Origin of the sequence: Pseudomonas anatoliensis, assembly GCF_017976235.1 — a bacterium.
Classification (GTDB): Bacteria; Pseudomonadota; Gammaproteobacteria; order Pseudomonadales; family Pseudomonadaceae; genus Aquipseudomonas; species Aquipseudomonas anatoliensis.
This window is the reverse complement of the sequence record NZ_JACVHC010000008.1, coordinates 171152-228822: the sequence shown is the minus strand read 5'-3', so window position 1 is coordinate 228822 and position 57671 is coordinate 171152. Positions and strand designations below refer to the sequence as shown.

The window sequence follows — 57671 nt, the reverse complement described above, 5'->3', positions numbered from 1 at the left end:
ACGACCTCAACGACAACGCCGAGAGCTTCCCGCTCGGTGCGCAAATCGAAATCCTGCAGATGAAGCTGCGCCAGTACGAAGGCAATCACTGGCAGTTCCAGCAACTGGATCTGGCGACCATTCGCTCGCTGACACCGCGTAACGAGTTGCTGCAGCCATTGTCGTGGCAAGTGACTGGCGGGCTTGAGCGCGTGCCGGGCAAGCACGATGACGAAACCCTGGTCAGCCACGTCAATGGCGGCGGTGGCGGTACGTGGCAATTGGGTGAAGACGTGCTTGGTTTTGCCCTCGGCACGGTGCGTGTCGAACACAACAATGACTTCGCCGAGTTCGTTTCTCCTGCTGGCGGTTTCAATACCGGCGTGCTGTGGAAAAACCCGCTGGGCAATCTCAGCCTCGAAGCCAAGGGTGATTATTTCTTCAATGGCGAAGTGCGCCGTAGCCTGAGCCTGAATCAGCAGTGGGAGTTGTCACGCAATCTCGGTCTGCGCCTGAGTGCGCAGCGGGAGTTCAGTCATGTGGCGACGCCTGAAACTGAAGTGATGCTTGAGGTGAAGTGGTATCACTACTGATCCTGAACACATCCCCCCTGTAGGAGTGAGCCTGCTCGCGATAGCGGTAGTTCAGTCAAAGCAACAGTGACTGACCCACCGCTATCGCGAGCAGGCTCACTCCTACAAGGGAAATGCGCTGCTCAACGAATTACTCACATGCCTTTCACCAACGCCCGACGAATCCCCTTCTAGACTTTCCCCATAAGCGGTGTGACGGCTCGGGAGAGTGCGATGTGGCGGTGTGCGGTTTCGCTGGGTGTTTTGCTATTGCTGAGCGGTTGCCAGACCACTCACGAAGATCTGATCGCCAAGGGTTATCCACCGGCCTTTGCCGACGGTTTTGATGACGGTTGTGTCAGCGGCCGACAGGCCGCCGGATCGATCAGCGGCGAGTTTCGCAAGAATGTGCCGCGCTATCTCAAGGACAAGCAATACGCCGAGGGCTGGACCGACGGCTTTCGCCAGTGTCAGGCGATGCTGGAAAACAAGGATCGCAACGACTATCGCAACGAGCACTGGGACGAGCGCGAGCGTGCCTGGCAGCAGCAGAAGGATCAGGGCGCCGCGCGGGCCTATCGCTCGCAATAGGTCGTTGGCAGACATCCGATGAAACCAAATGCCTGCAAGCATGGCCCAACCCATTAACGGGGAGGACACCATGAGCCGTGCTTTCGTCAACGAAGACAACGCCGCCGCGCAAGCCGATCAGCCAGTCGAACGGCAGGTCAGCGCGCAGCCCAATTACGTCACACAGCAAGGTCTGCAACAGTTGCAGGCGAAAGTCGCCGAGCTACAAGCCTTGCACGCCGAGCAAACGGCAAAAGGTGAACAGGCTGACAAACAACGCCAGGCCGATCTCGAACGAGATTTGCGTTACTTCAATCAGCGCCTCGGCAGCGCACAAGTCGCCGTCGCCGCGACGTCTACCGACAAAGTGCAAATCGGCAGTTGGGTAACCTACGCCGACGAACACGACACCGAACGCCGCGTGCAACTGGTCGGTGAAGATCAGGCCGACGCAGCCAAAGGCCTGATCAATTGGGGCTCACCGCTGGGCCGGGCCCTGCTTGGAGCCCGGCTCAACGACGAGGTGCTATGGCAGCGCCCCGCCGGCGATCAAATGATTGAAGTGATTCGCATCGAACCGAATCAGACCACACCCTGAGCCAGCATCGCATCCGCGACTTTGACGAAGCCGGCGATGTTCGCGCCTTTGACGTAGTTGATCTGCCCGTTCTCTTCGCCGTAATGCACACAGGCGTGGTGGATCGACTGCATGATCGCGTGCAACTTGCTGTCCACCTCGCCCGCCGTCCACAACAGGCGCATGGCGTTCTGCGACATTTCCAGACCGCTGACGGCCACGCCGCCCGCATTGGATGCCTTGCCCGGCGCGAACAGAATCCCCGCCTCGATGAAGATATCCACAGCCTCCAGTGTGGTCGGCATGTTTGCGCCTTCGGCCACGCACACGCAGCCGTTGCGCAGCAGCAGGCGGGCGGATTCGGCGTCGAGTTCGTTTTGCGTGGCGCACGGTAGCGCTATGTCGCAGGCCAGCGACCACGGCAACTGACCGGCGCGGAACTCCAGGTTGTAGGCTGCCGCCAATTCGCTGATCCGTCCGCGTTTGACGTTTTTCAGTTCCAGCAGCGCCAGCCACTGTTCTTCGCTCAACCCGGTTTCGCAATACAACGTGCCTTCGGAGTCGGACAGGGAAATCACCTTGCCGCCCAGATCCATGACCTTGCGCGCGGCGTATTGCGCAACGTTGCCGGAACCGGAGATCGCCACGCGTTTGCCTTCAACGGTCTGCTCGCGACGCTTGAGCATCTCTTCAGCGAAATACACGCAGCCAAAACCGGTGGCTTCCGGGCGAATCAGGCTGCCGCCGTACGTCATGCCCTTACCGGTCAGCACGCTGGTGAACTGGTTGCTCAGGCGCTTGTACTGACCGAACAGGAATCCGATCTCCCGCGCACCGACGCCGATGTCGCCGGCCGGCACGTCAACGTCGGCGCCGATATGGCGATACAACTCGCTCATGAACGCCTGGCAGAACCGCATGACTTCGGCGTCGCTCTTGCCCTTCGGATCGAAGTCCGAACCGCCCTTGCCGCCGCCCATTGGCAACGAGGTGAGCGAGTTTTTGAAAGTCTGCTCGAAGGCGAGGAATTTCAGCACGCCCATGTTCACCGAAGGATGGAAGCGCAAGCCGCCCTTGTACGGGCCGATTGCGCTGTTCATCTGGATGCGGAAACCACGATTGACCTGGACCTTGCCCTGATCGTCGACCCACGACACGCGAAACACCACCGCCCGCTCCGGCTCACAGATGCGCTCCAGAATCCCCGTGGTCAGGTAATGCGGATTGGCCTCAAGAAACGGCCACAGACTGCGCAGGACTTCTTCGACAGCCTGGTGGAATTCGGGTTGATCCGGGTCGCGTTGTTTCAGGCGTGCGAGGAAGGATTCGACGGATTCGATCATGGGAAAAGTCTCGGCAAATTTATTGTCGTTGGAAGAGATTGGGCCGGACTGTAGCAAACGAATTGCGCACAGGAACAGCGCAAAATGTCGCAGATATGAAATTAAATGGTGCACAGGATATAAATCAGACTGTTTTTTGGCCTGTTACGCACCCGAATGGTGAGATCAGGTTCAAGTTATGCACCAACAGTTATACCCGCCATCGCTGGCAAGCCAGCTCCCACAGTTTCAGCGGTGTTCACCTATTCCGGGCACATCACAAATCCTGTGGGAGCTGGCTTGCCAGCGATGAATCCACCTCGGTACCCCGAAAAAACGCTGGCAAAAAAAACGGAGCCCGAAGGCTCCGCTTTTTCATGCAACCAACCCGAATCAGGCCAGTTTTTTGTGGCGTACCCGGTGTGGCTGGGCCGCCGCTTCGCCGAGGCGCTTTTTGCGGTCGGCTTCGTACTCGGTGTAGTTACCTTCGAAGAAGATCGCTTGCGAGTCGTCTTCGTACGCCAGGATGTGGGTCGCGACGCGGTCAAGGAACCACCGATCGTGAGAGATCACAATGGCGGCGCCCGGGAAGTCCAGCAGGGCTTCTTCCAGAGAACGCAGGGTTTCAACGTCGAGGTCGTTGGACGGTTCGTCGAGCAGCAGGACGTTGCCGCCCTCTTTCAGAGTCAGCGCCAGGTGCAAGCGACCGCGCTCACCACCGGACAGGTCCTTGACGAACTTCTGCTGATCGCCGCCCTTGAAGTTGAAGCGACCGACGTAGGTACGCGACGGGATCTCGTAGTTGCCGATGCGGATCTGGTCGGAACCGTCGGAGATCTGCTGGAACACGGTCTTGCTGCCGTCGAGGTCTTCGCGGCTCTGATCGACGCACGCCAGTTGCACGGTTTCGCCGACTTCGATGCTGCCCGAATCCGGTGTTTCCTTGCCCATCAGCATGCGGAACAGGGTCGATTTACCGGCACCGTTACCGCCGATCACGCCGACAATGGCGCCCTTCGGCATCGAGAACGACAGGTTATCGATCAACACGCGATCGCCGTAGCCCTTGGAAACGTTCTTGAATTCGATGACCTTGTCGCCCAGACGCGGACCGGCCGGGATGTAGATTTCGTTGGTTTCCGAACGCTTCTGGAATTCCTGCGATTGCATTTCTTCGAAGCGTTGCAGACGAGCCTTGGATTTCGACTGGCGGGCCTTGGCGCCTTTGCGCACCCACTCCAGTTCTTCTTTCATGGCTTTTTCGTGAGCCGACTGCTGCTTGGATTCGGCAGCCAGACGATCGGACTTGGCTTCAAGCCAACCCGAATAGTTGCCTTCGTATGGAATGCCCGCGCCGCGGTCGAGTTCCAGAATCCAGCCAGCAACGTTGTCCAGGAAGTAACGGTCGTGCGTGATCGCAACCACGGTACCCGGGAAGTCGTGCAGGAAGTGCTCCAGCCACGCCACGGAGTCAGCGTCCAGGTGGTTGGTTGGTTCGTCGAGCAGCAGCATGTCCGGAGCGGACAGCAGCAGACGGCACAGGGCCACACGACGCTTTTCACCACCGGAGAGGAATTCGACCTTGGCATCCCAGGCCGGCAGACGCAGCGCGTCGGCGGCGACTTCCAGTTGACGGTCCAGGTTGTGGCCGTCGCTGGCTTGCAGGATCGCTTCGAGCTTGGCCTGTTCGGCAGCCAGTTTGTCGAAGTCGGCATCTTCTTCAGCATAAGCCGCGTAGACCTCGTCCAGGCGCGCCTGGGCGTTCTTGATCACGCTGACCGCTTCCTCGACCACTTCACGCACGGTCTTGGTCGGATCAAGTTGCGGCTCTTGCGGCAGATAACCGATGTTCAGGTCCGGCATCGGACGGGCTTCGCCCTCGAACTCGGTGTCGACGCCAGCCATGATTTTCAGCAGCGTGGACTTACCCGAACCGTTGAGGCCGAGCACGCCGATCTTGGCGCCGGGGAAGAAGGACAGCGAAATGTTTTTGAGGATTTCCCGCTTCGGCGGAACAACCTTGCCCAGCCGATGCATGGTGAAGACGTATTGAGCCATGGAGAACCTTGGGTCAGTGACAGATGAATGATTGGAGCGCAGGCGATGCCCGGCCAGACCGATGCGCGTCGTTCACTTGATAGTCATCAATGCGTGCGCGCAGAAAAAGTCTGATTGTAGGAGCTGGAACGCTCCCGCGTAACCGGCAAAGCTACCTTAATGATAGAAGGCAGTCCAGCCGCGCGGGGCTGGCACTTCGCCACGACTCAAGGCATGCTAGCCCCCCTCTGGGCGTCCGGCTTATAGTGCACGTCGCGCCAGTCCAGCCAGACCGCAGGATTTCAGCTTGTCCAATGTCACTCCGCCAGCCTCTGTGAGCAGCACCCAACCGGCGCCAGGCTCGCCCCTGCGCGGAACATTAAAGGGTGCGCTGGCAACTCTCGTGCTTTTGCTGTTGGCGCTGCTGTTCTGGCAACTGCTCGACCAGTTGCGCGAAACCCAGAAAAACCAGCGCCAGTACACCATCGATTACACCGCCGACCTCGCTTCGCAGGTCAGCCTGAACATGGCGCTGAATGCGCAGATCGCGCTCAATCTGCTACCGATCGTCGAACAGCCGCAGTCAGCCGACGAACAGCAGGCGTTGCTGCGCAAGCTCCAGCAATCGTTGCCCGATCTGCGCAGCATGGTGCTGCTCAGCCCTTCCGGCAGAATTATCAATGACAGCGCAGCGGACAGTTCCGACGCTGTCTACCTGACTGAACTGGTGCGCCGAAGCCGCTCCCAGGCGCATTACTTCAGCAACGCGGACGACGGATCTCTGGTGCATTTGCTGCTGCATCAGGCCAGCGGCAACACGCGCGGCTACTGGGTCTTGCGCCTGACGCCGACCTTCTTCGACTCGCTGACCAAACAAAGTGAAACCGGCCTGCGTCCACTGTGGCTGGTGGAAAACCGTCTCAACCATCAGATCATCAGCCGCGATGAAGCACTGTCGTCGGCCAAGCCCGGCGTACTGAGCCCGGATGATCTGGCCAACACCGTGCTCACGGTGCCGCTAAGCAGCAGCGACTGGCAGTTGCGCGGCCTGTTCGACCGTCAACGTGTACTTGAAGAGTTGCTGCCGGCGTTCATCGGCAAATGCCTACTGGGGCTGGCCTTCTCGATGCTGCCGGTGATCGCTTTGCTGAACATGCGCCGCCGTCAGCGCCAGCTGCATGAGGGTCGCCGCCGTTATCAGGATATTTTCGAGGGCACCGGCGTGGCCCTCTGCGTACTCGACCTGTCCGGTCTCAAGCAATTTTTCGACAAGGTGCAGATCCAGACCAGCGATCAACTCAAGGCCTGGCTCGATCAACCGCAACAGCGCCAGCAATTGCTCCAGGAATTGCGCGTCACCGAAGTCAATCAGGTGGCGCTGCAACTGCTCAACGTCAATTCCTGTGACGACGCCTGGCAACTGCTGATCGATGGCCATCCGCACCGTCACTGCGCGATCGGCAATCAGATTCTGGATGCCGTGCTGCAACAGCAAAAGCAGCTGGAACTGGAAATCAAACTGCCGGACATCAATGGCCGCGACCAGCATCTGTGGATGGTGCTGCGCCTGCCGACCGAACAGCATGACTACAAAGCAGTGATCCTCAGCATCAATGACATCACCAGCCGCAAACTGATCGAGCTGTCACTGCTGGAACGTGAAGGTTTCTGGTCGGACGTGGTGCGTACCGTGCCGGATCATCTGTACGTGCAGGACGTAATCAGCCAGCGGATGATTTTCAGCAACCACCACCTCGGCCAGACACTCGGTTACAACCGCAGCGAACTGCATCAGATGGGCGAGTACTTCTGGGAAATCCTGCTGCACCCGGAAGATGCCGACTACTACCATCGCTCGCGCCAGTTGCAGCGCCACGCCGGTTACAGCCAGTTGTTGCAATGTCAGTTGCGCTTCCGCCATCGCGACGGCGAATGGCGGCGCTTCGATATCCGTGAACAGGCACTGGCCCGCGACAAGCACGATCAGGTCACGCGGATCATCGGCGTGGCCAAGGACATCACCGAGCAGATCGAGGCCAGCGAATCCCTGCGCGACAGCGAGCAGCGCTACCGCATGCTCGCCGAAAGCATCAGCGACGTGATCTTCTCCACCGACAGCAAGCTGTCGCTGAACTACGTCAGCCCTTCGGTGCAGGCGGTGCTGGGCTACGACGTCGATTGGATTTTTCAGAACGGCTGGCAATCGACCATCGCCAACCCGCAGCAACTGAATGGCATCCATGCCCTGATGGATCGGGTCAGCAAGGCTTTGGACAACCCCGAGCAACTGGCGCTGTTGCGCAACCAGGTGCAGACGCAGCTGTTCCTGTTCGATTGCCTGCGCGCCGACGGCCGCAAGATCCCGATCGAGTTGCGCCTGGTGCTGGTGTGGGACGAGCACGGTGCGTTCGAAGGCGTGCTTGGCGTGGGGCGCGACATCAGCCAGCAGCGCCGCGCCGAAAAAGACTTGCGCATGGCCGCCACGGTTTTCGAACATTCGACCTCGGCGATCCTGATCACCGACCCGGCCGGTTATATCGTCCAGGCCAACGAAGCTTTCAGCCGGGTCAGCGGTTACGCGGTGGCCGAAGTCCTCGACCAGTTGCCGAACATGCTCACCGTCGACGAACAACAGGACGCACACCTGCGTTACGTGCTCAAGCAATTGCATCAGCACAGCACGTGGGAAGGCGAAGTCTGGCTCAAGCGCCGTAACGGCGAGCATTACCCGGCGTGGGTCGGCATCACTGCGGTGCTCGATGACGAGGGCGATCTGGCCAGTTACGTGTGCTTCTTCAGTGACATCAGCGAGCGCAAGGCCAGCGAACAGCGGATTCACCGCCTCGCCTACTACGACGCCCTGACTCATCTGCCGAACCGCACGCTGTTCCAGGATCGTCTGCACACCGCGCTGCAATCGGCCGAGCGGCAGAAGTCGTGGGTGGTGCTGATGTTCCTCGACCTCGACCGTTTCAAACCGATCAACGACTCCCTCGGCCACGCGGCCGGCGACCGCATGTTGAAAGACATGGCCACACGCCTGCTGGCCTGCGTCGACGATGACGACACCGTGGCGCGCATGGGCGGCGATGAATTCACCCTGTTGCTGCAACATCGCTCCAACCGTGAACTGGCGCTGAACCGGGCGATTCATGTCGCCGAGCAGATTCTCGCCAGTCTGGTGCGGCCGTTCGTGCTCGAAGGTCGTGAGTTCTTTGTGACGGCAAGTATCGGCATCGCTCTCAGCCCGCAGGACGGTAACGAGCTCAGCCAGTTGATGAAGAACGCCGACACCGCGATGTACCACGCCAAGGAGCGCGGCAAAAACAACTTCCAGTTCTATCAGGCCGACATGAACGCCAGTGCACTGGAGCGTCTGGAGCTGGAAAGCGACCTGCGCCATGCCTTGGAACAAGACGAATTTGTCCTGTATTACCAACCGCAATTCAGCGGCGACGGCAAACGCCTGACCGGTGCCGAAGCCCTGCTGCGCTGGCGTCATCCGCGGCGCGGACTGGTGCCGCCGGGAGATTTCATTCCGGTACTGGAAGAGCTCGGGCTGGTGGTCGATGTCGGCGATTGGGTGATCAGCGAGGCATGCCGCCAGCTCAAGACCTGGCACCAGAACCGTGTGCGCGTGCCGAAGGTGTCGGTGAACATCTCGGCGCGGCAGTTCTCCGACGGCCAGCTCGGTACGCGGATCGCCACGATCCTGCGCGAAACCGGTCTGCCGCCGGCATGTCTGGAGCTGGAACTGACCGAAAGCATCCTGATGCGCGAAGTCAGCGAGGCGATGCAGATCCTCGCCGGCCTGAAAAACCTCGGCCTGAGCATCGCGGTCGATGACTTCGGCACCGGTTACTCATCGCTGAACTACCTCAAGCAGTTCCCGATCGACGTGCTGAAAATCGACCGTACGTTCGTTGATGGCCTGCCGTCCGGCGAGCAAGACGCGCAGATCGCCAGGGCGATCATCGCCATGGCTCACAGCCTTAATCTGGCAGTGATTGCCGAGGGCGTGGAAACCCACGAACAACTGGACTTCCTGCGTGAGCATGGCTGCGATGAGGTTCAGGGGTATCTGTTCGGGCGGCCGATGCCGGCGGGGCGGTTTGAGGCGCAGTTCAGCAATGATGCGCTGTTCATGTTCGACTGAGAATTTTTGGTGTTGCAAAAAAGATCGCAGCCTGCGGCAGCTCCTACAGGGATTGATGTCGATCACAGTATTCGGGATTGGCTCCGATTACTGTAGGAGCTGCCGAAGGCTGCGATCTTTTGAGGCCGGCACAATTACCATCGATCTGCGCATGAACGCCACTTGTCTGCGACATGATGTCGTTTCATATGCCATCCAAAACCCATTGGGTTAGAATGCCCCCCTTTTCTGCCCCCGATCCTTGAGGACCGCCATGTTCAGCCGTGATTTGACTATTGCCAAGTACGACGCCGATCTCTTTGCCGCCATGGAGCAAGAAGCCGTGCGCCAGGAAGAGCACATTGAGCTGATCGCTTCGGAAAACTACACCAGCCCAGCGGTGATGGAAGCTCAAGGCTCGGTATTGACCAACAAATACGCCGAAGGTTATCCGGGCAAGCGCTACTACGGTGGTTGCGAGTACGTCGATATCGTTGAGCAACTGGCCATCGACCGCGCCAAAGAACTGTTCGGCGCCGATTACGCCAACGTTCAGCCGCACGCCGGTTCGCAAGCCAACAGCGCCGTTTACCTGGCATTGCTGTCGGCCGGTGACACCATTCTGGGCATGAGCCTGGCCCACGGTGGTCACCTGACCCACGGCGCCAGCGTTTCCTCCTCGGGCAAGCTGTACAACGCTATCCAGTACGGCATCGACGCCAACGGCCTGATCGACTACGACGAAGTCGAGCGTCTGGCGGTTGAGCACAAGCCGAAAATGATCGTGGCCGGTTTCTCTGCCTACTCGCAGATCCTCGACTTCCCGCGTTTCCGCGAAATCGCTGACAAGGTTGGCGCTTACCTGTTCGTCGACATGGCTCACGTAGCCGGTCTGGTTGCCGCTGGCGTTTACCCGAACCCGGTGCCTTTCGCTGACGTCGTGACCACCACCACGCACAAGACCCTGCGCGGTCCACGTGGCGGCCTGATCCTGGCTCGCGCCAACGCCGACATCGAGAAGAAGCTCAACTCCGCCGTATTCCCGGGCGCCCAGGGTGGCCCGCTGGAGCACGTGATCGCCGCCAAAGCGATCTGCTTCAAGGAAGCGCTGCAGCCTGAGTTCAAGACTTACCAGCAACAAGTGGTGAAAAACGCCCAGGCCATGGCCAGCGTGTTCATCGAGCGCGGTTTCGACGTGGTTTCCGGCGGTACTGAAAACCATCTGTTCCTGCTGTCGCTGATCAAGCAGGAAATCTCCGGTAAAGACGCCGACGCCGCTCTGGGCAAAGCGTTCATCACCGTGAACAAGAACTCCGTGCCTAACGATCCACGCTCGCCGTTCGTCACTTCCGGCCTGCGCTTCGGTACTCCGGCTGTGACCACTCGTGGCTTCAAGGAAGCAGAGTGCAAAGAGCTGGCCGGCTGGATCTGCGACATCCTGGCTGACCTGAATAACGAAGCGGTGATCGACGCCGTTCGTGAGAAAGTCAAAGCCATCTGCAAGAAACTGCCGGTATACGGCGCTTAATTGCGACGCTAAAACCGCAGCATGAAAAACCGGCCAAGTGATTGGCCGGTTTTTTTTCGCCTGAAGAAAGATCAAAAGATCGCAGCCTTCGGCAGCTCCTACATTGGGATTCGCGTTTCCGTGTAGGAGCTGCCGAAGGCTGCGATCTTTTGATCTTTGGCCACTGGTCAGACCGGTCATGCCAATTTCACTATTTTCACTTGTCATTCCAAAAAAACCGAGCGTAGACTGCACCCGCACTGGACATACCGGTAAGACCACAATAATTAAGTCCTGAATCTGATACGCCCCGCGTACGGCAGCCAGGACACCGACCAGGATTCCTCCCATGCTCAGATGGTGCTCGCGTTCAATCTTCCTCCAAGTGGTTCTCGGACTGGTGCTCGGCATCGTCTGCGGGCTGACCCTTCCGGAATACTCCGCCCAGCTCAAACCGCTCGGCGACGGCTTCATCAAACTGATCAAGATGCTTATCGGCCTGATCGTGTTCTGCGTGGTAGTCAGCGGCATCAGTGGCGCGGGCGATCTGAAGAAGGTCGGCCGGATAGGCCTCAAGTCGGTTATCTATTTTGAAGTGCTTACCACCATTGCCCTGGTGATCGGCCTGGTATTCGCCTTCAGCACTGGCATCGGCAGTGGCGCGAATATCCACTTGGAGCAATTGTCCACCGCCGACATGGGCGATCTGGCCGAGCGCGGCCAGCACATGCACACCACCACGCAGTTCCTGATGGACCTGATCCCGACGTCGGTGATCGGCGCCTTTGCCGAAAACAACATTCTGCAAGTGCTGCTGTTCTCGGTACTGTTCGGCAGCGCGTTGAACCTGGTTGGCGAAGCGGCATCCGGGATCTCGCGGCTGATCAACGAACTGAGCCATGTGATCTTCCGGATCATGGGCATGATCGTGCGTCTGGCTCCAATTGGAGTGTTCGGCGCCATCGCCTTCACCACCAGCAAATACGGCATCGATTCGCTGCAACATCTGGGCAGTCTGGTCGGCTTGTTCTACCTGACCTGCATCGCGTTCGTCAGCGTGATTCTGGGCCTGGTGATGCGTGCGTCCGGCCTGCGTATGTGGCCGCTGCTCAAGTACCTGCGCGAAGAACTGCTGATCGTCATGGGCACGGCATCGTCCGATGCGGTGTTGCCGCAGATCATGCGCAAACTGGAACACCTCGGCATCGGCAGCTCGACCGTCGGGCTGGTGATTCCCACCGGCTATTCGTTCAACCTCGACGGTTTCTCGATCTACCTGACGCTGGCCATCGTCTTCATCGCCAACGCCACCGGCACGCCTTTGGCCATGACTGATTTGCTGACGATTCTGCTGGTGTCGTTGATCACCTCGAAAGGCGCCCACGGTATCCCCGGTTCGGCCTTGGTGATTCTCGCGGCGACATTGACGGCAATTCCGGCGATCCCGGTGGTCGGTCTGGTGTTGGTGCTGGCGGTGGACTGGTTCATGGGCATCGGCCGCGCGCTGACTAACCTGATCGGCAACTGCGTCGCCACCGTGGCCATCGCCCGCTGGGAAAAAGACATCGATGTACAACGCGCGAACAAAGTACTTAGCGGTCAGCAGGGCTACACCTTTCAGCCGCGTAAAACAGCAACTCCGGCGCACCAGCAGGAGTTCTGATTTCAACCCTGCCGGGATTGCCGCTGGGCTGCGATCTTTCGATCTGGCCTGCGGCAGATCCCGCAGGCACATGGAGCAAGACAAGTGATTACCACATCAACCGTCGTCAACTCAGTCGTAGAAAAACTCCGCGCCGCACTGGCCCGGGGTCAGTGGCGCACCGGCGACATGTTGCCGGGCCAGCGCGAACTGGCCGAACAACTGGGCATCAGCCGCCCAAGCCTGCGCGAAGCGGTGATCGTCCTGGAAACCCTCGGCCTCGTCCGCTCGATGCCGGGCAAAGGCGTGGTAGTGCTCGACGCGCAACTCAGCGACAGCCAGAGCCACGACAGCGCGGTGGCCGGTGCCAGTCTCGAAGACGTGCTGCAACTGCGCTACACCCTTGAACCGTTCATTGTCGGCCTGGTGGCGCAGTCGATCAGCAGCAAGGAAGTCGGCCAGTTGCGTCTGACCCTGATGGACATGCGCGAAGCGCTTGAAGCCGGCGACAGTGAAGCCGGGGTCAGCGCCTACATCGCGTTCCACGAAGAGCTGTTCACCCTGACCTCGAATCCGATCTTTCAAAGTGTGGTGCAGCAGACCAGCAACGCCCTCAAGCAAAGCGCCGAAGTGCTGCGCAACTCCCCGGAACATCTGGCCGAACGGCTGGAAGAAAACGAGGCCGTGGTCCGTGCGATTCGCAGCAAGAACAGCGCCCAGGCCAGTGCAGAAATGCGCCGGCACATTCTGCGTGAGGCGCAGCGCATGGGCATCGAGATGAACATTCCGGACGACCACTTGAGCAACTGAAATATTTCACACTGGAGACCGGCCATGAACAGCCTTGCCACGCCGTCGCACCCTCGCCAGATGTCAGCCGCCCTGCCCTTCTCCCGCCTGCGCGCGCCGGTGGATGATCTGTACCCGCGCCTGTTCGACGCGATTCTGGAGCAGCGCATCGATCCGAGCAGCCGCTTCACCGAAGACAGCCTCAAGCAGATGTTCGGCGCCAGCCGCGCGGACGTGCGCCGGGCGCTGACGCAGCTTGGCAACGAGCACGTCATCGTGTTGCGCGCCAATCATCGGCCACGGGTGGCCGCGCCGGATGCAGAGCAAACGCGGCAGACTTTGCATGCACGACGGCTGACAGAAAACACGCTGGTGCGCCTGGCGTGTCAGCGTCCAAAGGCTGACGGTTTGAAACGTCTGCGAGCCTTGATAGAGCGTGAACGGCAGGCCGTGGAACAGGATCGGCGGGGCGCGGCGATTCGCTTGTCCGGGGAGTTTCATCTGCAATTGGCGCGCATGGCGGGGAATGCACCGCTGGCGCATTTTCTGGGCAGTCTGGTGCCGCTGACTTCATTGGCGATTGCGCGGTGTGGCGGGACTACGCACAACTGTTGCGCGTGGCAGGAGCATTTGGCATTGGTTGAGGCGGTGGAGTGTGGGGATGTTTGCAGAGCCGGTATGCTGATGAATCAACATCTGGATCATCTGGAAAACACCCTTCTGTATTCCGTCAACGACCGCTGCGTCGTCAGTTAGATCGCCACCACCTTGGCAAACCCCGCCCGGATCTTCTCTTCCGGCAAATCATCGGCAATAAACACAATCACACTCTCGCGTTTCTCACCCTCGGCCCATTCGGTGTCCCAGTCGAAACCGTAAAGTTTCAGCACGCCCTGAAACACCAGACGCCGATCTTCGCCGGCAATGTTCAGCACGCCTTTGTAACGCAGCAATTGCTTGCCATGTTCTTCCAGCAGCTCATTCATGAACTCGCTGAGCTGGTCGATATCCAGCGGCTGATCGGTGCGCAGTACCAGACTTGAGATGCGGTCGATCGAGGGGGCTTTGCTCACCGGGCGCAAACTCAGGCCACCGCCGAGATCGGCATTCAGGTTGAAGCCGCGCACATCCAGCAGTTCGGCCAGATCGATGTTGCCATGCTCGACCACGCGGATCGGCGCACGCCGGTTGATTCGGGTCAGACGTTCGCTCAGCGCGGTGAATGTGGCTTCGTCCACCAGATCGGTCTTGCTCACCAGCAAACGGTCGGCGAAACCGATCTGCGCCTGAGCGATGGTCTGGGTCAGGTGCACGTCGGCGTGAGCTGCGTCGACCAGGGTGATGATGCCGTCGAGCAGGTAACGCTCGCGCAGTTCTTCGTCGATGAAAAAGGTCTGCGCGACCGGTGCCGGATCGGCCAGACCAGTGCACTCGATGACCAGACGATCGAAGGCGATCTCGCCGCTGTCCAGACGCTCAAGCAGCAGGTACAGGGCTTTGGTCAGATCCGTGTGAATGGTGCAGCAGACGCAGCCGTTGGCCAGGGTCATGACCTGCACCGGCTCGTCGCCCAGCAACTGGGTGTCGATACCGGCATCGCTGAATTCGTTCTCGATGACGGCGATTTTCAGGCCGTGCTCGGCTTTCAGGATATGGCGCAGCAACGTGGTCTTGCCGGCGCCGAGGAAACCGCTGAGCACTGTTACGGGTATTGGAGAAGACAAATCGATCCCCTTCACAAAATGAATGAACAACACAAAACAAATGTGGGAGCCAGCCTGCTGGCGATGAGGGTGTGTCATTCGACATGGATGTCGACTGACACGCCCTCATCGCTAGCAGGCTAGCTCCCACAGGGGGGATTGCATCAACCTCAGGCTGTCAGATCAACAGCACTTCGGCCCACCCTTGCCACCGTAACGGGCCTCCTGACGTTCGCGAAAGAACATCTCGTAACTCATCACCGGTTTGTCCGGATGTTTGTTTTGCATGTGCTCGACGTAGGTGTCGTAGTCGGGCATGCCGACCATCAGGCGCGCGGCCTGACCGAGGTATTTACCGAGGCGACTCAGGTCATTGAACATGCTGCAATCCTCTGGTTACGCATCCGGCAGAGCCTGGAATGGCGATTCTTTATCCGTACGCTCTTTTTTGCCCCAGGCAGCGATGCCGACCTTGAGCGCATAGAACAGGATGCTGAATACCACGAACAGGAACAGCACCGTCAGCGTGGCGTTGGTGTAAGCGTTGAAGATCACGTGCTGCATCTGCTCGACGCTTTTCGCGGGAGCAATCACCTGACCATTGGCCAGCGCATCGCTGTACTTCTTGGCCAACGACAGGAAGCCGATCGCCGGGTTGGCGTCGAACAGCTTGATGAAGCCTGCGGTCGTGGTGCAGATCAACAGCCAGGTTGCCGGCAGCAGCGTGACCCAGATGTAGCGCTGGCGCTTCATCTTGATCAGGACCACGGTGCCGAGCATCAGCGCGATACCGGCCAGCATCTGGTTGGAGATACCGAACAGCGGCCACAAGGTGTTGATGCCGCCCAGTGGATCGATCACGCCCTGGTACAGCAACCAGCCCCACATCGCCACACAACCGGCGGTGGCGATCAGGTTGGCGGTCCAGGATTCAGTACGCTTGAGCGCCGGAACGAAGGAGCCGAGCAGATCCTGCAGCATGAAACGTCCGGCACGAGTACCGGCGTCGACTGCGGTCAGGATGAACAGCGCTTCAAACAGGATCGCGAAGTGGTACCAGAACGCCATAGTGTTCTCACCCGGCAGGACACTGTGCAGGATCTGCGCAATACCCACCGCCAGGGTCGGTGCACCGCCGGCACGGGCGAGGATGGTGGTTTCGCCGATGTCATTCGCCACGGCTTGCAGCGCCTCAGGCGTAATCGCAAAACCCCAACTGGTGACCACTTGCGCAACCGACACCACGTCACTGCCGACGACAGCCGCCGGGCTGTTCATGGCGAAATACACGCCAGGCTCGATCACCGATGCAGCGACCATGGCCATGATCGCCACGAATGACTCCATCAGCATGCCGCCGTAACCGATGTAACGGGCGTTGGTTTCGTTATCCAGCAGCTTGGGCGTGGTGCCCGAAGAAATCAGCGCGTGGAAACCGGAGACCGCACCGCAAGCAATGGTGATGAACAGGAACGGGAACAGACCGCCCTTCCACACCGGGCCGGTGCCGTCGACGAACTGGGTCAGCGCCGGCATTTTCAGCTCGGGCATGGTCACCAGAATGCCAATCGCCAATGCGACGATGGTACCGATCTTGAGGAACGTGGAGAGGTAGTCACGCGGCGCCAGAATCAGCCAGACCGGTAGCGAAGCAGCGACAAAACCGTAGCCGACCAGCATCCAGGTAATCTGCACACCCGTGAAGGTGAACGCCTTGGCCCACACCGGATCGGCGGCAATCTGCCCACCGAGCCAGATCGAACCCAGCAGCAGCAAAACGCCGACCACGGAGATTTCACCAATGCGGCCCGGGCGGATGTAGCGCATGTAAATGCCCATGAACATCGCGATCGGGATAGTCGCCATCACGGTGAAAATGCCCCACGGGCTTTCGGCCAGTGCTTTCACCACGATCAGCGCCAGCACCGCGAGGATGATGATCATGATCAGGAAGCAGCCGAACAGTGCAATGGTGCCGGGAACACGGCCCATTTCTTCACGCACCATGTCGCCCAGGGAACGGCCGTTGCGACGGGTCGACATGAACAGAACCATGAAGTCCTGCACCGCGCCCGCCAGCACCACACCGGCAATCAGCCACAGCGTGCCGGGCAGATACCCCATCTGCGCCGCCAGAACCGGACCGACCAGAGGCCCCGCGCCAGCAATCGCCGCGAAGTGGTGACCGAAAAGAATGTGTTTGTTGGTTGGAACGTAGTCCAGACCGTCGTTGTTGAGCACGGCGGGGGTGGCCCGACGCGGATCGAGTTGCATCACATGGGTTGCGATGAACAGGCTGTAGTAACGGTACGCAACCAGATAAATGGCCACGGCAGCGACCACAATCCACAAGGCGTTAATCGCCTCGCCTCGGCGCAATGCCACTACGCCCAGGGCGCACGCTCCTACGATTGCCAGCACTAGCCAGGGTAAGTGGCGTAGCAGGCTATTATTGTTTTTCATTTTATTATTCCAGCCAGGGTGGACAAGAAAGACAGCCACCCCGAGTTTAGCGCTTACGGCGACAAAGGCCATACCCCGACATAGGTCTAGACGCCCTGATCGTTGGCTGCACCCGGTTGGTCGGGTCTATAGTCAGCAAACCTTCGAGAGGATTGCGCCATGAGCGAGCACCCAGCAGAGCGTCGCCGATTCAAACGTATCGCGTTCGATGCCAGAACTGAATTGAGTCAGGGCGAGTACATCTGGCCGGTCAAGTTGATCGATCTGTCGCTCAAGGGACTGTTGATCGAAAAACCCGAGCCGTGGCTGGGCAATCCGCAGTGGCACTTTCTGGTCGATATTCATCTCAATGATGAGGTCGGCATCAAGATGGATGTGCAACTGACCCACGATGACCACGGCCAGTTGGGCTTTGTCTGCAAGCACATCAGCCTTGAGTCGATCGAACGGCTGCGGCGCTTGATCGAGTTCAACCTCGGTGATCCGCAGGAGCTGGAGCGGGAATTGGGTGCGCTGATCGAAATCTGATCAAACCGGCCCCCTGTAGGAGCTGCCGAAGGCTGCGATCTTTTGATCCTGATCTTTTAAAAGCAGGATCAAAAGATCGCAGCCTTCGGCAGCTCCTACAGGGGATTTTGGTTATTCGAAGAGGGCGTCGAGGGCCTGTTCCAGGCGGGTCACGGCGATGATCTGCAAGCCCGGCGGCGACTCTTTTGGCGCATTGCCCTTCGGCACAATGGCGCGTTTGAAGCCATGCTTGGCCGCTTCCTTCAAGCGCTCCTGACCGCTGGGCACCGGACGCACTTCGCCGGACAACCCGACTTCGCCAAACACCAGCAGGTCATGGGGCAACGGCCGATTGCGCAGGCTCGACATCACGGCCGCCATCAGCGCCAGGTCAGATGCGGTTTCCAGCACCTTCACCCCACCCACCACGTTCAGGAACACATCCTGATCGTGAGTCGGTATGCCGCCATGGCGATGCAAAACCGCCAGTAACATCGCCAATCGGTTCTGATCCAGACCCAGCGTCACACGGCGCGGGTTGGCCAGATGACTGTCATCGACCAGCGCCTGCACTTCCACCAGCATCGGCCGGGTGCCTTCCCACGTCGCCATCACCACGCTGCCCGGGACTTCTTCCTGGGCACGGGTGAGAAAAATCGCCGAAGGGTTGGAGACTTCTTTCAAACCCTTGTCGGTCATGCCGAACACGCCCAACTCGTTGACGGCGCCGAAGCGGTTTTTCACCGCCCGCAGCAAACGCAAACGGCCATCGGATTCGCCTTCGAAATACAGCACGGTGTCGACCATGTGCTCAAGCACGCGCGGGCCGGCAAGCGCGCCTTCCTTGGTCACGTGGCCGACGAGGAAAATCGCCGTGCCGCTCTGCTTGGCATAGCGCACCAGCAACGCCGCACTCTCGCGTACCTGAGATACGCCACCGGGCGCCGATTGCAGTTGTTCGGTGAAGATCGTCTGAATGGAGTCGATCACCATCACCTTGGGCTTTTCCTGACGTGCCGTGGCGATGATGGTCTCGATGCAGGTTTCGGTCATCACCCGTAGCTGATCCTGAGGCAAACCGAGGCGGCGGGCGCGCATGGCCACTTGCTGTTGGGATTCCTCGCCGGTGACGTACAGCGCCGGCATGCTCTTGGCGAGGTTGCACAGGGTCTGCAACAGAATCGTCGACTTGCCGATACCCGGGTCGCCGCCGATCAACACCACCGAGCCATCGACCAGGCCGCCGCCCAGCACACGATCGAGCTCACTGGAGGCTGTGGAAAACCGTGGAATCTCTTCGACGCTGACTTCGGCCAGGGTTTTGATCTGCGCCTGCTGCCCGGTCCAACCGGTGCGTCCGGAGGGGGCTGTCGCGCCGCCGCTCTCGATCATGGTTTCGGTCAGCGTATTCCAGGCACCGCACTCGCCACACTGGCCGGCCCACTTGGGAAAAGTTGCGCCGCACTCGGTGCAGCCGTACATGCGCTTGGCCTTGGCCATCAGAACCCCCGACAAAAACCGCGATGATAACGCACGCGCCGCCGATCAGCGCGGCGCTGCGGTACGGATCTCGCCGCTGGCCAGACGCGCGGCACTGTTACCCAGCGGATCCTCAGCATTCAGGTCGGCGCCTTTGGCTTGCAGCGCGTCGAGCAATTCAAGGCGCTTGAACAAACCCGCGTACATCGCCGCCGTCTGACCGGCACCGTTGCGTTGATCGGGGCTGCAATCGGTGGCCATCAGTCGGCGGGCAATCTGTAACTCACCCTTGAAAATCGCGCCCATCAGCGCCGTATTACCGCGCTGGTCCTGAGCACAGGCATCCGCACCGGCGGCGAGCAAGCGCTCCACTGCGGGTGCCTGACCGTGATAAGCCGCCAGAATCAGCGCGGTGTAGCCCTTGTCGTCGCGCGTATCGAGTGAATAACCGGACTCGATAAAGGTATCGAGCATCGGCACATCACCGCGCCGGGCGGCGTCGAAATAGTAATCCTGTAGCTGTGCCTTGATCGCGTCAGGGCTTTGCACGGCCGGTGCTGCCAGCGCACCACAGGACATGACCCCGAACAACAGCAAAAGATAAACACGCATCAGCAATCTCCCTCAGCGAAACGGGGCCTGACTCAGGCCCCGCGTTACGTTGCGTGGAATCAGTCGACCAGTTTGGCTGCCAGGGCCTTGACCCGGTTCAGATCACCCTTGGCCACCTCAGTGACACCGGTGCCGTACTCGGGATCAGCCTTATAAAGGAAGGACAGGATGATGTGCTTGCTCTCGTCATCGGTGGTGGCCAGCGAGCCGCCAAAGCTGTCGATCAGATCGCGACGCTCTTTCTTGCTGAACGAGCGGTACAGATCGCCTGCCTGCTTGAAGTTCTGCTCACGCTGGATCTTCGCCTGCTGCGTGCTGCCCGACAGCGCCATCTGGCTGTAGCGCGCGGTTTGCGTTTCTTCACGCGGTTGCAGACGGCTCGGTTGATAGTTCACGCCGGAAGCGCTGGCACCGAAGTTCATCGCACCATCCTGATTGCCATTGTTCACCGCAACTTTCGGTGCGTTGATCGGCAATTGCAGGGCATTGGCACCGAGGCGGTACATTTGTGTATCGGCATAAGAGAACACTCGACCTTGCAATAAACGGTCTTCCGAAGGCTCGATACCAGGAACTACGTTAGCCGGCGCCATGGCAACTTGTTCGGTTTCCTGGAACACATTTGCCGGATTACGGTTTAGAACCATTTGTCCAACTTTTCGCTCCGGGATACCCGGCCAGATCTTTGTTGCATCCAATGGATCGAAATCAAACTTGGACAAATCTTGTGGTTTTAGCACCTGGATGTACAAGTCCCACTTCGGGAAGTTGCCCTTGTTTATATTAGTAACCAAATCGTTAGTCATGTGACTGTAGTCTTGACCCTGGACTTTGCCGACTTGCTTGGGCGTCAGATTGTTGATGCCCTGCAAGCTCTTCCAGTGAAACTTGACGTAATGCACCTCGCCTTTGGCATTTACCAACTTATAAGCATGCACACCATTGCCATCCATCTCTCGATAACTGGCCGGAGTACCCGAGTTGGAATACAACTCGGTCAGCGTGCGCGTAGCCTCGGGCACATGGGAGAAGAAATCGAACCGGCGCGAATCGTCATCAAGGTTGGTACGTGGGTCAGGCTTGAACGCGTGCACCATGTCCGGGAATTTGATTGCATCGCGAATGAAGAAGGTCGGGAAGTTGTTGCCGACCAGGTCCCAGTTACCGTCGGCCGTGTAGAACTTGGTGGCGAAACCGCGCGGATCACGCAGGGTTTCAGGGGAGTGGTTACCGTGAACCACGGCGGAGAAACGCACGAATACCGGAGTGCTCTGGCCGGCGGCGAACACCTTGGCCTTGCTCAAGTCGCTAAGGTCGTTGGTAACCGTGAAATTGCCGTGGGCACCGGTGCCGCGAGCATGTACCACACGCTCGGGAATGCGCTCGCGGTCAAAGCGCTGCAGCTTCTGGATCAGTTGCACGTCCTGCAACAGCACCGGGCCATTGGCCCCTGCCGTCTGCGAGTTCTGGTTGTCACCCACCGCCGCACCGTTGTCGCGGGTCAAGGGAGCGGCATGCACGGAAAAGCTCAACAGGCTGGCGGTGATTACCCCAAGCGTGCGGCGATGGGGAAAAGCCCCCAGTCCAATAGCGGAATTCATATCAGGATCCTCTGTTTTTTTTGGGCGCATCCAGGTGCGCCAACCCAAGGCTAGAGGCCTGCGGCGTTGAACATAAATAGAAAGAACGTAACGCAATGATTGAAAAAAATGCCTTCCAAGTCATGTGCTTATGGCGTAATCCGCGCGCGATTAGTGGCACTTTGCAAACTAATCGCCTGATCATGTGTCGATAAAAACGTGCATTGTAAGAAGGTGTTTCGCGCAGGACGCGTTTTGCTGATTTACACTGCGCACACCAAAACTCATCTGTAACAAGGAAATAACCTATGGGCGTGCTTAACGAGTTCAAGGCCTTCGCGGTCAAAGGCAATGTGGTCGACATGGCCGTCGGTATCATCATCGGTGCCGCCTTCGGCAAAATCGTTTCATCCTTTGTCGGTGACGTGATCATGCCGCCAATCGGCCTGTTGATCGGTGGAGTGGACTTCAGTGATCTGGCCATTACGCTAAAAGCCGCTCAGGGCGATGCACCTGCGGTGATGCTCGCGTACGGCAAGTTCCTCCAGACCGTTTTGGACTTCGTGATCGTCGCTTTCGCGATTTTCATGGGTGTCAAAGCCATCAACCGTCTGAAGCGCGAAGAAGCCGTGGCGCCTACCCTGCCGCCGGTTCCGACCAAAGAAGAGGAATTGCTGGGCGAGATCCGAGATTTGCTCAAGGCTCAGAACAATCAGCCCTGAATCAGCCACACCAAAAAAAAACGGCGCCTGCGAGGCGCCGTTTGTTCACCAGTAGTTTTCAACCGCCACCTGGCCAGGCCTCCGAGTAAGGCTCAGGCTCATGTGCCGCTGTTTGAGCAAGGCGCGCGTGTCGTCGATCATCTGCGGATTGCCACACAGCATGACGCGCGAGTGTTCAGCAGACATTTCCACACCGGCGGCTCGCTCAAGCTCACCGTTCTCAATCAGTGTCGTGATCCGCCCGTTCAGCGCGCCGGGGTGCGTCTGGCGAGTGACAGTCGCAATGTACTGCAGCTTGTGGATGTGCTCCGCCAGATAATCACGCTGTGCCAGTTCAGCGATCAACGACTGATAAGCCAATTCGCGCGCTTCCCTGACGCTGTATACGAGGATGATCCGTTCGAATTTTTCCCAGACTTCGAAATCCTGCAGGATAGAAAGGAAAGGCGCGACTCCCGTACCCGTGGACAACAACCACAAATCCCGCCCGTCGACGAAACGATCAAGGGTCAGATAGCCATAGGCCTGACGTTCAACCATCAAGGTATCGCCGACCTCCAGTCGACTCAGTTCACTGGTGAACTCGCCTCCGGGTACTACGATAGAAAAAAACTCAAGAAACTCGTCAAACGGTGAGGACACCATGGAGTAGGCGCGCCACACCGTGCTGCCATCGGCCTTGATCACGCCGAGTCGGGCGAACTGACCGGCTCGGAAGCGAAACCCGGGATCCCGGGTGGTACGCAAGGTGAACAGGCTGGGCGTCAACGGCTGCACGTCGAGCAAGGTCTGATGGGTGAATTTTTCTGTGCTGGCAGTCATTGGGCACTCCATTCAACGGTTGACCAACAGTCTCGCGCAAAGTCGTGCGCTTAAAAACCACTGATTTGTAGTAATATCAGGATGTCTGTCCTTTGGATAAGGTGAGTGCACTTTTCCATTTCTTGTTCACAAGTAAAATTCTGTAACAATGATAAGTCACATATAAAACACTCTGTACTTAATAACCAGTCATTCAAATAATCACTTGATCCAAGAGCAAAATAATCAGAACGCCAAGTGGGAAACGTCCTACACTCGTTTTCGTGCGGATCGGATTGGATCCAAGAGGCACCCCAGAAATTGCACGGAGCATTTTTTAATGGAAACGTGGAAGGAGTCGCAGTTGAAGCAGCTGACTTTCGCCAAGGGCATCGATACTGCGTATCCGATATTGCTCAGATTTGCCGAAAATCTTGGTTTCAACTTTTGTGCCGTAACTGTTGCGTTGCCGAAACAAGTTACATCGCCAAACACCTTGCAAATCAATAACTACCCCGAAGAATGGAACACGCAGTATGAACAAAAAAAATTCAGTTCAATAGATCCAGTAGTAGCACACTGCAATCACTCAATGATGCCGATTGTCTGGAATGAAACGCTGTATGCGAAGGCTCCGCATGTGTGGCAAGCCTTGCAGCAACAAGGCCTGCAACATGGCTGGTCGCAATCCTTCCATCACAAGGAAAGCGGCTTGTGCAGTATCCTCAGCCTGGCGCGCAAGCACTGCCCGATCAGCCCACTCGAACTGTATGAACATTTCGGCTACATCTTTTACGCAGCCAGTCATTTGAGCGAATTGTTTGCTCGTACATTGCCAAAGCAGTCGACCAAGCCCGACCAGCCGCACCTTTCGCCACGAGAACTAGAGGTTCTGCAATTGTCCGCCGGCGGAAAGACAGCGTATGAGATTTCAAAAATTCTCAGCCTGAGCGAGCGTACCGTCAACTATCACGTACAAAACGTGATTGAGAAACTCAACGTCTGCAACAAGATTTCTGCGGTTATCGCCGCTGCCAGAGCTGGCATTATCTGAACCTGCCGCTTGGCGTCCTTCAAAACTTACGGGTATTCCACTGGAAAAAAACGTACCATTTGTGCCCTTCCCGAGTGATGACGCTGTCTTTCAGAGTCGCAGTCCACTGGGTCGGGTTCCGCCGCAACAGACCCGGCCGCGGAACACACCTTGATCACCCTGAGTCCCCGCCCCATGCCCTTGCTTGACACGCCCTTCGCCCAACTTGACCTGATCCGCCAGCCCGAACAGCAAAATGAACCGCTGCAAGCTTTCGACGCAGCCGATGAATACCTGCTCAATCATCTGGCGGCGCAGCAACCGGCGGCCAGCACACGGGTACTGGTCCTCAACGACAGTTTCGGCGCGTTGGCCGCCAGTCTGTTGGGCAAGGTTGAAGTCAGCAGCAGCGGCGACTCATTTCTGGGCTTTCAGGGCCTGGAGAAAAATCTGCTGCGCAACGGCCAGGCCTTTGATGCGATCCAGGGCATCCCGGCGAGCGAGCCTTTGGTCGGTCCGTTCGACCGAGTGCTGATCCGCGTACCGAAAACCCTGGCCCTGCTGGAAGAACAACTGATTCGCCTGCAAGGGCAACTGGCGCCCGGCGCAGAAGTGGTCGCCGCCGCCATGGTTAAACACCTGCCGCGCGCTGCTGGCGATTTGCTGGAACGCTACATCGGCCCGGTGCAGGCTTCACTGGCAGTGAAAAAGGCACGACTGTTGGTTGCCACCCCTGAAGCGAAAGAAGCGGCGGTGTCGCCCTACCCTTCGCGTTATCGTCTCGACACTCCGGCCATCGAACTGCTCAACCACGCCAACGTATTCTGCCGGGAAGGCCTGGACATCGGCACCCGTGCCTTTCTCCCGCATCTGCCGAAGAACCTTGGCACTGCACGGGTCGCCGACCTTGGCTGCGGCAACGGTGTGCTGGCAATTGCCAGCGCCCTGCAAAACCCCGACGCGCACTACACGCTGGTCGACGAATCGTTCATGGCGGTGCAGTCGGCTGCCGAGAACTGGCGCGCAGCGCTCGGTGATCGCGACGTGATCGTGCGTGCCGGCGACGGTCTGGCCGGTCAGGAAGCGCAATCGCTTGACGTGGTGCTGTGCAATCCACCGTTCCATCAGCAGCAAGTGGTCGGTGATTTCCTGGCCTGGCGCATGTTTCAGCAAGCGCGCGAAGCGTTGGTGGTAGGCGGTGCGTTGTACATCGTCGGCAACCGCCATCTGGGCTATCACAGCAAACTGGCGCGGCTGTTCCGCGGCGTCGAGCAAGTGGCAAACACACCGAAATTCGTGATTCTCAAAGCCCGCAAGTAAAACGGCAGGCAAAAAAAACCCTCCGTTCGGAGGGTTTCAAATCCACGCCTCGAAGGCGACCAGACGTTTCAATGAGTGGTCAGACCTGCAGCGTTCATGAACATGCGCATCAGGCTCGCAACGATAAACAGTGCGCCGACGCTACCAATCCAGATCATGGCCAACCAGCCGAGCCGCTGCCACAGCGGCTTTTTTTCGGCTTCTTTAATGTCGTGCAGGGAATGTTTGCCAGTCATTGCATCGATCCTCAGTCAGAACGATGGCGCCGCAGCCGACGCCATCGGCGGAACGCCACCCGGAACAAGTCCGCTCCCACAGCTTTAGTGATAACCGTCTTCATGGGTAACCTTGCCGCGGAACACGTAGTAGCTCCAGAAGGTGTAACCCAGGATGAACGGGATGATGAACAGCGTGCCGACCAGCATGAAGCCCTGACTTTGCGGCGGTGCGGCAGCGTCCCAGATCGAGATCGACGGCGGCACGATATTCGGCCACAGACTGATGCCCAGACCACTGTAGCCGAGGAAAATCAGCACCAGCGTCAGCAGGAACGGCATGTAGTTGGCGTTACGCGCCACGGCGCGGATCAAGCCATACATCGTCACCAGCACCAGAATCGGCACCGGCATGAACCAGAACAGGTTAGGCATGCTGAACCAGCGCGTCGCGATGTCCGGATGGGCCAGCGGCGTCCAGATACTGACAATACCGATCACCGCCAACAGCACGAATGCCAGTGGTCGAGCGAGGTTATGCATCTGCTCCTGGAGCTTGCCTTCGGTCTTCATGATCAGCCACGTACAGCCGAGCAACGCGTAAGCCACCACCAGTGCCGCGCCGCAGAACATCGTGAACGGTGTCAGCCAATCCAGCGATCCGCCGGCAAATTGCCGATTGACCACCGGCAACCCATCGATGAACGCCCCGAGCGCGACCCCCTGAAAGAACGTCGCGGCCACCGAGCCACCGATGAATGCCTTGTCCCACAGATGGCGCTTGTCGTCTTTGGCCTTGAAACGAAACTCGAACGCCACTCCGCGGAAAATCAAGCCGATCAGCATGAAGATCAGCGGCAGGTACAACGCCGATAACACCACCGAGTACGCCAGCGGGAAAGCGCCAAACAGCGCCGCGCCGCCGAGCACCAGCCAGGTTTCGTTGCCGTCCCAGACAGGGGCGACGGTGTTCATCATTACGTCACGGTCGACCTTGCCCGGAATGAACGGGAAGAGGATCCCGATCCCGAGGTCGAAGCCGTCCATGACCACGTACATCATGATGCCGAAGATGATGATCACGGCCCAGATCAGCGGAAGATCAATACCCATGAGTCAAATCTCCTTGTTCAGGGTGACGTCGTCGCCGTGGTCGGCATCGGACGAATCGTCGGCTGCGGACAACGGACGGGCCGGTGTGCGTTTCTTGCCAGGCCCACCTTCCGGTGTTTCCTCGCCCTCGCTGATCTTCGGCCCCTTACGCACCAGGCGCATCATGTAGCCGAGACCGGCACCGAACAGCGCGAAATACACCACCACAAACATGATCAGCGTGATGCTCATCTGCGCGAAGCTGTGATTGGAAGACGCATCCGCCGTGCGCATCAACCCGTAAACCACCCACGGCTGGCGGCCGATTTCAGTGGTAAACCAGCCTGCAAGGATCGCAATCAGACCGGACGGCCCCATCCACAGCGCCAGATAAAGAAACGGACGCGAGGTGTAGAGCGTGTCGCGCTTGCGCAGCCACAGGCTCCACAGGCCGGTGAAAATCATCAGGAATCCAAGGCCGACCATGATCCGGAACGACCAGAACACGATGGTCGAATTCGGCCGGTCTTCGGGCGGGAAGTCCTTGAGCGCAGGTACTTGCTTATCCAGCGAGTGCGTGAGAATCAGGCTGCCGAGATACGGAATCTCCACGGCAAATTTGGTTCTCTCTTCCTTCATGTCCGGCCAGCCGAACAGGATCAGTGGTGTCGCTTCGTCACCCTTGTTTTCCCAGTGGCCTTCGATCGCGGCGATTTTTGCCGGTTGATGCTTGAGGGTATTGAGACCGTGGAAATCACCGATGACAGCCTGGATCGGCGCAACAATCAGTGCCATCCACATCGCCATCGACAGCATGGTGCGGATCGCCGGGTTGTCCTTGCCGCGCAGCAAGTGCCAGGCCGCTGACGAGCCGACGAAAAATGCCGTCGCAACAAACGCCGCAGTCGCCATGTGCATCAGGCGGTAAGGGAAAGACGGGTTGAAGATGATTGCAAACCAGTCGGTTGGGATCACCTGACCGTTGATGATTTCGAAGCCTTGCGGCGTCTGCATCCAGCTGTTGGAGGCCAGAATCCAGAAGGTCGAGATCAACGTACCGATCGCCACCATCACCGTGGAGAAGAAGTGCAAGCCGCGGCCGACCTTGTTCCAGCCGAACAGCATCACGCCAAGGAAACCGGCTTCAAGGAAGAATGCCGTGAGCACTTCATACGTCAGCAAAGGCCCGGTGACGGCACCGGCGAAGTCCGAAAAACGGCTCCAGTTGGTGCCGAACTGATAGGCCATGACCAGCCCGGAAACCACGCCCATGCCGAAGTTGACGGCAAAGATCTTCGACCAGAAATGGTAGAGGTCACGGTAGGTGTCGTTATGAGTTTTCAGCCACAGGCCTTCGAGCACCGCGAGGTAACTCGCCAGACCGATGGTGATGGCCGGGAACAGGATGTGGAACGAGATGGTGAACGCGAATTGAATTCGGGCGAGATCGAGTGCCTCTAAACCGAACATATGGCTTCCTCTGTCAGGTAATACCGGCTGCGGACCCGGAGGCCTGCACCCACTGCCCCCACGGATATGGAGTGCGGCGAATTCTGATTCGTTCTTTTTAAACACATCGCGACGCAGGGAGTCTGGCCAACTGGCCACCGGATCAATTCCGTTTGAGGTCTTGATCTGGATCAAGCAACGTTGAAAGAGTAGTCCCATTTGCGACGAACAACCGCGTGGCCGTTTGCCGCGTGACAAGTTGCCTCATTGCCTGATCGAACACCTGAACCGGTTTTTTTGATGAGTGCAGTTCCCTGTGGCGAGGGGATTTATCCCCGTTGGGCAGCGAAGCGGCCCCGAATCCATTCAACACGTCTCTTCAATAGAATCGCGTCGCCGAATTTGCGACTGCTGCGCAGCCGAACGGGGCGGTGCGACGTTTCGCTAAATCCCCTCGCCACAGGGTTGATTCGCGTTCATAGGAAAATCGATGTCTGCCTAACTAATTTTTTTGTCATAGCAACTTCCTGTTACAGACTGGTGATAATCTCGCAATTCCCTCCGAGCCAGACCTGCCTTCAGATGCCCAGCCAAGAGCCCCTGCTGTTACGTCATCATCGCCCCTTCCTTGCGTTCTGGTTTGCACGGATTTTCACGGCCAGCGGCTTTCAGATGCTCACCGTGGCCATCGGCTGGAACCTCTATCAACTGACCGGCAACGTCCTCGATCTGGGACTGGTCGGGCTGGTCGAATTCGCCCCGCGCCTGCTGTTCATGCTGCACACCGGGCACGTCGCCGATCGCTACGACCGGCGCAAGGTCGCTGCCATCTGCCAGTCGTTGCAGGCGTTGATCGCTCTGGCGCTGGCCATTGGCAGCGCCACTGATCACGTCACCCGGGAGATGATCTTCATCCTCGCCTTCCTGCTCGGCGCAGCGCGCTCGTTCGAGATGCCGACCACTCAGGCGCTGTTGCCGAGCATCGTGCCCAGTGCGCTGTTCCCGCGGGCCGTCGCGGCGGCGCAATCGGCGCAACAATCGGCAACCATCGTTGCCCCGGCGCTCGGCGGTCTGCTCTATGCGTTCGGCAGCGTCTGGGTCTATGGCCCGACCGTGCTGCTGTATGTGATTGCCTGCACGTTGATGCTCAACCTGCCGGCCCGTCAGACACCGTTGAACAAAGGCAAAGCCACGCTGGACTCACTGCTGGCAGGGATTCGCTTCATCCGCAGCCGCCCGGACATTCTCGGGGCGATTTCGCTGGATCTGTTCGCGGTGCTGCTCGGTGGCGCCACTGCGCTGCTGCCGGTATTCGCCAAGGATATTTTGCTGACCGGGCCGTGGGGTCTTGGTTTGCTGCGCTCGGCGCCGGCAGTCGGCGCGCTGGGGATGTCGCTGTTCCTGGCAAGATTTGCCGTAGAGCGCAATGTCGGCCGGGTGATGTTCACCGCTGTCGGGATCTTCGGCGTCGCGACCATTGCCTTCGGCCTGTCGACTTCGTTCTGGTTCTCGCTGGCGGTGCTGGTGGTGCTCGGCGCGGCAGACATGATCAGCATGGTGATCCGCGCCTCCTTCGTGCAACTGGAAACCCCGGACGAAATGCGCGGCCGGGTCAGCGCGGTCAACGGCCTGTTCATTGGCGCCTCGAACCAGTTGGGCGAATTCGAATCCGGCGTCACCGCCCACTGGTTCGGCACCGTGCCGGCGGTGGTCATGGGCGGGATTGGCACGCTGGTGGTGACGGGGACGTGGATCAAACTGTTCCCGACACTGGCCAACCGCGACCGGATGCATGTGCCGGTGGAAGAGGTGAAGGTTTGAAGCTATTCAAACCACCAACTCCCCCGCCACTTTCACCCGTAACGCCTTGCCGCCCAGTTGCTCGACCAGCGTCAGTGCAAACTCCAGCGCGGCGCCAGAGCCCTGGGCGGTGATGCAGTTGCCGTCGACGACCACGGGTTGATCAACAAACGTACAACCCGACAATTGATGGCTGGCGCTCGGCAGGCAGGTCATGCGTCGCTGGCGTAAAACACCGAAGGCTTGCAGGGCGACGGCCGGGGTTTCGGCGATGGCGGCGAACAGGCGTCCGGCGCTGGCCTGATCCTTGAGCAGTTGTTGCAGTGGTTGATGCGCCGCCAGGTGTTGCGAACCGACGGCACCGCCGGGCAGGACGATCAGGTCAAAGGTCTGCGCCAGCACATCGACCAACATGCCGTCAGCGGTCAGGCGTGTGCCGCGGGCGCAGGTCAACATGCGCCGGCCTTCGATGCTGGCCGCCAGCACTTCGATGCCGGCGCGGCGCAGTACGTCGATCAGGGTCACGCTGTGCAGATCATCGATGCCCTCGGCGAGGGTAATCAGGGCTCTAAAGGTCATGGGCGCTTTCCGCTGGGTGATCTTCAAAGCGTAGTCAGCTTCGCCCGGATCGCGCAGCAACAGCCGTTACTTGATGTAAAGCTGCGTCGACATCGTATTGCGCGGAGCGTTGATCGAGGTGTTGCTGAAGGTGAAGGTGCCTTCCTGCTTGCCCGCCAGATCGAAGGTATAAAGAGAGCCGACGGTTTTGCTGCCGGGCGTACATTCAGTCAGATTGCCGGTATCAAAGGCACAGACCGGGGCCCGGGTGCCATTCACTTCAAAACCGTCGAGCGTGGCCTGCGGCTGGTTCTGGCCATAACCGACTTCCAGCACGTAGACCTTGATACTCGCGCCGTTGTGATTGCACTGGGTTTGCGCCTGACCATCGGCGATGTCTTCAAGGCCGCAGGCCGAAGATTGCACCTTGATCACTTTGACTTGCGACAAGGGCGGCGCCGAGGCGGCCCACACTGCCGACGTCCCGGCCATCAGGCCTGCGATCAATCCAAACGCTGTAAACCGGCACTTGCTCATGCTTCCCCCATCACCAAAAAACTGCGCGCAGTATGGCGCAGTTGACCACAGCGCAAAACTTCGCCGACGATCGACACCAACATCCGCCATATTCCTCACGCTGCTGGTATGATGCGCGGCTTTTTCCGGCCCACCATAATTTCCCAGGCGCTTGCTACGGTCTGTGCTTTGCTGTTGAGGTCGATACATTCACGGCGCCACGCGCGCCACGGGGAGCGGACATGCTGGAAAGGCTGTTTCAACTCAAGGCACACAACACCAACGTGCGGACCGAGATTCTGGCGGGCATCACGACTTTCCTGGCCATGGCCTACATTCTGTTCGTCAACCCGAGCATTCTCGGCGAGACCGGCATGGACAAGGGCGCGGTGTTCGTCGCCACGTGCCTGGCCGCGGCCATTGGCTCGACGGTCATGGGCCTGATCGCCAACTACCCGATCGCCCTCGCACCGGGCATGGGTCTGAACGCCTTTTTCACCTATACCGTCGTCCTGCACATGGGCCACACCTGGCAAGTCGCGCTGGGTGCGGTGTTCATTTCCGCGGTGCTGTTCTTCCTGTTGTCGATCTTCCGCATCCGCGAATGGATCATCAACAGCATCCCGCTGCCCCTGCGTTCGGCAATTGCTGCCGGTATCGGCCTGTTCCTGGCGCTGATCGCCTTGCACAACGCCGGCATCGTGGTCAGCAACCCGGCGACCATGGTCGGCCTCGGTGACTTGAAACAACCTGCGCCAATCCTCGCCACCCTCGGCTTCGCCCTGATTGTTGCTCTCGAAGCGCTGAAAGTGCGCGGCGCGGTGCTGATCGGCATTCTGGCAGTGACCATCACCTCGATCGCCATGGGCTTCACCCCGTTCGGCGGCGTGACCTCGTTGCCTCCTTCGCTGGCGCCGACCTTCCTGCAACTGGACATCAAAGGCGCGTTGGACATCGGTCTGGTCAGCGTGATCTTCGCGTTCCTGTTCGTCGACCTGTTCGACAACTCCGGCACCCTGATCGGCGTTGCCAAGCGTGCCGGCCTGATGGGCAAGGACGGCCACATGCCGAAAATGGGGCGCGCACTGATCGCCGACAGCACCGCGGCCATGGCCGGTTCGCTGCTGGGCACGTCGACCACCACCAGCTACATCGAATCCGCGGCTGGCGTGAGTGCTGGCGGCCGTACCGGTCTGACGGCCATCGTCGTGGCGATTCTGTTTCTGCTGGCGTTGTTCTTCTCGCCACTGGCGGCCAGCGTTCCGGCGTTCGCCACTGCACCGGCGCTGCTGTTCGTCGCCGTGTTGATGACTTCGGGCCTGGCGGAAATAGACTGGGATGACATCACCGTCGCCGCGCCTGTCGTTGTGACTGCGCTGGCCATGCCATTCACTTACTCGATCGCCAACGGCATCGCGTTTGGCTTCATCTCCTGGACCGCGATCAAGCTGCTGTCGGGCCGCGCTCGTGAGCTGAACCCGGCGCTGGTGATTCTGTCGATTCTGTTCGTGATCAAGTTGGGTTGGTTCAACGCATGACTTTCGATTCCAAAGCTTACGCCGAACAACTGGAAGCCAAGGTCACGCGCCTGCGTGATCTGCTGGCGCCGTTCGATGCACCCGAGCCGACCGTGTTCGACTCGCCGCTTGCGAACTTCCGCCTGCGTGCCGAATTCCGTCTGTGGCGCGAGGGCGGTGAGCGGCATTACGCAATGTTCTCCCAGGACGACAAGCGCACGCCGATCCTCATTGAAGAATTCCCGATTGCCAGCCTGCGCATCAACCAGTTGATGCCGCAATTGAAGGCTGCGTGGCAGGCGAGTTCGGCGTTGAGTCATAAGCTGTTCCAGGTGGAGTTCCTGACCACACTGGCCGGCGACGCAATGATCACCCTGTGCTACCACCGTCCGCTGGACGAGCATTGGCACGCGGCGGCGACCCGGTTGTCGGCGGATCTGGGCGTCAGCATCATTGGTCGCTCCAAGGGCAAACGCGAAGTCATCGGCCAGGATTATGTGGTCGAGCAACTTGAAGTCGGCGGCCGCACCTTCAGCTACCGCCAGCCGGAAGGCGCGTTCACCCAGCCTAACGGCACGGTGAACCAGAAGATGTTGAACTGGGCTTACGAAGCGCTGGGCGATCGCACTGACGATCTGCTGGAGCTGTATTGCGGCAACGGCAACTTCACCCTGCCGCTGGCGACTCGCGTGCGTAAAGTACTGGCCACCGAAATCAGCAAGACGTCGGTCAACGCCGCGTTGAGCAACCTCAGCGAAAACGCTGTGGATAACGTCACGCTGGTACGTTTGTCCGCCGAAGAGCTGACCGAAGCGCTCAACGAAGTCCGTCCGTTCCGTCGCCTGCACGGTATCGACCTGAAAAGCTACGAGTTCGGTAGCGTATTCGTCGATCCACCGCGCGCCGGCATGGACCCGGACACCTGCGAACTGACCCGGCGTTTCGACAACATCCTGTACATCTCCTGCAACCCGGAAACCCTGGCGGCCAACATCGCCCAGTTGCACGACACGCACCGCATCACCCAGTGCGCGTTGTTCGACCAGTTCCCGTGGACGCATCACATGGAATCGGGTGTGCTGCTGACCCGGCGCTGATTGCAGATGCTGGATACAAGAAAGCCGTCGTGATGACGGCTTTTTTGTGGGTGCCTTAAAAGATCGCAGCCTTCGGCAGCTCCTACAGGGGGAGTGCGTTCCAAATGTAGGAGCTGCCGAAGGCTGCGATCTTTTGATCTGTGCGATCACCGAACAAAAAACCCAAAGCAACCAAGCGTTCAATTGACCCGTGTAACCATCTAGTACATTTTAGCTCCACAGGCTGAAACCCTCGGCCAAAGCCAAAAACAATAAGTGGAGTTTCCTCTCATGCCCCCTATCGTTCTGGTGCTTAACGGCCCGAACCTGAATCTGCTCGGCACCCGTGAGCCGGCGACTTACGGCCACGAAACCCTCGCAGACATCTCTGCCCTGTGCGGTCGTGCCGGTGAGGAGTTCGGCCTGACCGTGGAGTTTCGCCAGACCAATCACGAAGGCGAATTGCTCGACTGGATTCACGCCGCCCGTGGCCGTTGCGCCGGGATCGTGATCAATCCGGCGGCCTGGACGCACACCTCAGTGGCGATTCGTGATGCATTGGTGGCCAGCGAATTGCCAGTGATCGAAGTGCACCTGTCCAACGTCCACGCACGCGAGGCGTTCCGTCACCACTCCTTCGTTTCCGCCATCGCCACGGCAGTGATGTGCGGGTTTGGCAGCCATGGCTATCGTCTGGCCCTGGAACATTTCAGCCAGCGGCTGAAGGGATGCGCGGCATGATTCGCAAAAACGTAATACTGGCCGGGCTGATCGGCGCCGGCATTCAGGCCTCGCGCACGCCTGCGCTGCATGAGCACGAAGGCGACGCACAGGGCCTGCGTTATCTGTACCGGTTGATCGACCTCGACCAACTGCACATGGATAGCAGCGCCCTCCCCGACTTGTTACTGGCTGCCGAGCGGATGAACTACACCGGTTTGAACATCACCTTCCCGTGCAAGCAAGCGATCATCCCGCTGCTCGACGAACTGTCTGACGAAGCGCGCGGCATCGGCGCGGTGAATACCGTGGTGCTGAAGGATGGCAAACGTGTCGGCCACAACACCGATTGCCTCGGGTTTGCCGAGGGTTTTCGCCGTGGTTTAAAGGACGCTGCCCGCGAGCGCGTCGTTCAGATGGGTGCCGGTGGCGCTGGCGCGGCAGTGGCCCACGCGCTGTTGAGCGAAGGCGTACAGCAACTGAGTATTTTCGATGTCGACCGTGACCGTGCCGAGAGTCTGGCAAATAACCTGAATCAGCATTTTGGTCCGGGTCGCGCGGTAGCTGGTCACGACTTGCCAAGCACACTGAATCAGGCTGACGGCCTGGTGAATACCACGCCAATGGGCATGGCCAAACTGCCGGGTATGCCGGTGCCGGTCGAGCTGTTGCGCAAGGAATTGTGGGTGGCGGAAATCGTCTATTTTCCGCTGGAAACCGAGTTATTGCGCAACGCACGCGCATTGGGCTGCCGGACACTGGATGGCGGCAATATGGCGGTGTTTCAAGCGGTGAAGGCGTTTGAGTTGTTCAGCGGCGTGGTGCCGGATGCGCAGCGGATGCTGGCGCATTTTCAAAGCATGGACAATTAAAGATCAAAAGATCGCAGCCTTCGGCAGCTCCTACAAAACCTGTAGGAGCTGCCGAAGGCTGCGATCTTTTGATTTGTCAGGCTTGCAGATAGCGCAACACCGAATCGCAAATCATCTCGCGATGACGCTGCTTGATGCTTTCGTCCGGCAGATCAATCTGAAAAATCTCACTGAACGTGTGGCGGTTCGACACGCGATAGAAGCAGAACGAGCTGATCAACAAATGCACATCCAGCGCATCGAGCCCGGCGCGGAATACTCCCTCCTCGGCACCCCGGCGCAGAATCTCGCCCAGTGAATCGAGGATGGTGTTGTTCATCGCCTTGATCGCGTCGGATCGCTTCACGAACTCGGCGTTGTGGATGTTTTCGATGCACACGATGCGCACGAAATCGACGTTGCGGTCGTGATGATCGAAGGTGAACTCGACCAGCCGCCGAATCGCCACCACTGGCGGCAATTCAGCCAGGTGCAGACGGTTTTCCGTGTTACGGATGTCGCCGTAAAGTTTTTCCAGCACCTCGACGTACAACTGCTCTTTGCTGCCGAAGTAGTAGTAGATCATGCGTTTAGAGGTGTGGATGCGCTCGGCAATCGCGTCGACGCGGGCACCGGACAATCCCTGCTGGACGAACTCGACGATCGCCTCCTGCAAGATGTTCTCACGGGTCTTTTCCGGGTTGTTCTTGCGACTTTTGCGCGGCTCTGCGGCGGACTCGACGGGGGCTGCGGAAAGTTCTGAATTTATTGTCATTGCGGGCTCACGGCCATCACTGCACAGGCTGGCGATTATGGGCCGAGCCGCACAGTGAAGGAAGCCGCGCGACCCGTGTTTAATCCCGCGTTTACGAATTACCTACAACTTCGCCTGACGCACCGCGCCACTGCGTGATTTGGCCATTGCGGCCAAACGCACCGCAACGTTCGCCGCACCATACCCGGCATAGCCATTTTTACGCTGGATGATCTCGAAGAAGAAGCGCCCCTCAAACGGCTCGGTGTAGACGTGAAACAGCTCGCCACCCTGCGCATCGCGGTCATACAGCACGTTGTAATACGCCAGCTCACTGAGGAATTCGTCGTCGAAATCAAAACGCGCGGCGAGATCGTCGTAATAGTTGAGCGGGATATCCAGCAACGGGACACCCGCCTCCTTGGCACGACTGACTTCGGCGAAGATGTCATCACAATCGAAGGCGATGTGATGCACACCGGAACCGCGATAGCTCGACAGTGCGTGGGAAATCGCCGTGTTGCGGTTCTCGGAAATATTCAGCGGCAATCGGATCGAGCTGTCGCGACTGCGCAGCGCACGGCTCTTCACCAGACCATACGGGTCGGGCAGGACCACCTCGTCGTCGGCCTCGAAATCCAGCAGGCTTTTATAGAACAGCACCCAACTGTCGAGGCTGTCCGCCGGCAGTGCCATGGCCATGTGATCGATGCGCTTGAGGCCGCCACGTCCCGGTGTGTCGGGCAGCAGATTGAAGTCGGTGCCGTAGACATCCGCCTGTTCATCCACCAGATAAATCAGGCTGCCGTCCGGCGCGCGTACCGCCGCCAATTCCAGCTCGTTCGGCCCGACCAACCCGCGATAGGGCTGACCTTTATAAGCAACGGCACGGGCCAGCGCACTGGCGCTGTCCTTGACCCGTACTGCGGTGGCGCACAGCGATGGACCGTGGGCCTCGAAGAAACTGTGCGCAAACGAGTACGGTTCAGAGTTGAGGATCAGGTTGATATCACCTTGACGCAGCAGGCTCACGCTTTTGGAGCGGTGCTGCCCGGCCTTGACGAAACCCAGGCGTTCCAGCCAGTTCGATAGCTTGGCGCCGAGGCTTTCGTCGACGGCGAACTCAAGAAACTCGACGCCGTTGTACTCGCTGGCCTTGGGCGTTTCGAAGAGAATTTCGCGATTGGCAACGGGGGTCGCGTCCTGCTCCAGGCGCAGCCGAGTCTTCTCCTCCAGGTACAGCAATGAACGCAAACCGTCGGCCGCGTTAGCCCGTGGCGGCGCGGCACGGAAACCATCGTTGAAGATTTCCAGCGACAGCGGCCCGGTGTAACCGCTCTGGATGATCGGCGCAAGAAACCCTGGCAGATCGAATTCGCCCTGCCCGGGGAAGCAGCGGAAATGTCGGCTCCACTCCAGCACATCCATCGCCAGAATCGGCGCATCAGCCATTTGCACGAAAAAGATCTTGTCGCCGGGTATGTTGGCGATGGCAGACGGATCGCCTTTCAGCGACAAGGTATGGAAGCTGTCGAGCAATACGCCAAGGCTTGGGTGGTCGGCCTGACGCACGATATCCCAGACCTGTTGATAAGTGTTTACGTGTCGGCCCCACGCCAGCGCTTCATAACCGATGCGTAAACCGCGTGCCCCGGCGCGCTCCGCCAGAAGCCGCAGGTCATCTATCAGAATCTGCTGATCGCCAACGCTGTCGGCCGAGGCGTTACTGCACACCAGCACCAGGTCGGTACCCAGTTCCTGCATCAGATCGAACTTGCGTTCCGCCCGCTCCAGATTGCGCGCCAGCCGATCGCGGCGGCAGCCTTCGAAATCCCGGAACGGCTGGAACAGGGTGATGGCGATGCCGAGATCGGCGCACATCTGTTTAATTTCCCGCGGGCTGCCGTCGTAGTACAGGAGGTCGTTTTCGAAAATCTCCACCCCGTCGAACCCGGCGGCGGCGATGGCTTCGAGTTTTTCCGGCAGGGTGCCGCTCAAGGAAACCGTGGCAATGGAACGCTGCATGTTTCTACTCCCGGACTGCGCCGCTTTATCTTTACTGTAGGAGCTGCCGAAGGCTGCGATCGTTTGATCTTGATTCCCAAAACAGCAAAATCAAAAGATCGCAGCCTTCGGCAGCTCCTACACGAGATGGTTTTTATCGTGGTGAAATTATTGGCTGCATCACCTCGCGCAGCAATTTAAAGTGTACTACCCGGTTAGTTTTGCGGGCGATTATCGAACACAATGGCGGTTTGACGAATTGACGATTTTTCGTCCACTGCCCAACATCGACTGCACATTGAGTCCGGACATGAACCACCGGTCGCAGTGTTCGACAACAAAAGAACACCAAATAACAAATCCAAAAACGGGTGGAACACATGATTCCTTCACAGACTTCCCGCATGGCCCCGGCCATGAGCACTGCCAACGGTGGCATCGGCGACAAGATCCGCGGCGCCATGGCGGTCGGCAAAACCCGTTGGGGCATGCTGGCGCTGGTGTTTTTCGCCACCACCCTGAACTACATCGACCGCGCCGCCCTCGGCGTCATGCAACCGATCCTCGCCAAGGAAATGAGCTGGACGGCGATGGATTACGCCAACATCAACTTCTGGTTTCAGGTCGGCTACGCCATCGGTTTTGTCCTGCAAGGGCGGCTGATCGACCGGGTCGGCGTCAAGCGCGTGTTCTTCTGCGCCGTTCTGCTCTGGAGCCTGGCCACCGGCGCACACGGCCTGGCTACTTCGGCGGTGGGTTTCATGGTCTGCCGGTTTATTCTCGGCCTGACCGAGGCGGCGAATTACCCGGCCTGCGTGAAAACCACGCGCCTGTGGTTCCCCGCAGGGGAACGTGCCGTCGCCACCGGCATCTTCAATGCCGGCACCAATGTCGGCGCCATGTTCACGCCGATGCTGTTACCACTGGTTCTGCATGTGTGGGGCTGGCAGGCAGCGTTTCTGTGCATGGCGGCACTGGGCGGCATCTGGCTGGTGTTCTGGGGCTTGAAGTACTTCAACCCGGAAGACCACCCGAGCGTGAAACAGTCCGAACTGGATTACATCCAGCAGGAAGTCGAACCGGAACAGGCCCGCGTGCCGTTCTCGAAGATCCTGCGCATGCGTGGCACCTGGGCCTTCGCCCTCGCCTACTCGCTGACCGCGCCGGTTTTCTGGTTTTACCTGTACTGGCTGCCGCCGTTTCTCAATCAGCAATACAATCTGGGCATCAACGTGACCCAGATGGGTATTCCGTTGATCATCATCTACGTCACGGCCGACTTCGGCAGTGTCGGTGGCGGCATTCTGTCCTCGTTCCTGATCGGTCGCGGCATGAACTCGATCAAGGCGCGGTTGCTGTCGATGTTCCTGTTCGCCTGCTGCATCATCGGTGTGGTCATGGCCGCCGGTTCCGCCAATCTGTGGGTTGCTGTGGCTGCCATCTCCCTGGCGATCGGCGCGCATCAGGCCTGGACCGCGAACATCTGGAGCCTGGTGATGGACTACACGCCCAAGCACATGATGAGTACGGTGTTCGGCTTCGGCGGCATGTGCGCGGCGATCGGCGGGATGTTCATGACCCAGATCGTCGGCCACATCCTGACCGTGACGAATAACAACTACACCGTGCTGTTCACCCTGATTCCGGCGATGTATTTCCTCGCGCTGATCTGGATGTACTTCATGGCGCCGCGCAAGATTCCAACCATCACCGAGTGATCCAACCCCTGTAGGAGCTGCGGCACGCTGCGATCTTTTGATCTTTAACAACAAGATCAAAAGATCGCAGCGTGCCGCAGCTCCTACAGGGGTTTTGTGTCGCTACTTTCAGCGGCGGCTCTGCTGCCACGCTGCCGCCAAACCGCTGCAACAGATCACTGCAATACCGATCACCGTCAACCCACTCGGCGTGTGATTGAACAGCAGCCAGCCCAACAGCCCCGCAAACACAATCTGGCAATACCCGAACGGCGCCAGCAACGCCGGCGCGGCATGGCGGAATGCCTGGGTCAGGAACAGGTGCGCGGTCATCCCGCAACTGCCCAGCGCCAGCATCAGCCCGGCATGGGTCAACGTCGGCACCTGCCAGAAGAACGGCACCAGCGCACTCATCACCAACGTGTTGCACAACCCGGCGAAGAAGTTGCTGGTGGTCGGGCTGTCGACTTCGGCGAGCTTGCGAGTGAGCAACTGGTAGAAGCAAAAAAACAGTGCCGAGCACAGCGGCAGCAAAACAGCCGGTGTAAACAGTTCGCCACCGGGATGGACGATGATCAGTACGCCGATAAAACCGCAAATCACCGCGATCCATTGACTACGGGTCACTCGCTCCTTGAGCAGTGGCACCGACAACGCTGTCACCAGCACCGGCGCCAGAAAGTTCACCGCCGTGGCTTCTGCCAGCGGGATGTACATCAGCGCCGTGGTGAAGAACAGACTGGTGCCGAGCAGGCAAAGTGCGCGGATCAACTGCCACAAAGGCTTCTTGGTGCGCAGGACGCGCAACCCGGATTGCGGCAGAAAAATTCCCGCCATCAGCAGGGTGTGCACCACATAGCGCGCCCACACCACCATCACGATCGGATAAAACCCGGAGAGGTACTTCGACAGCGCGTCATGACTGGAGAACAGGAAGGTCGCCACGACGATCAGCATGATCCCTTTGAAGGGTTGGTTGACGCCGGATAACGGTGTACTGACGGTCATGAGCACTCCTTGTAAATACTGCGAAACAATCTAGAGCCGGGCGTCAGACTCTCACAGACAACATTCGAAATAGTGGGCGAACAGCGCACGGCATCGCCGGGAAACCTTAGAACACGAGCGCAAAACCGGTGCTGCCTGCTAGCCGAGTCTTTTATGACATAGGCAACTTCGACAAGTTAATACGGAAAAAAAGCACTTTGGTCTTTTTGGCTGGAATCGTCTTACGCGCTTTTACAGATTTGCCCTGCAAGCAATTGACCACCGCGGTTATTCATAGGCCTGGCGATTTCCGCCTGATCAACCTATGAGAGATACGCACAATGTTATGGAATAAACCAAAACCCAGCCAAAACGTGGACGACCAAAGGAAGGACAACCGGGTCCATAGCAAAACGGGGGCTCTGCTGACTGCAGGCCTGCTCGCCTCCATTGGAGCCGGCTCTGGCGTTTACTGGATGGGGGAGTCGGCAAAAGACCCAGCACCGGTCGCCTCGACGAAGGGCGAGATTGATGCGGTGTTCTTACCTTATGCCAAAGACGATCCGCATCGCTCTTTCGTGGAGGCGGTGCTGGGAAGTACCGAAGAGATATGGAGTGAGCTTTTGGCAAATCACGGGAAACTATATTCGCCGCCAACTCTGGTTCTGTATGACGTAAATACTTCGACGACCTGCGGTGTATTGCGCACAGGTGTGGACGGCCCGATGTATTGCCCACCCGATCAAAAAATCTTTATCAACCTCGACTCCCTCGCGCGACAGGCGGCCATCTCTTCGACCGTCAGCGATTTCGCCCAGGCGTATGTCATCGCCCATGAGGTCGCGCACCACGTCCAGAGCCTATCGGGACACTTGAAGAAAATTCAGGACGCCGATGACAGAGGCGAATCCATCGCCGGAGAAAACGGTCTCAGTGTCCGCGCGGAGTTGCAGGCAGACTGCCTGGCGGGGGCCTGGGCTCGCGCTGCACAAGAGAAGTTCAACTGGCTGGAACCGGGAGATATCGAGGAAGCCCTGACGGTTGCGCGCGCGTTAGGTGACGACAGACACGGAGTTGCCCCGAAGCACTACACCCATGGCACATCCGAACAGCGAGTCAAATGGTTTAAAACCGGCTTTGACAGGAATGGAGAATGCGCAACTATTGATAGCGCGACGTTATAGTGCCAATTCCGTACATGAGTCCGGATTTACACGACGATAGAACCGCAGGGCCAACCCGGGTGTCTGACGACCGGACTGGCGCCATACTCACGCACCAGCAACACTCATCATCACGTTCAATAGAGGATTCCCACATGCTATGGAAAAAAGGCCGACGCAGTGACAACGTCGTCGATGCCCGTGGTGATGATGCCGGCGGTGGCGGTGGCATGCGCTTTGGCGGCGGCAAGGGCCTGAGCATCGGGGCGATTCTGCTGATCGTCGGCATCGGCTGGATCACCGGGCAAGACCCGCTGCAGATCCTCGGCCAGCTCACCGGGCAAATGTCCGAACAACCGGCAGCCACTTCGCAGTCCCGCCAGGCACCGCCGGCCAACGATGAACAGGCAGAGTTCGTGCGCTCGATCCTCGGTGACACCGAAGACACCTGGGGCACGATTTTCCAGCAGGCTGGCCGGCAATATAAGGATCCGACCCTGGTGCTGTTCAGCAACCGGGTCAACTCCGCGTGCGGCCTGGCCACCTCGGCCACCGGCCCGTTCTACTGCCCGGCCGACCAGAAAGTCTATCTGGACATGGCGTTCTTCCAGGAAATGTCGCAACGCTTCAAGGCCGCCGGCGACTTCGCCCAGGCCTACGTGATCGCTCACGAAGTCGGACATCACGTGCAGACGCTTCTCGGTGTCTCGGCGAAAATTCAGACAGCCCGTCAGCAAGGTCGGCAGATGGAAGGTGACGGTGGCTTGCTGGTGCGTCAGGAGCTGCAGGCCGATTGTCTGGCCGGCGTCTGGGCCTACAGCGCGCAGAAGCGCCTGAACTGGCTGGAACCGGGTGACATTGAAGAAGCCATGAACGCGGCCAACGCCATCGGTGATGATCGCTTGCAACAACAGGGTCAGGGCCGTGTGGTGCCGGACTCGTTCACTCACGGTACGTCGGCGCAAAGGGTGCGCTGGTTCAAAACCGGATTCGCGCAGGGCCAGGTCAGCCAGTGCGACACCTTTGCGGCGAAAAACCTGTAAATGCATAAATGGCTTTTGGCTTTACTGATCGTCGGCAGCACCGCGCAAGCGGCTGGCGTCGACGCAATCAGCCCCGGGCGATTGCAACTCAAGGCCGGGGAAATGGCGGTGGGTATCGGCCCTGCGCCGGAGAAAATCGAGCGTGTGCTGATCGTCATTCATGGTCGCCTGCGTAACGCCGAGACCTATCGCAAGAGTGCCGAAAGCGCAGCTGAACTGGCGGGGCAAACCGCGCACACGCTGGTGATCGCCCCGCAGTTTCTCAATGAAAGTGACGTGCCCTTGTACTCATTGCCCGCGACAGTGTTGCGCTGGAAAGGCAACGAGTGGATGGGCGGCGGTTTATCCACAGGTCCGAATCCTTTGAGTTCCTATGCGGCGCTGGACGAAATCGTCGCCCGTATCACCGATCGCAAACAGTTTCCGGACGTCAAGCAGATCGTGATTTTTGGCCATTCCGGCGGAGGCCAGGTGGTGCAGCGTTATGCCCTGCTCGCCAAGGATCAGCCTGCGCTCAAGGCCAACGGCATTCGCCTGCGTTACGTGGTGGCGAATCCTTCCTCGTACGCCTATTTCAATGAACAGCGGCCCGTGGCATTCGATCACGCGCAATGTCCTGGCTTCAATCGCTGGAAGTACGGTCTGTCAGACATGCCGGTGTATGCCGGTGGGCAAACGCCGCTGCAGCTTGAAAGCAGTTACATCAAACGTGAGGTAATTTATCTGCTCGGGCAGCAGGACATCGACCCACAGCATCCGGCGCTGGACAAGAGTTGCTCGGCAAAAGCGCAGGGGGCGTATCGCCTGCAGCGGGGCAAGCTGTTTTTCGGTTACTTGCTGCGCCGCCATCCGGAAGGGGTGAATCAGCGCCTGGTTGAGGTGCCGGGGGTTGGGCATAACGGCGATGAGATGCTGACGTCGCCGGAGGGGCAGAAAGCGTTGTTTGATCAGTAAGTCTTGTGCTGAATCCTCTGACGCCATCGCGAGCAGGCTCACTCCTACAGGGGAACGCATTCCAATTGTAGGAGTGAGCCTGCTCGCGATGAGGCCCTTACTAACAACAAAACCTTCAGGCTGAGAGCATCCGCCGCAACTCGACACAATCCTGCGCATGCCAATCCGTCAGTTCCGGCCACGGGTTATCCGGCAGATTGACCAGCACCGTGCGCGCGCCCGCCGCACGGCCGCAATCCAGATCAAAACGGTAGTCGCCGACCATCACCATCTCACTGGCCGGCACATTCCACGCCTCTGCCAGTTTCAGCAAACCACCCGGGTGCGGCTTCGGTGGTGCTTCATCGCGGCCTAGCACATCGTCGACGGCAAAGCAGTCAGCCAGGCCGATTGCCTCCAGCGTCACATGCGCCAGTTCGCGCGCGTTGCGGGTCAGAATGCCGAGGCGATAACCGCGCGAATGCAGATCACGCACCAGCTCCACCGCGCCCGTCGCCGGAGTCGAGCCCAAGGCCAGATCGCGCTCATGTTCGAGCAACCACGCATGCTTTGCCGCCGCTTCATCGGCCGGCAAGGCGGCGAGATGGGTGAGGATGTCATCCTCGGGCGGAATCGCCAGCGCCACGCGAATCGCTGCGAAGTCATGCACCGCGACGGTCAGGGTGCCGTCCATGTCGAACACCCAGTGACGGACTTCGGCCAGGCTCATGCCCAATCCTTGCGATGCCGAATCAGGCCTTCCTGGGTGACCGAAGCAACCAGTTGCCCGGCACGGTTGAACACGCTGCCACGGGAGAATCCGCGCGAGTTGCCGGCCCACGGACTGTCCATCGCATAGAGCAACCAGTCATCGGCACGCAGGTCATTGTGGAACCACAGCGCGTGATCAAGGCTGGCGACCTGCATGTCTTTCTGCCAGACCGATTTGCCGTGAGGCAGCATCGAGGTGGTCAGCAGACCGAAGTCCGAGGCATAGGCCAGCAGGTATTTGTGCAGCGCCGGAATGTCGGCCAACGCACCGTCGGCGCGAAACCACACGTATTTCACCGGGTCCGCTGGCTGCGGGTTGTAGGGGTCTTTTTCGGTGACCGGGCGCACTTCGATCGGTTTCGGACACAAGAGTTTTTCGCGCATGTGCTCGGGGATCAGGTGCGCACGTTGCTGAGTCAGCTCCAGCTCCGACGGCAAGTTTTCCGGGCCGACCACGACTGGCATCTGGGTCTGGTGCTCGAAGCCTTCTTCGTCGTACTGAAAGGAAGCACTGCACGTGAAGATCGGATGGCCCTTCTGGATTGCCGTCACACGACGAGTGCTGAAGCTGCCGCCATCGCGCACGCGATCAACCGAATAGACCACCGGCAACTTGGCATCGCCCGGACGCAGAAAATAGCCGTGCATCGAATGCACATGGCGGGTTTCTTCAACGGTCTGACTGGCCGCCGACAGCGACTGGCCGAGCACCTGACCACCGAACAACTGACGGAAACCCAGGTCCTGGCTGCGGCCACGGAAGAGGTTTTCTTCGATCGGTTCCAGGGTCAGCAAATCGACCAGATCTTCCAACACTTGGCTCATTCAGGCTCTCCTCACACAAAGCTATACCGCGCAGTCTTGGCTACGGCGGTCGATTCAGATTCTGGCGCAGGCCAATGATTTGGCGGCCATTGTAAACGTCCGTGTCGGCTTATCCATGCAAGGTTTGCAGCCATTGTTCCCGGGTGATGCGATACAGCACATGCCTTCTTAACGGGTGTTCGACGGGGAGTTTCGGATGATCAAAGTCATCGGCCGGCGCGTGATGCATGCCGATCGCCTGCATGACTTTCTCCGAAGGCAGATTGCTTTGTGCGGTGAAAGACACGATCTCTTTCAAGGCCAATCGATCAAAGCCGCAGCGCAGAGCGGTCCACGCCGCTTCACTGGCGTAACCCAGGCCCCAATGTTCCTTGGCCAGACGCCAGCCGATTTCCACTGCCGGCGTGAATGACGCGTCGAAACCGACGACACCCAGCCCGGTGAACCCAATGAACTCGCCGCTGTCCTTGCGCTCCAGCGCCCACAAACCGTAGCCATGCTCGGCAAAATGTCCGCGTACCCGGCCAATCAGCGCGGCACTTTCCAGTCGGCTCAAGGGTGCCGGAAAGTAGCGCATGACCTGAGGATCGGCACACATCGCCGCAAATGCCGGCAAATCCTCGTCCTGCCACTGACGCATCAGCAGGCGTGCGCTTTCCAGTTGCAGTATCGGCTCCATCGTGCCCCTCCGTTTCCATGCCGCAAGTCTACATCGCTGGTAGGATCCTTCACTCTTTCCAACGTTCCCACGCGAAAAAGCCATGCCATTGCCGCTGATCTACCACGAAGACTACAGCCCCGAGTTCCCAGCGGATCACCGCTTTCCCATGGACAAGTTTCGTCTGTTGCGCGATCACCTGGTCGACAGCGGCCTGACCCGTGACGCCGATCTGTTGCGCCCCGAGATCTGTCCCAACGACATCCTCGCGCTGGCGCATGACCGTAGCTATATCGAACGCTACATGAGCGGCGAGTTGTCTCGCGAGGACCAGCGGCGCCTCGGCCTGCCGTGGAACGAAGCACTGGCGCGGCGCACGGTGCGGGCGGTCGGCGGTTCGATTCTGGCGGCGGAAAAAGCCCTGGAACATGGCTTGGCTTGTCATCTGGCGGGTGGCACCCATCACGCGCATTTCGACTACCCGGCCGGGTTCTGCATCTTCAATGACCTGGCGATCATCAGCCAATACCTGCTGCAAAGCGGCCGGGTCAATCGCGTGCTGATCTTCGATTGCGACGTGCATCAGGGCGACGGCACCGCGCGCATCCTGCACGACACACCGGAGGCGATTACCGTTTCCCTGCACTGCGAGAAGAATTTTCCTGCACGCAAAGCCGAAAGTGACTGGGATATTCCGCTGCCCAAAGGCATGGGCGATGCCGATTATTTGAAAGTAGTCGACGACACGCTCAACTATTTGCTGCCGCTGTATCAACCGGATCTGGTGTTGTATGACGCCGGCGTCGACGTGCACAAGGACGACGCCCTGGGCTATCTGCAACTGACCGACGAAGGTGTCGCCGCCCGCGATGAAAGCGTGATGCGCCATTGTCTGGGCCGTGACATCCCGGTGGTCGGCGTGATTGGTGGCGGCTACAGCAAGGACCGCCACGCCCTCGCCCGCCGCCACGGCATTCTTCATCACAGCGCGCAGCGGGTCTGGACGTCACACGGTTGTCATTGAGCTGTGCTGCGTTACCCACAATCGCTGTGGAACTGCCTGTGGATAACCTGAGTGAAAGGGACTACAGGCCACAGCGAACATAGCGTACAGCGCACTGATCACTTTTTAACCAGAACCCTGCAGGAGCTGCCGAAGGCTGCGATCTTTTGCTCTTGGCCGTAAAAATCAACAGCAAAAGATCGCAGCCTTCGGCAGCTCCTACAAAGATCCCGGCTGTTAGAATGCGCGCCTTATCCCGCCATACCGCAGCGCACGCCATGACTCAGAACACCGCCTCCTCCCCCGCTCACGTCGCCATCATCGGCGGTGGACCTGCCGGCCTGATGGCCGCCGAAGTGCTGAGCCAGGCCGGAGTACGCGTCGATTTGTACGACGGCATGCCCTCGGTGGGCCGCAAGTTCCTGCTGGCCGGGGTCGGCGGCATGAACATCACCCATTCCGAAGCCTACCCGGCGTTCCTTTCGCGCTACGCCGAACGTGCACCGCAAATCGCCCCGTTGCTGCGCAGCTTCGATGCCGATGCGTTGTGCCGCTGGATTCACGATCTGGGCATCGAAACCTTCATCGGCAGCTCCGGCCGTGTATTCCCCACCGACATGAAAGCCGCCCCGTTGCTGCGCGCCTGGCTCAAGCGTCTGCGCGACAGCGGCGTAGTTATCCACACCCGCCATCACTGGCTCGGTTGGGATGAACAAGGTGCGCTGCGCATCGACAGCCCGGAAGGCGAGAAAACCTTAAAGCCGGACGCCACCCTGCTCGCCCTCGGCGGCGGCAGTTGGTCGCGACTCGGTTCCGACGGTGCCTGGATGCTGGCGCTGGAACAGCGCGGTGTAGGACTGGCGCCATTGCAGCCAAGTAACTGCGGCTTCGAGGTGCAGGCATGGAGCGAATTACTCGTCAGTAAATTCGCCGGCGCGCCGCTGAAAAATATCGCCATCGGCTTGAACGACGACATTCCCCGCTTGGGCGAATGCGTGATCACCGCGACCGGCATTGAAGGAAGTTTGATCTACGCGTTGTCGGCACCGATGCGTGAGGCGATCAACGCGCACGGCTCAGCGACCATTCACATTGACCTGCTGCCGGGCCGGCCTGTGGATAAAATTCAGGCTGCGTTGAGCAAACCGCGTGGCTCGCGCTCGATGTCCAAGCACTTGCACAGTCAGGTCGGGATTGATGGGGTGAAAGCGGCGCTGCTGCGTGAATTGACTGACGCTGCAGCATTCGCTGATCCGGCGTTGTTGGCCCGGGCGATCAAGGCATTGCCACTGACCGTGGTGAAAACCCGTCCGCTGGATGAAGCGATCAGCAGTGCGGGTGGCGTGACGTTCGAGGCGATGGATGAGCGACTGATGCTCAAGGCATTGCCGGGAGTTTTCTGCGCGGGCGAGATGCTGGATTGGGAAGCGCCGACGGGCGGGTATTTGCTGACGGGGTGTTTTGCCAGTGGACGGGCTGCGGGGTTGGGGATGGTGGAGTGGTTGCAGCGTCAGGACTGAAGACAGCACAAAACCTTTAGGAGCTGTCGAGTGAAACGAGGCTGCGATCTTTTGATCTTTCTTGAAGCAAGATCAAAAGATCGCAGCGTGCCGCAGCTCCTACAGGGGTATCGCGCTGCGTCGAAGTGATTGGGCCTGCCTGACAGGCTCCGCGACTTTTATGGCTTGCGCTTACGCGGCCCAGTGTTAAACACCGGCACCTTGCGCACAGGCTTGATCGAAGGCTCCGGCGCCTGCGTTTCGCCGCTATCGACCCACTTACCGAGATTGCGCTTGCCGCCACCGCCGGAGGTTTTCGGCTTTTTCGGTTTCTTCGGCTTCTTGATCACCTGACCGCTGGCATCGGTATCCGGCACGCGGTGCTCAGGCTCGAAATCCGGCTCGTTCTGACGCTTCAACGTCTGACGCGTCAGCATTTCAATCGCCGACAACATGTTCACTTCGTCCGCGCACACCAGCGAAATCGCCTCGCCGGTCGCACCCGCACGGCCAGTACGGCCGATCCGGTGAATGTAATCCTCGGCGACAATCGGCAGGTCGAAGTTGATCACCAGCGGCAGATCTTCGATATCCAGACCACGGGCCGCGACATCGGTGGCCACCAGAATCTGCACTTCGCTGAGTTTGAAGCGATCCAGCGCACGCTGACGGGTCGCTTGCGGTTTATCACCGTGGATACCGTCCGCGTTGACACCCAGCCCCTGCAGTTTTTCCACCAGCGCATCGACGCCGTTGCGGGTCTTGGCGAATACCAGCACTTGCTTCCACTTGTTCTTGCGCATCAAGTGCACGAACAGTTCCGCCTTGCGCTTCTTGTCCACCGTCACGATCCACTGCTTGACGGTGTTGGCCGCGACGTTGCGCGGGCTGACTTCAACGCTCAGCGGATCGTTGAGCATCTGCCCGGCCAGCAGGCGGATGTCATCAGAGAAGGTCGCGGAGAACAGCAGGGTCTGGCGCTTTTTCGGCAGCATGCGGTAAATGTTCGCCAGTTCTTCGGAGAAGCCCAGGTCGAGCATACGATCGGCTTCATCCAGCACCAGAGTCTGCAACTGATCGAGTTTCAGCGCGTTCTGGCGGAACAGGTCGATCAGGCGACCAGGCGTGGCGACCAGCACGTCGACGCCGCCGCGCAGCTTCATCATCTGCGGATTGATGCTGACACCGCCGTACACCGCGTAAGTGCGCAACGGCAGGTTCTCGGCGTACTGACGCACGGCTTCGTGAACCTGCTCGGCCAGCTCGCGGGTCGGCACCAGAATCAGCGCACGCGCCGAATTGGCAGCGACTTTCGGCCCTTCCATGGCCAGCAACTGCAGCAGCGGCAAGGCGAAACCGGCGGTCTTGCCAGTGCCGGTCTGGGCGGCAGCCATCAGGTCACGACCGGCCAGCACGGCCGGAATGGCTTGCGCCTGAACCGGCGTCGGGGTCTGGTAGCCGAGCGTCTCAAGGGAGCGCAGCAAGGGTTCGATCAGGCCAAGAGAGGCGAAAGTCATGGAAGTACCGTAGGAAAATTCAGCGCGATTGTGCAAAACGAATGTGCAATGCCGCGCAGTTTACCCTAATTCGTACGCTGTTCCGCGGGAACGGCTGTCGGCGCTGCGACTGGCGGCAGTACTGGCCGGCGCCACTGCGGCAAGCCAATCAACACCACAGCGCTGATGATCACCAGCATCGCCAGCGCCTCTTCGATACCAATAGTCTCGCCAACAAACACGATCCCGAGCAACACCGCCACCGCCGGGTTGACGTAGGCATAACTGGTCGCCGCCGCCGGGCGCACGTGCTTGAGCAGGTACATGTAGGAATTGAAGGCGATGATCGAGCCGAAGAAAATCAGATACGCCAGCGCCAGCCAGCCTTCAATCGGCGGCAGCGCTTGCAGGCGTTCGCCGCTCAGCGCACTGCCGATCAGCAGCACCACCCCGCCGACCAGCATTTCCACGGCACTGGCCATCGCACCCTGCGGCAGCGGCAGATGCCGGCTCCACACCGAACCGAAAGCCCAGGCCGCTGCAGCAAAAATCAGCAACGCGGCACCCAGCGGACTCGATTGCAGATTGGACCCCATGTTGAGCATGGCAATGCCGACAATGCCCAAGCCCACCCCGGCCCACTCGAGACGAGTATTACGTGCGCCCCAGAAATAACCGAAGAGCAAGGTGAACAACGGCACCGTCGCCACCGCCAACGCCGCCACGCCCGAAGCCACCCCCGAGTGCTCGGCCACACTCACTGCACCGTTACCGAAGCTGAGCAGCAAAATCCCGATGATCCCCGCCGCTTTCCACTGCGCCCAAGTCGGCGCCGGTGCCCCGCGCCAGCGCAGGAACCCGTACATCAACGCGCCGGCAATCACAAAACGCACGCCGCCGAGCATCAGCGGCGGCCAGTATTCGACGCCAATGCGGATCACCAGATAGGTCGATCCCCAAATCACATACAACGCAAAAAACGCGGCGATCAGCGGCAAGGAAAAACGGCGCAGGGCAGACATGAGCAACTCGACAGTCAGAGTCAGGAGACTGGATATTCTAGAAAGGCCAGCAGGCAAAAATAAGCTACAAAACCTGTTTATCGCGCCGGTACACTTTGGAAATCACGGAGATCGACCGCGATTCGACAGTGGCGAAGTTCTGGGTTAGCGAGACATCGATTGTGTTGTCGAGCGCCATCGAAAAGCGCGTGCCGTTGGGGCACATCGAAGGCAACGGCAAGTAGAGTTCTCCTGTAGGAGCTGCCGCAGGCTGCGATCTTTTGATCTTGCTTTTAAAAACAAGATCAAAAGATCGCAGCCTCGTTTCACTCGACAGCTCCTACAGGGAAGCTTCAGTGATTTTGGGATCAGCGATAGCGCTGCAGATGTTCGCTGACTTTGGCGGCCGGGACTTTCTGCAGTTTGCACAGCAGGTCATGGGATAACTCACGCACGCCATGCTTGCTGCGCAATTCATCCGCCAGATGCGCCATCAGATTCGCCGCCATCTCCGCATCCGCCATCGCCCGGTGAGCCTGACCGGTGTGCGGCAGACGCGCAAACGTGGTGAGCGTGCCGAGCTTGTGATTCGGCGCGGCCGGCATCAAGCGGCGAGCCAACAGTAGCGAACAGGCGAAGTTTTGCAGGCGCGTGCGCTTGATCCGCCCCAGCTCGAAGTCCCAGAACTTCTGGTCGAACGAAGCGTTGTGCGCGACCAGTGGCGTGCAGCCGACAAACTCGTTGACCTCGTTCATCACCTGCTCTGCCGGTGGCGCGGTGCGCAGCATGGCGTTGCTGATGCCGGTCAGTTGTTCGATGAACGCGGGGACGCGCACACCGGCGTTCATCAGGCTCTGGTAACGCTCGACTATGCGGCCGTTTTCCAGCATGACCACGGCGATTTCCGTGGCGCGACAGCTGCTGTTTGGCGAGAGGCCAGTGGTTTCAAAGTCGATGACTGCAATGCGTTCCAAACCGGGTTCAACTCCGTACAAATCAATTCTTCAGTAACCGCTCAATTCTTCAGTAGCAGTGCGCCTTCGATCGGCACGTAACGGCTGGCGGCGCGGATCAGCGAGTTGGCGGTGAGGCCGGGAACACCGTAAGCGACCGCTTGCACCCCGTGTTTGCTGATGATGCGCTCCAGCAGCATGTCGAAATCGCCATCACCGGACGCCAGCACAACTTCGTCGACGTGGTCGGCGGCGTCCATGATGTCGAGGGTGATGCCCACGTCCCAGTCGCCCTTGGCCGAGCCGTCGCTGCGCTGGATGTACGGCTTGAGCTTCACGATGAAGCCGAGGTTGCGCAGGATCTGCTGGAACTGCTGCTGCTTGCTGTCGCCACGGTCGATCGCGTAGGCGTAGGCCTCGACGATCTGCCCGTCCTTGCTGATGTCTGCCCACAGCGCCGCGTAGTTGAAGTGGCAACCATAGGCCTGACGCACGGTGTAGTAGAGGTTCTGCACGTCGGCGAACACTGCGATTTTTTTCACCGGAGTTCCTGTGAGCGCACAAGCGCACGAAGCGGGATCAGGCGCCAGGCCCGAAAATGGCGCTCAGTATGCCAGCCAAGAGGAAGGTTCAGCGAATAATCACCGGCAGGCGCCAAGGTAGCACTGACGAGTGGTGACCTGTGGCGAGGGGATTTATCCCCGTTGGGGCGCGCAGCGGCCCCCTGAAAAACGGGGCTGCTTCGCAGCCCAACGGGGATAAATCCCCTCGCCACAGGGTCGGTGTCACATTCGAAAGGGTGGATTAGACAAAGGAATCGTCGTCATCGAAGAACGATGAATTGTCATCGCTGTAGTCGGCATCGGAAACGCCACTCTGGTCGTTACCGGCCATGCGCTGGTCATCGCCCCAACCGCTGTTGCTCTGATCTGCAACCTGCGCTGGCTCTTCCTTGATCACTTCAACAATTTCTTCCGGCTGCTGATTGTGATGAAACAGGCTGCTGATGCCCTGCGCCAGCATCACACCACCGGCCACGCCAGCGGCGGTTTTCAATGCGCCGCCGAGAAAGCTGCTGCCTGCCGCCGGAGCCGCTTGTTGCGCGTAGTTAGGCGACTGTGCGCCGAAGCCCTGCTGCGGCGCGGGCGCATTGAAGTTCTGCTGCGGTGCCGGTTCACGCCAGCCGCCAGTGGATGCCGGGGTGCTCTGGGCCGGTGCCGGACGCGAATTGCCGCCGCCAAAGATGCTCGATAGAAAACCACCGCCACCGCTCGGCGTCGGCGCCGCACCTTGGGCCTTGGCCGATTGCAGTTCGGCCTGCAACTGCTGGACTTGCCGGGTCAGTTGCTTGTTCTGTTCGTCGAGGCTCTTGAGCGCTGCCTCTTGCACCAGAATCGCCTGGGTCATGAAATAACCTGCCGCCGGTTGGCGTGTCAGGTGTTCCTTGATCCGCGTCTCGGCCTGGGCGTCGCGCGGGGCTGCTTCCGTTTCGGCCTGTTGCAGCCGGGAAAACAATCCATCGATCAGGGTTTGCTCTTCGCTGTTCATGGCGACCTCGTAGATTGCCGGGGAAAACATTGCCCTCGTCCACACTGGACGGGGTGCTCACCTGTAATGGCGACGGTGACAGGATGTTTCAACGACCTTTACCGAATGTTTACGTTTGTGCCGCGCCGCACATCATCGGTTAAAGTGAGCCACTGTTTTCGACCTGCGATACCGACTGATGAATGCCTTCGAAGTGCTGCGCGACTCTCTGTATTTTTTCAAACGCCATTTGGTCAGCATCGTGCAGCTGTGCCTGCCGCTGGTGATCGTCGAAGCCATTTTGCAACAGGTGGTCGATCGCGCCACCGGGCCGGAGAGCTTTGCGGCGAGCAGCATCATCGTCGGCCTGGTGATTTATCCGTTGTATACCGCCGCGCTGATTCTGTTTCTCGATGCCCGCAGCCGTGGCGAGTCGCCGCGCAACCGCGACCTGCTGGCGATGGCAGCCACCCTGTGGCCACGCTTCGCCTTGCTCACGGCGCTGAATACCTTGCTGATCCTGTTGGGCATTTCGCTGTACTTCCTGCCGGGCCTGATCCTCATGGTGATGCTGGCGTTCGGCGAATACCTGCTGGTCCTGCGCGGCCTCAATCCATTGCACGCCATGAAAGAAAGCCTGCGCCTGACCCGTGGGCATTTCTGGCGAATCCTGCTGTGCATTCTCTGCGTGATGACACCGCTGTGGCTGCTCAAAGGGGCGAGCCTGGCGGTTTATCCAGAGCCGCAAAACCCGGTGATCGCCGTCCTGATCGACAGTGCCCACAGCTTCCTGCAACTGTTCACCAGCGTGGTGCTGTTTCGCCTGTTCATGCTGATCAGCGAATCGCCTGACAAACGTAGCGGCGCGGTCTGACTGCTTTGGCCTTGGGCGACGGGCGCGCACTCGGGTATGCTCGGGGCCACTTTCTGTAACGCTATAAGCCGAGCCATGACCCGTCTGCTGCGCTACACCCTGTTGCTTGTTGTGCTCGCCATCGCGCTGATCGGCGTGCTGTTGTTCAGCCTGACCTGGCGCCCCGACACCCGGGAAAACCTGCCGATCAGTTGCACCGGCACCCCGCCGACACTGGTGCCCGGGCAAGCGCTGAAAGTCATGACCTGGAACGTGCAGTACCTGGCCGGCAAGCGTTACGTATTCTGGAATGATCTGGCCCAGGGCAACGACGAAGCGCCGACCCTGGAAGACATGGCCTTCAGTCTCGATGAAGTGGCGCGGGTGATCCGCGACGAGCAACCCGATGTGGTGCTGTTGCAGGAACTGGATGACGGCGCCAAGGCCAGCGACTATCAGGATCAGCTCAAGCTGTTGCAGGAGCGGGTCGCCGATCTGTATCCGTGCAGCGTCAGCACTTTCGACTGGAAAGCCGACTTCGTCCCCGAACCCCACATCTTTGGCAGCGTCGGCCGGCAACTGGCGACCCTGAGCCGCTACCGCATCGAACATGCCGAACGCCTGCAATTGCCGGTGGCTTCGAGCAATTTCATCAGCCGCCAGTTTCAGCCCAAAAACGCCCTGCTTGCGACCCGTCTGCCGCTCAGCGATGGCGGGCAACTGACCGTATTCAATACGCATCTGGAACGACCCGGCCAACCGAATGACACCTTGCAGGCGCAGGTGACGGCCGTGGCCAAGGTACTCGACAAGTATGAAAGCCAAGGCTTGCCGTGGCTGATCGGCGGCGACTTCAACCTGCTGCCCCTCGGCCAATATCGCCGTTTGCCCGCCGAGCAGCGCACGCCCTACGCCGCCGACAGCGAGTTACATCTGCTGTGGGACAAATACCCGATGATCCCGAACAACAACGAAGCCAGCGGCATCAATCGCGCCCAGTGGCTGACGCACTACCCCAACGATCCCGGCCTCAACGGCCCGGATCGCACGGTCGACTATCTGTTCTACAGCCCGAAGATCAAACGGGTCGAAGCGATGGTGCGCCAGGACGATACCTTGCGCATTTCCGATCACTTGCCAGTGATCGCCCGCTTCCTGCTCCCGTCCACCCCATAGCAACGGCATTGCTCCAGCGGCCCTCGAATTTACAACATGGAAGACGCATGAAAATCTTGTTGATGTGCAAGGACATCGGCGGTTATGCCCGTAAATTGGCTGACTATCTGAGGAAGCATAACGACGTGTGCTTCATTGATACGTCGGCAATGGCCAACACGTTCGATCGAGCCCCCAAGATCATCCGTCGCCCGCTCAAGCGTTGGGCCCAGTTGCGCCAGGTCAAACGCGCCATAGGTGCAGGCGGTCGATTCGACGTTGCCCTCATCATCAACCCGGCGCAAATCGATCCGAAGCAGTTAGCGGCGGGATTCAGTGCCAGCGACCGCAAGATTGCCTACCTTTACGACAGCTTCAGCCGCTGGCCGATGAGTCACGAAGAGCTGGCCAGTTACGACGAGGTGTTTTCATTCGACCCGGAGAATGCCAAGAGTCACGGTCTGAAAAAACTGCACAATTTCATTTACGACGATTATGTTGCTGACGGTGCGCCCGGGGATTATTCGGCGTTTGTGGTGATGGCCGGCAAGGACCGGGTACCGGCACTTGAAGGTCTGGCGAAAGCGTTCGATCGCCTCGGCATTACCGATTACAGGTTTCTGGTGCAGTGCAAACCGATCCCGGGGGCTCATCCGGGCATTACGTTTTTCGAGCAGCGAATGTCGCTGGAATCTGTGGGCGAGTTGGTAAAACGCTCGCGGATCATTCTGGACATTTCCAAGCCGGGTCAGACCGGTTTGAGCTTTCGCTTTTTCGAAGCCATGGCCTCGCGAAAAAAGGTCATCACGACCAACAAAAGCGTTGTCGATTACGACTTCTACAATCCGGCGAACATTCTGGTCATCGACGAAAACAGCCCGGTGATTCCGGAGCATTTCATCACAACCCCGTACGTGGACATCCCTGCACCCATCTATGAGAAATACACGCTGCAGGGTTGGGTAAGGACGGTTTTCTCGCAGCAATGAATGTGTGGCCAACTCACATCCTGTAGGAGCTGCCGCAGGCTGCGATCTTTTGATCTTGAAAGACAACATCAAAAGATCGCAGCCTGCGGCAGCTCCTACACGGACGGGGTACAGCGCTGTTCGAGCGATGAATTACGGGCTGCGATCGTTTGTTCTTCAGGTGCCACGAGGTTTGGCCCGGGCAGTGGCCTCGGCCACCAACGGATCATCCGGCCAATAATGCTTGGGATACCGTCCCTTCAAATCCTTCTTCACCTCGGCATAAGTGCTGCGCCAGAAGTTGGCCAGATCCTGCGTCACCTGCACCGGCCGCCGCGCGGGTGACAGCAGATGCAGCTTGACCACTTGCCTGCCGCCAGCAATTCGCGGGGTTTCGGCCAGCCCGAACAACTCCTGCAAACGCACCGCCAGAATCGGCGGAAACTCGCTGTAATCCAGACGAATCGACGAACCCGACGGCACGCTCAGATGATGTGGCGCCAGCTCATCCAGCCGTTGCGGCAGCGGCCACGGCAGCAGATTGCGGACGATGCTCGACAGATCCAGATTGGCGAAATGACTGAGCCGCGAAACTTTGCCCAGATACGGCATCAGCCAGTGTTCAAGGGACTTCATCAGCGCAGCATCGCTGACGTCCGGCCATTGGCTTGCGTCTTGGGTCTGCAGATCCAGCTGCCGCAGCAGGGCGACACGCGCCTGCCACTGGCGCAGTTCCGGAGTCCACGGCAGCAACTCAAGACCCTTGCGCCGCACCAGATTGACCAGTGCCTGACTGCGCGCGCTTTCATCGAGACCGGTCAACGGTTCACGACTGAGGATCAACTCACCGACCTTGCGCTGACGCTCGGCGCGCAACACACCTTCGCGCTCGTCCCAGTCCAGTTGATCGACGCACTGCACCTGCTCGGCCAGCACCGAATCAAACAGCGTCGGATCAAAATCCGCCGCCAGATAAATCCGTTCTTCGCGCTGGCCCTGACGGCTGCCGAGGTCGGCAATCACAATCCACGGCTCTTTCATCAAGCTGTCGGCTTCGGCGAACAGCGCGGCGCGACCATTGGCCAAGCGATATTCGGCGCCACCAGCGCGGCGCTGTTGGGCGACACGGTCTGGATAGGCCAGCGCCAGCAAAGCGCCAAGCCAGCGCGGATGATCCGGATCGTCGACCGGTTCACTCGCCTTACCGCGCAGGTAACCGCGATATTGCCGCGCCAGT

Annotated in this window: 52 protein-coding genes and 1 pseudogene (2 of these 53 running past the window's edge); 27 read left to right on the top strand and 26 right to left on the bottom strand. The window is 59.3% G+C overall.

Annotated features, from left to right (window positions below; genetic code table 11):
- From ICA16_RS24775 to ICA16_RS24765, 3 genes are all read left to right on the top strand, one after another.
- On the top strand, positions 1-572 hold the 3' end of the coding sequence (locus tag ICA16_RS24775) for an Lnb N-terminal periplasmic domain-containing protein (protein ID WP_210701845.1). It extends 1282 nt beyond the left edge of the window; the window shows 572 of its 1854 coding nt (coding positions 1283-1854); the start codon falls outside the window, past its left edge; its stop codon occupies positions 570-572.
- Positions 573-785: 213 nt separating this feature from the next.
- The gene (locus tag ICA16_RS24770; RefSeq protein WP_210554891.1) at positions 786-1142 is read left to right on the top strand and encodes a hypothetical protein; all 357 of its coding nucleotides are present in this window, start codon (positions 786-788) and stop codon (positions 1140-1142) included.
- A 70-nt stretch (positions 1143-1212) separates the two neighbouring features.
- On the top strand, positions 1213-1719 hold the full coding sequence (locus ICA16_RS24765) for a GreA/GreB family elongation factor (RefSeq protein WP_047303327.1): 507 nt from the start codon (positions 1213-1215) through the stop codon (positions 1717-1719).
- On the opposite strand, the gene gdhA is transcribed toward ICA16_RS24765, so the two are convergent.
- Together gdhA and ettA are read right to left on the bottom strand one after the other, a co-directional pair.
- Entirely contained in the window at positions 1704-3041 is a 1338-nt protein-coding gene (gdhA, locus tag ICA16_RS24760; RefSeq protein WP_210701844.1) for an NADP-specific glutamate dehydrogenase, read from the bottom strand. The genes ICA16_RS24765 and gdhA overlap by 16 nt on opposite strands.
- Positions 3042-3413: 372 nt before the next feature.
- A complete protein-coding gene (gene ettA / locus ICA16_RS24755) occupies positions 3414-5078 on the bottom strand; it encodes an energy-dependent translational throttle protein EttA (protein WP_042561164.1) in 1665 nt (554 codons plus the stop codon).
- Between the two features lie 286 nt (positions 5079-5364).
- Here ettA and morA point away from each other — a divergent pair, with 286 nt between their 5' ends.
- From morA to ICA16_RS24730, 5 genes are all read left to right on the top strand, one after another.
- Positions 5365-9213 (top strand): sensor domain-containing protein, encoded by a 3849-nt coding sequence (gene morA, locus ICA16_RS24750; protein WP_210701843.1) that lies wholly within the window; start codon positions 5365-5367, stop codon positions 9211-9213.
- Between the two features lie 253 nt (positions 9214-9466).
- Positions 9467-10720, top strand: coding sequence for a serine hydroxymethyltransferase (glyA, locus tag ICA16_RS24745; RefSeq protein WP_150597084.1), 1254 nt, complete (start codon positions 9467-9469; stop codon positions 10718-10720).
- A gap of 328 nt (positions 10721-11048) precedes the next feature.
- Positions 11049-12362 carry a C4-dicarboxylate transporter DctA gene (locus ICA16_RS24740; protein WP_150602183.1) on the top strand — a complete coding sequence of 438 codons (1314 nt, stop codon included), beginning with the start codon at positions 11049-11051 and terminating at the stop codon, positions 12360-12362.
- A gap of 84 nt (positions 12363-12446) precedes the next feature.
- Positions 12447-13151, top strand: a complete 705-nt coding sequence (locus ICA16_RS24735) for a FadR/GntR family transcriptional regulator (RefSeq protein WP_150602182.1) — start codon at positions 12447-12449, stop codon at positions 13149-13151.
- Positions 13152-13175: 24 nt separating this feature from the next.
- Positions 13176-13886 carry a GntR family transcriptional regulator gene (locus ICA16_RS24730; RefSeq protein WP_210701842.1) on the top strand — a complete coding sequence of 237 codons (711 nt, stop codon included), beginning with the start codon at positions 13176-13178 and terminating at the stop codon, positions 13884-13886.
- On the opposite strand, the gene yjiA is transcribed toward ICA16_RS24730, so the two are convergent.
- The 3 genes from yjiA to ICA16_RS24715 form a co-directional block, all read right to left on the bottom strand.
- The gene (gene yjiA / locus ICA16_RS24725; protein ID WP_210701841.1) at positions 13883-14854 is read right to left on the bottom strand and encodes a GTPase; all 972 of its coding nucleotides are present in this window, start codon (positions 14852-14854) and stop codon (positions 13883-13885) included. The two genes, ICA16_RS24730 and yjiA, sit on opposite strands and share 4 nt — an antisense overlap.
- 162 nt (positions 14855-15016) lie before the next feature.
- Entirely contained in the window at positions 15017-15214 is a 198-nt protein-coding gene (locus ICA16_RS24720) for a YbdD/YjiX family protein (protein ID WP_042561171.1), read from the bottom strand.
- A 15-nt stretch (positions 15215-15229) separates the two neighbouring features.
- Positions 15230-17296: a carbon starvation CstA family protein gene (locus tag ICA16_RS24715; protein ID WP_150602179.1), complete on the bottom strand. Its 2067-nt coding sequence runs from the start codon at positions 17294-17296 to the stop codon at positions 15230-15232.
- 159 nt (positions 17297-17455) lie between these two features.
- On the opposite strand from ICA16_RS24715, the gene ICA16_RS24710 reads away from it, so the two are divergent.
- Complete coding sequence (locus ICA16_RS24710) at positions 17456-17824, top strand: PilZ domain-containing protein (RefSeq protein ID WP_210554885.1); 369 nt, start codon at positions 17456-17458, stop codon at positions 17822-17824.
- A 111-nt stretch (positions 17825-17935) separates the two neighbouring features.
- On the opposite strand, the gene radA is transcribed toward ICA16_RS24710, so the two are convergent.
- From radA to ICA16_RS24695, 3 genes are read right to left on the bottom strand one after another with little or no spacing between them, the layout of a single operon-like run.
- A complete protein-coding gene (gene radA / locus ICA16_RS24705) occupies positions 17936-19303 on the bottom strand; it encodes a DNA repair protein RadA (RefSeq protein ID WP_008084632.1) in 1368 nt (455 codons plus the stop codon).
- Positions 19304-19348: 45 nt separating this feature from the next.
- A complete protein-coding gene (locus tag ICA16_RS24700) occupies positions 19349-19894 on the bottom strand; it encodes an ankyrin repeat domain-containing protein (protein WP_210701840.1) in 546 nt (181 codons plus the stop codon).
- Between the two features lie 59 nt (positions 19895-19953).
- Entirely contained in the window at positions 19954-21495 is a 1542-nt protein-coding gene (locus ICA16_RS24695; protein ID WP_150617347.1) for a catalase, read from the bottom strand.
- 287 nt (positions 21496-21782) lie between these two features.
- Between ICA16_RS24695 and mscL the strand changes: the two genes are divergently transcribed.
- The gene (mscL, locus tag ICA16_RS24690; RefSeq protein WP_150602175.1) at positions 21783-22196 is read left to right on the top strand and encodes a large-conductance mechanosensitive channel protein MscL; all 414 of its coding nucleotides are present in this window, start codon (positions 21783-21785) and stop codon (positions 22194-22196) included.
- A 45-nt stretch (positions 22197-22241) separates the two neighbouring features.
- On the opposite strand, the gene ICA16_RS24685 is transcribed toward mscL, so the two are convergent.
- Positions 22242-23018 (bottom strand): ferredoxin--NADP reductase, encoded by a 777-nt coding sequence (locus ICA16_RS24685; RefSeq protein WP_210701839.1) that lies wholly within the window; start codon positions 23016-23018, stop codon positions 22242-22244.
- A 319-nt stretch (positions 23019-23337) separates the two neighbouring features.
- On the opposite strand from ICA16_RS24685, the gene ICA16_RS24680 reads away from it, so the two are divergent.
- Positions 23338-24051: an autoinducer binding domain-containing protein gene (locus ICA16_RS24680; protein ID WP_210554882.1), complete on the top strand. Its 714-nt coding sequence runs from the start codon at positions 23338-23340 to the stop codon at positions 24049-24051.
- A gap of 174 nt (positions 24052-24225) precedes the next feature.
- Complete coding sequence (locus ICA16_RS24675) at positions 24226-25350, top strand: methyltransferase (protein WP_210701838.1); 1125 nt, start codon at positions 24226-24228, stop codon at positions 25348-25350.
- Between the two features lie 68 nt (positions 25351-25418).
- Here the strand turns inward: ICA16_RS24675 and ICA16_RS24670 are convergent, their stop codons facing one another.
- The 3 genes from ICA16_RS24670 to ICA16_RS24660 form a co-directional block, all read right to left on the bottom strand.
- Complete coding sequence (locus ICA16_RS24670) at positions 25419-25586, bottom strand: DUF2474 domain-containing protein (protein ID WP_080896061.1); 168 nt, start codon at positions 25584-25586, stop codon at positions 25419-25421.
- Between the two features lie 84 nt (positions 25587-25670).
- A complete protein-coding gene (gene cydB / locus ICA16_RS24665) occupies positions 25671-26678 on the bottom strand; it encodes a cytochrome d ubiquinol oxidase subunit II (protein WP_150602171.1) in 1008 nt (335 codons plus the stop codon).
- Between the two features lie 3 nt (positions 26679-26681).
- The gene (locus ICA16_RS24660) at positions 26682-28127 is read right to left on the bottom strand and encodes a cytochrome ubiquinol oxidase subunit I (protein ID WP_150617345.1); all 1446 of its coding nucleotides are present in this window, start codon (positions 28125-28127) and stop codon (positions 26682-26684) included.
- A 561-nt stretch (positions 28128-28688) separates the two neighbouring features.
- On the opposite strand from ICA16_RS24660, the gene ICA16_RS24655 reads away from it, so the two are divergent.
- Complete coding sequence (locus ICA16_RS24655; protein ID WP_150617344.1) at positions 28689-29927, top strand: MFS transporter; 1239 nt, start codon at positions 28689-28691, stop codon at positions 29925-29927.
- A 6-nt stretch (positions 29928-29933) separates the two neighbouring features.
- Here ICA16_RS24655 and ICA16_RS24650 read toward each other — a convergent pair whose 3' ends face one another.
- Both ICA16_RS24650 and ICA16_RS24645 read right to left on the bottom strand, forming a co-directional pair.
- Positions 29934-30485, bottom strand: a complete 552-nt coding sequence (locus tag ICA16_RS24650) for a DJ-1 family glyoxalase III (RefSeq protein WP_210701837.1) — start codon at positions 30483-30485, stop codon at positions 29934-29936.
- Positions 30486-30551: 66 nt separating this feature from the next.
- The gene (locus ICA16_RS24645) at positions 30552-30956 is read right to left on the bottom strand and encodes a DUF4879 domain-containing protein (RefSeq protein ID WP_224450917.1); all 405 of its coding nucleotides are present in this window, start codon (positions 30954-30956) and stop codon (positions 30552-30554) included.
- A 266-nt stretch (positions 30957-31222) separates the two neighbouring features.
- Here ICA16_RS24645 and ICA16_RS24640 point away from each other — a divergent pair, with 266 nt between their 5' ends.
- The 4 genes from ICA16_RS24640 (at position 31223) to ICA16_RS24625 (ending at position 35165) form a co-directional block, all read left to right on the top strand.
- Positions 31223-32518: an NCS2 family permease gene (locus tag ICA16_RS24640; RefSeq protein WP_150602166.1), complete on the top strand. Its 1296-nt coding sequence runs from the start codon at positions 31223-31225 to the stop codon at positions 32516-32518.
- Positions 32515-33594, top strand: a complete 1080-nt coding sequence (trmA, locus tag ICA16_RS24635) for a tRNA (uridine(54)-C5)-methyltransferase TrmA (protein ID WP_210701836.1) — start codon at positions 32515-32517, stop codon at positions 33592-33594. Before ICA16_RS24640 ends, trmA begins: the two co-directional genes overlap by 4 nt.
- Positions 33595-33864: 270 nt before the next feature.
- Positions 33865-34314 carry a type II 3-dehydroquinate dehydratase gene (gene aroQ / locus ICA16_RS24630; RefSeq protein ID WP_042561186.1) on the top strand — a complete coding sequence of 150 codons (450 nt, stop codon included), beginning with the start codon at positions 33865-33867 and terminating at the stop codon, positions 34312-34314.
- The gene (locus tag ICA16_RS24625) at positions 34311-35165 is read left to right on the top strand and encodes a shikimate dehydrogenase (protein WP_210701835.1); all 855 of its coding nucleotides are present in this window, start codon (positions 34311-34313) and stop codon (positions 35163-35165) included. The genes aroQ and ICA16_RS24625 overlap by 4 nt, the downstream gene beginning before the upstream one ends.
- Positions 35166-35241: 76 nt before the next feature.
- Here the strand turns inward: ICA16_RS24625 and ICA16_RS24620 are convergent, their stop codons facing one another.
- On the bottom strand, positions 35242-35919 hold the full coding sequence (locus tag ICA16_RS24620; RefSeq protein ID WP_150617337.1) for a TetR/AcrR family transcriptional regulator: 678 nt from the start codon (positions 35917-35919) through the stop codon (positions 35242-35244).
- A gap of 102 nt (positions 35920-36021) precedes the next feature.
- Positions 36022-37923: a 3-dehydroshikimate dehydratase QuiC gene (gene quiC / locus ICA16_RS24615; RefSeq protein WP_210701834.1), complete on the bottom strand. Its 1902-nt coding sequence runs from the start codon at positions 37921-37923 to the stop codon at positions 36022-36024.
- Between the two features lie 359 nt (positions 37924-38282).
- Here quiC and ICA16_RS24610 point away from each other — a divergent pair, with 359 nt between their 5' ends.
- On the top strand, positions 38283-39620 hold the full coding sequence (locus ICA16_RS24610) for an MFS transporter (RefSeq protein ID WP_150602159.1): 1338 nt from the start codon (positions 38283-38285) through the stop codon (positions 39618-39620).
- 108 nt (positions 39621-39728) lie between these two features.
- Here ICA16_RS24610 and ICA16_RS24605 read toward each other — a convergent pair whose 3' ends face one another.
- The gene (locus ICA16_RS24605; protein ID WP_210701833.1) at positions 39729-40607 is read right to left on the bottom strand and encodes a DMT family transporter; all 879 of its coding nucleotides are present in this window, start codon (positions 40605-40607) and stop codon (positions 39729-39731) included.
- Positions 40608-40927: 320 nt separating this feature from the next.
- Between ICA16_RS24605 and ICA16_RS24600 the strand changes: the two genes are divergently transcribed.
- The 3 genes from ICA16_RS24600 to ICA16_RS24590 all read left to right on the top strand — a co-directional run bounded on the left by ICA16_RS24600 (position 40928) and on the right by ICA16_RS24590 (position 43746).
- Positions 40928-41770, top strand: coding sequence for a neutral zinc metallopeptidase (locus ICA16_RS24600; RefSeq protein WP_210701832.1), 843 nt, complete (start codon positions 40928-40930; stop codon positions 41768-41770).
- Positions 41771-41904: 134 nt separating this feature from the next.
- On the top strand, positions 41905-42792 hold the full coding sequence (ypfJ, locus tag ICA16_RS24595) for a KPN_02809 family neutral zinc metallopeptidase (RefSeq protein WP_210701831.1): 888 nt from the start codon (positions 41905-41907) through the stop codon (positions 42790-42792).
- Positions 42793-43746 (top strand): alpha/beta fold hydrolase, encoded by a 954-nt coding sequence (locus ICA16_RS24590; protein ID WP_150617333.1) that lies wholly within the window; start codon positions 42793-42795, stop codon positions 43744-43746.
- 115 nt (positions 43747-43861) lie between these two features.
- Here the strand turns inward: ICA16_RS24590 and ICA16_RS24585 are convergent, their stop codons facing one another.
- From ICA16_RS24585 to ICA16_RS24575, 3 genes are all read right to left on the bottom strand, one after another.
- Positions 43862-44455: an HAD family hydrolase gene (locus ICA16_RS24585; RefSeq protein ID WP_150602154.1), complete on the bottom strand. Its 594-nt coding sequence runs from the start codon at positions 44453-44455 to the stop codon at positions 43862-43864.
- A complete protein-coding gene (gene tesB / locus ICA16_RS24580) occupies positions 44452-45321 on the bottom strand; it encodes an acyl-CoA thioesterase II (protein WP_150602153.1) in 870 nt (289 codons plus the stop codon). Before tesB ends, ICA16_RS24585 begins: the two co-directional genes overlap by 4 nt.
- A gap of 109 nt (positions 45322-45430) precedes the next feature.
- Positions 45431-46000 (bottom strand): GNAT family N-acetyltransferase, encoded by a 570-nt coding sequence (locus tag ICA16_RS24575; protein WP_210701830.1) that lies wholly within the window; start codon positions 45998-46000, stop codon positions 45431-45433.
- Between the two features lie 82 nt (positions 46001-46082).
- On the opposite strand from ICA16_RS24575, the gene ICA16_RS24570 reads away from it, so the two are divergent.
- Together ICA16_RS24570 and ICA16_RS24565 are read left to right on the top strand one after the other, a co-directional pair.
- Positions 46083-47003: a histone deacetylase family protein gene (locus tag ICA16_RS24570; RefSeq protein ID WP_210701829.1), complete on the top strand. Its 921-nt coding sequence runs from the start codon at positions 46083-46085 to the stop codon at positions 47001-47003.
- A gap of 257 nt (positions 47004-47260) precedes the next feature.
- Positions 47261-48502, top strand: a complete 1242-nt coding sequence (locus tag ICA16_RS24565) for a TIGR03862 family flavoprotein (RefSeq protein ID WP_210701828.1) — start codon at positions 47261-47263, stop codon at positions 48500-48502.
- A 158-nt stretch (positions 48503-48660) separates the two neighbouring features.
- Here ICA16_RS24565 and ICA16_RS24560 read toward each other — a convergent pair whose 3' ends face one another.
- Both ICA16_RS24560 and yedA read right to left on the bottom strand, forming a co-directional pair.
- A complete protein-coding gene (locus ICA16_RS24560; protein WP_210701827.1) occupies positions 48661-49998 on the bottom strand; it encodes an RNA helicase RhlE1 in 1338 nt (445 codons plus the stop codon).
- Positions 49999-50063: 65 nt separating this feature from the next.
- A complete protein-coding gene (gene yedA, locus ICA16_RS24555) occupies positions 50064-50999 on the bottom strand; it encodes a drug/metabolite exporter YedA (protein ID WP_150602148.1) in 936 nt (311 codons plus the stop codon).
- 128 nt (positions 51000-51127) lie between these two features.
- Here yedA and ICA16_RS28255 point away from each other — a divergent pair.
- Positions 51128-51223, top strand: a pseudogene (locus tag ICA16_RS28255) (Lrp/AsnC family transcriptional regulator); the annotation flags it as partial.
- A gap of 123 nt (positions 51224-51346) precedes the next feature.
- On the opposite strand, the gene ICA16_RS24550 reads toward ICA16_RS28255, so the two are convergent.
- The 3 genes from ICA16_RS24550 to ICA16_RS24540 all read right to left on the bottom strand — a co-directional run bounded on the left by ICA16_RS24550 (position 51347) and on the right by ICA16_RS24540 (position 53479).
- Positions 51347-51952 (bottom strand): 3'-5' exonuclease, encoded by a 606-nt coding sequence (locus tag ICA16_RS24550; protein ID WP_210701826.1) that lies wholly within the window; start codon positions 51950-51952, stop codon positions 51347-51349.
- Positions 51953-51993: 41 nt separating this feature from the next.
- Complete coding sequence (locus tag ICA16_RS24545; protein WP_042561201.1) at positions 51994-52473, bottom strand: LabA-like NYN domain-containing protein; 480 nt, start codon at positions 52471-52473, stop codon at positions 51994-51996.
- Between the two features lie 262 nt (positions 52474-52735).
- Positions 52736-53479 carry a DUF2076 domain-containing protein gene (locus ICA16_RS24540; protein WP_210701873.1) on the bottom strand — a complete coding sequence of 248 codons (744 nt, stop codon included), beginning with the start codon at positions 53477-53479 and terminating at the stop codon, positions 52736-52738.
- A 178-nt stretch (positions 53480-53657) separates the two neighbouring features.
- On the opposite strand from ICA16_RS24540, the gene ICA16_RS24535 reads away from it, so the two are divergent.
- The 3 genes from ICA16_RS24535 (at position 53658) to ICA16_RS24525 (ending at position 56455) form a co-directional block, all read left to right on the top strand.
- Positions 53658-54332, top strand: a complete 675-nt coding sequence (locus ICA16_RS24535) for a YciC family protein (protein ID WP_150617325.1) — start codon at positions 53658-53660, stop codon at positions 54330-54332.
- A gap of 75 nt (positions 54333-54407) precedes the next feature.
- The gene (locus tag ICA16_RS24530) at positions 54408-55487 is read left to right on the top strand and encodes an endonuclease/exonuclease/phosphatase family protein (protein ID WP_210554866.1); all 1080 of its coding nucleotides are present in this window, start codon (positions 54408-54410) and stop codon (positions 55485-55487) included.
- Positions 55488-55534: 47 nt separating this feature from the next.
- Positions 55535-56455, top strand: coding sequence for a WaaS/CpsH family glycosyltransferase (locus ICA16_RS24525; protein ID WP_210701825.1), 921 nt, complete (start codon positions 55535-55537; stop codon positions 56453-56455).
- A 156-nt stretch (positions 56456-56611) separates the two neighbouring features.
- On the opposite strand, the gene hrpB is transcribed toward ICA16_RS24525, so the two are convergent.
- Positions 56612-57671, bottom strand: partial view of an ATP-dependent helicase HrpB gene (gene hrpB / locus ICA16_RS24520; RefSeq protein WP_210701824.1) — the end only. 1460 nt of this gene lie beyond the right edge of the window; 1060 of the gene's 2520 nt are visible here — the last part of the coding sequence; its start codon lies off the right edge, out of view — the gene reads right to left on this strand; its stop codon occupies positions 56612-56614.

Bases quoted from the DNA above. Each gene is read 5' to 3' on its own strand.
- ICA16_RS24770 (WP_210554891.1), top strand. From the start codon at position 786: ATGTGGCGGTGTGCGGTTTCGCTGGGTGTTTTGCTATTGCTGAGCGGT.
- ICA16_RS24765 (WP_047303327.1), top strand. From the start codon at position 1,213: ATGAGCCGTGCTTTCGTCAACGAAGACAACGCCGCCGCGCAAGCCGAT.
- gdhA (WP_210701844.1), bottom strand. From the start codon at position 3,041: ATGATCGAATCCGTCGAATCCTTCCTCGCACGCCTGAAACAACGCGAC.
- ettA (WP_042561164.1), bottom strand. From the start codon at position 5,078: ATGGCTCAATACGTCTTCACCATGCATCGGCTGGGCAAGGTTGTTCCG.
- glyA (WP_150597084.1), top strand. From the start codon at position 9,467: ATGTTCAGCCGTGATTTGACTATTGCCAAGTACGACGCCGATCTCTTT.
- ICA16_RS24740 (WP_150602183.1), top strand. From the start codon at position 11,049: ATGCTCAGATGGTGCTCGCGTTCAATCTTCCTCCAAGTGGTTCTCGGA.
- ICA16_RS24730 (WP_210701842.1), top strand. From the start codon at position 13,176: ATGAACAGCCTTGCCACGCCGTCGCACCCTCGCCAGATGTCAGCCGCC.
- ICA16_RS24720 (WP_042561171.1), bottom strand. From the start codon at position 15,214: ATGTTCAATGACCTGAGTCGCCTCGGTAAATACCTCGGTCAGGCCGCG.
- ICA16_RS24715 (WP_150602179.1), bottom strand. From the start codon at position 17,296: ATGAAAAACAATAATAGCCTGCTACGCCACTTACCCTGGCTAGTGCTG.
- ICA16_RS24710 (WP_210554885.1), top strand. From the start codon at position 17,456: ATGAGCGAGCACCCAGCAGAGCGTCGCCGATTCAAACGTATCGCGTTC.
- radA (WP_008084632.1), bottom strand. From the start codon at position 19,303: ATGGCCAAGGCCAAGCGCATGTACGGCTGCACCGAGTGCGGCGCAACT.
- ICA16_RS24700 (WP_210701840.1), bottom strand. From the start codon at position 19,894: ATGCGTGTTTATCTTTTGCTGTTGTTCGGGGTCATGTCCTGTGGTGCG.
- ICA16_RS24695 (WP_150617347.1), bottom strand. From the start codon at position 21,495: ATGAATTCCGCTATTGGACTGGGGGCTTTTCCCCATCGCCGCACGCTT.
- mscL (WP_150602175.1), top strand. From the start codon at position 21,783: ATGGGCGTGCTTAACGAGTTCAAGGCCTTCGCGGTCAAAGGCAATGTG.
- ICA16_RS24685 (WP_210701839.1), bottom strand. From the start codon at position 23,018: ATGACTGCCAGCACAGAAAAATTCACCCATCAGACCTTGCTCGACGTG.
- ICA16_RS24680 (WP_210554882.1), top strand. From the start codon at position 23,338: ATGGAAACGTGGAAGGAGTCGCAGTTGAAGCAGCTGACTTTCGCCAAG.
- ICA16_RS24675 (WP_210701838.1), top strand. From the start codon at position 24,226: ATGCCCTTGCTTGACACGCCCTTCGCCCAACTTGACCTGATCCGCCAG.
- ICA16_RS24670 (WP_080896061.1), bottom strand. From the start codon at position 25,586: ATGACTGGCAAACATTCCCTGCACGACATTAAAGAAGCCGAAAAAAAG.
- cydB (WP_150602171.1), bottom strand. From the start codon at position 26,678: ATGGGTATTGATCTTCCGCTGATCTGGGCCGTGATCATCATCTTCGGC.
- ICA16_RS24660 (WP_150617345.1), bottom strand. From the start codon at position 28,127: ATGTTCGGTTTAGAGGCACTCGATCTCGCCCGAATTCAATTCGCGTTC.
- ICA16_RS24655 (WP_150617344.1), top strand. From the start codon at position 28,689: ATGCCCAGCCAAGAGCCCCTGCTGTTACGTCATCATCGCCCCTTCCTT.
- ICA16_RS24650 (WP_210701837.1), bottom strand. From the start codon at position 30,485: ATGACCTTTAGAGCCCTGATTACCCTCGCCGAGGGCATCGATGATCTG.
- ICA16_RS24645 (WP_224450917.1), bottom strand. From the start codon at position 30,956: ATGGCCGGGACGTCGGCAGTGTGGGCCGCCTCGGCGCCGCCCTTGTCG.
- ICA16_RS24640 (WP_150602166.1), top strand. From the start codon at position 31,223: ATGCTGGAAAGGCTGTTTCAACTCAAGGCACACAACACCAACGTGCGG.
- trmA (WP_210701836.1), top strand. From the start codon at position 32,515: ATGACTTTCGATTCCAAAGCTTACGCCGAACAACTGGAAGCCAAGGTC.
- aroQ (WP_042561186.1), top strand. From the start codon at position 33,865: ATGCCCCCTATCGTTCTGGTGCTTAACGGCCCGAACCTGAATCTGCTC.
- ICA16_RS24625 (WP_210701835.1), top strand. From the start codon at position 34,311: ATGATTCGCAAAAACGTAATACTGGCCGGGCTGATCGGCGCCGGCATT.
- ICA16_RS24620 (WP_150617337.1), bottom strand. From the start codon at position 35,919: ATGACAATAAATTCAGAACTTTCCGCAGCCCCCGTCGAGTCCGCCGCA.
- quiC (WP_210701834.1), bottom strand. From the start codon at position 37,923: ATGCAGCGTTCCATTGCCACGGTTTCCTTGAGCGGCACCCTGCCGGAA.
- ICA16_RS24610 (WP_150602159.1), top strand. From the start codon at position 38,283: ATGATTCCTTCACAGACTTCCCGCATGGCCCCGGCCATGAGCACTGCC.
- ICA16_RS24605 (WP_210701833.1), bottom strand. From the start codon at position 40,607: ATGACCGTCAGTACACCGTTATCCGGCGTCAACCAACCCTTCAAAGGG.
- ICA16_RS24600 (WP_210701832.1), top strand. From the start codon at position 40,928: ATGTTATGGAATAAACCAAAACCCAGCCAAAACGTGGACGACCAAAGG.
- ypfJ (WP_210701831.1), top strand. From the start codon at position 41,905: ATGCTATGGAAAAAAGGCCGACGCAGTGACAACGTCGTCGATGCCCGT.
- ICA16_RS24590 (WP_150617333.1), top strand. From the start codon at position 42,793: ATGCATAAATGGCTTTTGGCTTTACTGATCGTCGGCAGCACCGCGCAA.
- ICA16_RS24585 (WP_150602154.1), bottom strand. From the start codon at position 44,455: ATGAGCCTGGCCGAAGTCCGTCACTGGGTGTTCGACATGGACGGCACC.
- tesB (WP_150602153.1), bottom strand. From the start codon at position 45,321: ATGAGCCAAGTGTTGGAAGATCTGGTCGATTTGCTGACCCTGGAACCG.
- ICA16_RS24575 (WP_210701830.1), bottom strand. From the start codon at position 46,000: ATGGAGCCGATACTGCAACTGGAAAGCGCACGCCTGCTGATGCGTCAG.
- ICA16_RS24570 (WP_210701829.1), top strand. From the start codon at position 46,083: ATGCCATTGCCGCTGATCTACCACGAAGACTACAGCCCCGAGTTCCCA.
- ICA16_RS24565 (WP_210701828.1), top strand. From the start codon at position 47,261: ATGACTCAGAACACCGCCTCCTCCCCCGCTCACGTCGCCATCATCGGC.
- ICA16_RS24560 (WP_210701827.1), bottom strand. From the start codon at position 49,998: ATGACTTTCGCCTCTCTTGGCCTGATCGAACCCTTGCTGCGCTCCCTT.
- yedA (WP_150602148.1), bottom strand. From the start codon at position 50,999: ATGTCTGCCCTGCGCCGTTTTTCCTTGCCGCTGATCGCCGCGTTTTTT.
- ICA16_RS24540 (WP_210701873.1), bottom strand. From the start codon at position 53,479: ATGAACAGCGAAGAGCAAACCCTGATCGATGGATTGTTTTCCCGGCTG.
- ICA16_RS24535 (WP_150617325.1), top strand. From the start codon at position 53,658: ATGAATGCCTTCGAAGTGCTGCGCGACTCTCTGTATTTTTTCAAACGC.
- ICA16_RS24530 (WP_210554866.1), top strand. From the start codon at position 54,408: ATGACCCGTCTGCTGCGCTACACCCTGTTGCTTGTTGTGCTCGCCATC.
- ICA16_RS24525 (WP_210701825.1), top strand. From the start codon at position 55,535: ATGAAAATCTTGTTGATGTGCAAGGACATCGGCGGTTATGCCCGTAAA.